This window comes from Saccharopolyspora sp. NPDC003752 (assembly GCF_053605825.1).
The window spans coordinates 56,120-113,790 of the sequence record NZ_JBSGJZ010000021.1 but is presented as its reverse complement, the minus strand read 5'-3'; the positions used below and the strand labels follow the sequence as shown (position 1 = coordinate 113,790).

Sequence of the window (57,671 nt, the reverse complement as noted above, 5' to 3'; positions counted from 1 at the left end):
TGGTCACTCCGCGCAACATTGATGTCACGCTGCACGACTGCACCAATGCGACGGGTTGCGTGGGCGCTCCGAGCCTCACTACGTTCGATCACGCTCGACACCGGGGTCGAGGCCGACACCGTGGGACAACCGAGGAGAAGCGTGACGCCCCAGCAGGACCAGCAGATCGGCAAGGTCGGGCAGAACTCGACCAGCAAGCTGGACGAGTACCGGACCTTCTTCCAGACCGCGGTGCGCAACCCCAGGATGGTCGGGGCGGCGACTCCGACGTCCGCCGCCGTCGCCGCCACGGTGGCCCAGGTGGTGCCGACCACCGGCACCCCGGTCGTGGTCGAGCTCGGCCCCGGGACCGGCTCGTTGAGCGACGGCATCCACCGCCGGCTGCCCACGGGCGCCCGGCACGTCGGCATCGAGCTCGGCGAAGGCATGGTCGAGCACCTGCGGGCCCACAAGCCGTGGATGGAGATCGTGCACGGCGACGCGAGCGACCTGCTCGCGCTGCTCGACAAGCACAACATCGACCGCGTCGACGCCGTCATCAGCAGCATCCCGTGGTCGCTGCTGCCGAGCGACGCGCAGAACCACATCCTGCGCCAGGCCGCCGAGGCGCTCGCCCCGCAGGGCGCGTTCACGGCGCTGACCTACCTGCCCGCCGACCAGACGCCGGGCGGCCGCCGCTTCCGCGCCCGCCTGGCGCAGACGTTCGACGAGATCATCACCCACACCACCTGGCGGAACATCCCGCCGATCCTGCACTACATCTGCCGCCGGCCGCTGCGCTGAGACCCTGACCGGGGGTGGCTCGGGTCTCGTCCGGGGCAACCCCGGAGGCCGCCGGGCACGACGGGGGCGCAGGCTTTGCGCATGAGCGAGAGCACCCCCGCAACGCGACTTCGTGAAAACGCCCTGCCACGCGCTGCGACCCGCGGACGGCAGCGGGACGCTGCGATGGAAGCACCAGCTACCACCGCCGCGTTCGGCGAACGGGCAGGAGCAGCCGTGAGCAAGCGAAAGAAGCTGCGCGAGTACTGGACGTTCGTGAGCCGCGCGGTCCGCCGGCCGTCGACGTTCGGCGCCGTGCTGCCGACCTCCCGGCACGTCGCGGCCGCGGTGGCCACCGTGGTGCCCAGCTTCGGCACGCCGACGGTGCTGGAGCTCGGCCCGGGCACCGGTGCGCTCAGCAGCCCCATCCAGCACCGGCTGTCCGAGGGCGCGCGGCACCTCGCGGTCGAGATCGACCAGGAGATGGTCCGCTACCTGCACCGCACCAAGCCCTGGCTGGAAGTCATCGCGGGCGACGTGACGCACCTGCGCGAGCTGCTGGACGCCGCCGGGGTCGACCGGGTCGACGCGGTCATCAGCAGCATCCCGTGGACCCTTCTGCCGCCGGACAAGCAGCGCGAACTGCTGGAGCAGGCGGTCTCGGTGCTGGCGCCGGGCGGGGTGTTCACCACCGTCACCTACCTGACGACGCTGTGGCGACCGTCCACCCGCGAGTTCGTGTCGGCGCTGGAGGACACCTTCGACGAGGTGCTGCCGCGCACCGCGATCTGGCGGAACGTGCCCCCGGCCCGCGTCTACGCCTGCCGCCGGCCGAAGTGACGGCGCCCGACCCGGCGCAATTTCCATTGAAATCAGACATTCGATTTCCATTGAGCGTTTTTCATCCTGGTCGGCCCGCAACCGCGGCCCGCGAAGCCGTACGTAGGTGCCGCATGCGCCGCAGGCGCATAGCCCACCTACGACACCCGCACCGCCGCGGGTTCTCAGAGGCTTCCTGGCGAGGACGGCCCTGACGCCGTGTATTGGACATACATAAGTCAGGGCACCCACAGACCAGGGAGCCTCTGAGGTTCCGCCACCCGCACCGCCACGCAGAACGAGGTTGGAAAAACCTCATTGAAATCGAACAAGTTGTCCACAACCTGCGGCGTGTCGTGGCCCGACACGCCGCAGGACCGCAAGTTCCATTGAAATCGAACCTTCGATTTCAATGGAACTTGCGTCGGGACCCGATCAGTCCTCGGCGGCGGTGAGGACCCAGGGGCCGTCTTCGGTGATCGCCACCGTGTGCTCCCAATGCGCCGCGCGGGAGCCGTCGTCGGTCACGACCGTCCAGGCGTCGTCGAGCTCCTCGGTCTCCGCCGAGCCCAGCGTGAGCATCGGCTCCACCGCGATCGCCATGCCGACCCGCAGCTTCGGGCCGCGCCCGGGCTTGCCGAGGTTCGGCAGGAACGGCTCCATGTGCATCTGGGTGCCGATGCCGTGCCCGCCGTACTCCGCGATGATCCCGTACTCCAGGCCGTCGGCCTTCGCGGCCGCGCGGGCCGCGGTCTCCACCGCGTGGGAGATGTCGGTGAGCCGGTTCCCGGCCCGGACCTGCTCGATACCTGCCCACATGCTGGCCTCGGTGGCCGCGGACAGGGCTCGGTCCTGCGCGCTGACCTCGCCGATCGCCAGCGTCACCGCGGAGTCGCCGTGCCAGCCGTCCAGGATCGCGCCGCAGTCCACCGACAGCAGGTCGCCCTCGGCGAGGACCTCGCTGCGGGACGGGATGCCGTGCACGACCTTCTCGTTCAGCGATGCGCAGATCGACGCCGGGAACCCGTGGTAGCCCTTGAACGACGGCACCGCGCCGGCGTCCCGGATCACCTGCTCCGCGACGGCGTCCAGCTCACCGGTGGTCGCACCGGGCTTCGCGCGCTCGGTCACCGCGGCCAGCGCGCGGGCGACGATCAGGCCGGCGGCGCGCATCGCCTCGATCTCGCCCCGCGACTTGAGCTCGATGCCCTTACCCCGACGCAACAAGGCACTCACCTTCAGGATTCTTTCTCGGATTGCGGTTCCGGCCGGCCGCCGCTGCGACCGGCCTACCGGCTCAAGCGCGGTTGCGCAGCGCTTCCAGCGCGCGGGCCGTGATCTCCTCGATCGAGCCGACGGCGTCGATCTTGACGATCCGGTCGCTGTAGAACTCCAGCAGCGGCTCGGTCTCCGACCGGTAGACCGCCAGCCGGCGCCGGATGATGTCCTCGGTGTCGTCCGCGCGCCCGCGAGCGAGCATGCGCGTGACGAGCTCTTCCTCCGGCACGTCGAACTGCAGCACCGCGGTCAGCTCCGTGCCGCGCTCGCGCAGCATCTCGGCCAGCACCTCGGCCTGCGTGGTGGTGCGCGGGTAGCCGTCGAGCAGGAAGCCCTTGGCCGCGTCCTCGTCGGAAAGGCGGTCGCGCACCATCTCGTTGGTGACCTCGTCCGGGACCAGGTCGCCGGTGTCCAGGTAGCTCTTGGCCTTCTGGCCGAGCGGAGTGGCGTTGCCGATGTTCGCGCGGAACAGATCTCCGGTGGAGATGTGCGGGACGTCCAGCTGCTCGCTGAGCACGGCTGCCTGGGTGCCCTTGCCCGCACCGGGCGGGCCGACGAGAACCAATCGCACCAAGGGTCTGCCTCCGAATCAATCCGATCGCGCGCCAACTGCTGACGAGCTCCGCGGGCGCCCACCTGCATCGGGGCAGCCGCGCTCACACCCTACGCATGGGGCGACGCACCAGGTCGCCCCACCCGCAACGGGGGTATCCGGGCATGCGTCGACGCGCGCCCGGACCGTCCAGCCTACCGGAGGAAACCCTCGTACTTGCGCTGCGTGAGCTGGCTCTCGATTTGCTTCACGGTGTCCAGACCGACGTTGACCATGATCAGCACCGCGGTGCCGCCGAACGGGAAGTTCTGGTTCCCGCCCTGGCCACCGGTGATGCCGAGGAAGAAGTTCGGCAGGATCGCGATGACGCCCAGGTACAGCGAGCCGGGCAGCGTGATCCGGGACAGCACGAAGCTCAGGTACTCGGCGGTCGGCCGACCGGGCCGGATGCCCGGGATGAAGCCGCCGAACTTCTTCATGTCGTCCGCGCGCTCTTCGGGGTTGAACGTGATCGACACGTAGAAGTACGCGAAGAAGATGATCAGCGACATGTACAGCAGGATGTGCACCCAGCTGGACGGCGACACGATGTAGGTCTGGATGAACCGCGCCCACCAGGTGTCCTGATTGCCGGCGAGCTGGCCGAGCAGCTGCGGCAGGTACAGCAGCGAGGAACCGAAGATGACCGGGATGACACCGGCCTGGTTCACCTTCAGCGGCAGGTACGTGGAGGTCCCGCCGTACATCCGGCGGCCGATCATGCGCTTGGCGTACTGCACCGGGATCCGGCGCTGGGCCTGCTCGATGAAGACCACGGTCGCGATGATCACGATGGCGAAGGCGCAGACCACGGCGAACACCAGGCCGCCGTGCGACTGCAGGATCGCGCCGCCCTCGGCCGGGATCCGCGAAGCGATCGAGACGAAGATCAGCAGCGACATGCCGTTGCCGATGCCGCGCTCGGTGATCAGCTCGCCCATCCACATCAGCACCGCGGCGCCGGCGGTCATGACGACCACGATGGTGATCAGGTTGAGCACCGAGTCGTCCGGGATGACCGACGTCGAGCAGCCCTGGAACAGCTGGCCGCGGACCGCGAGCGCCACGATGCCGGTGCCCTGCAGGATCGCCAGCGCGATCGTCAGGTACCGCGTGTACTGGGTCAGCTTCGACTGGCCGGACTGGCCTTCCTTCTTCAGCTGCTCGAAGCGCGGGATGACCACCTGCAGCAGCTGGATGATGATGCTCGCGGTGATGTAGGGCATGATGCCCAGCGACAGCACCGACAGCTGCAGCAGCGCACCGCCGCTGAACAGGTTGAGCAGCGAGTAAACGCTCTGCGAACCGCTGCCCTGGATCTCCTCGATGCACTGCTGGATGTTCGGGTACGACACCCCGGGGGCGGGGATCGTGGCACCGAGCCGGTAGAGCACGACCATGCCCAGGGTGAACAGGATCTTGCGGCGCAGGTCCGGCGTCGCCAGAGCCGAGCGGAAGGCGCCGAGCACGCGAACCTCCTGTACGCGAGCCGGTCGGAACCGGCCGGGAAAGATGCGGCAATTTCCGCAGCACCCGATGTTTACGGCACTGCCGGGGCGACTCTAGCAGGCCCGAACGCGGCCACGGACGGCGACCGAAGCCTCACTGCTGATCACGGCGTCAGCCATTGGCGAACAAAGACATTCACAATTTCCCCGAAAACCGGGAAAACCACGTGGCAGCGTTCCCGGAATCCGCGAAATCGGCGGCGTCGCAAAGCAATTCGAGGGGCCCGCAAGTCCGAGTTGTCCGATCGGGGACGCCCCGCGCACTTCACCTGATCGGGAAAAAGGCCGAGGGCCGGGCGACTTGTCGTCGCCCGGCCCTCGGCTGGGTTAACCGTTGTCAGCGGTCCAGCTTGGTGACCGAACCACCCGCAGCGGTGATCTTCTCCTGGGCGCTGCCGGTGAACGCGTGCGCGGTCACCTCCAGCTTGATGCCCTCCAGATCCCCGTCGCCGAGGATCTTCACGAGCTCGTTCTTCTTGACGAGACCCTTGGCGATCAGCTCGTCGATGCCGACGGTGCCGCCCTCCGGGAACGCCTGGACGAGCCGACCGATGTTCACACCCTGGTACTCGGTGCGGAAGCGGTTCTTGAAGCCCTTCAGCTTCGGGAGCCGCATGTGGATCGGCATCTGCCCACCCTCGAAGCGAGGGGAGACGTTCTTGCGAGCCTTGGTGCCCTTGGTACCGCGGCCCGCGGTCTTGCCCTTGGAGCCCTCACCGCGACCGACGCGGATCTTGTCGCGCTTGGCGCCGGGGGCCGGACGCAGGTCGTGCAGTTTGATGACCATGTCAGTCGACCTCCTCGACCGTCACCAGGTGACGGACGGCGTTGATCATGCCGCGCACGTTGGAGTCATCCGGACGCACCACGGACTGACGGATCTTGCGCAGCCCGAGGGTGCGCATGGTGTCGCGCTGGTTCTGCTTGGTGCCGACCAGACCACGCACCTGGGTGATCTTCAGCTGTGCCATGTCGATCAGGCCCCCTGCTGCGCCGCACGGGCCCGCATGATGAACGCCGGCGCGACGTCCTCGAGCGGCAGGCCGCGACGAGCCGCGACCTCCTCCGGGCGCTGCAGCATCTTCAGCGCGGCGACCGTGGCGTGCACGATGTTGATCGGGTTGTCGCTGCCCAGCGACTTGCTCAGCACGTCGTGGACACCGGCGCACTCCAGCACCGCACGCACCGGGCCACCGGCGATGACACCGGTACCAGCGCTGGCCGGACGCAGCAGCACGACGCCGGCGGCGTCCTCGCCCTGCACCGGGTGGGTGATGGTGCCGCCCAGGCGCGGGACGCGGAAGAAGTTCTTCTTCGCCTCCTCGACGCCCTTGGCGATGGCCGCCGGAACTTCCTTGGCCTTGCCGTAACCGACACCGACCATGCCGTCGCCGTCGCCGACGACGACCAGCGCGGTGAAGCTGAACCGCCGGCCACCCTTGACGACCTTCGCGACGCGGTTGATGGTCACGACGCGTTCGAACTGCGGGGTCTTCTCTTGGGCCGCCCCGCCACGGCCGCCGTCGCGGCGGTCCCGGCGGTCCTTGCCGCCGGACTCCCCGCCCTCACGCCGAGTGCGTCCAGGCATCAGGCGTCCCTTCCGTTCTCGTTCTTAGCCACTTGTCAGAACTCCAGTCCGCCGTCACGGGCGGCGTCGGCCAGCGCGGCCACGCGACCGTGGTAGGCGTTACCGCCGCGGTCGAACACGACCTTGTCGATGCCGGCGTCCTTGGCACGGGCGGCGACGAGCTCGCCGACCTTCGTGGCCTTGGCCTTCTTGTCGCCCTCGAAGGCCTGGACATCGGCTTCCAGGCTGGTAGCCGAGACCAGGGTGTGGCCCTTGGTGTCGTCGATGACCTGCGCGACGATGTTGCGCAGCGAGCGGGTCACGACGAGGCGCGGGCGCTCGGCGGTGCCGACGATCTTCTTGCGGATGCGCGTGTGCCGCTTGGCACGGGCAAGCCGACGCTTGGTCGAGATGTCCTTGCCCACCGGCTTGCGCTTGGTAGCTGTCGTCTCGCTCATGGTCACTTACCCGTCTTCCCGACCTTGCGGCGGATGATCTCCCCTGCGTAGCGGACACCCTTGCCCTTGTACGGGTCGGGCTTGCGCAGCTTGCGAATCCTGGCCGCGATCTCGCCGACCAGCTGCTTGTCGATGCCCTTGACCGAGAGCTTGGTCGGGCCGTCGACCGCGAACTGGATGCCTTCCGGCGGTTCGATCACGATGGGGTGGCTGTAGCCGAGGGCGAACTCGAGGTTCGACCCCTTCTGCATCACGCGGTAACCGACGCCGTGGATCTCCAGGTTCTTCTGGTATCCCTGGCTGACGCCGATCACCATGTTGTTCACCAACGTGCGGGTGAGCCCGTGCAGCGAACGGCTTTCCCGCTCGTCGTTGGGGCGCTTCACCAGCACCGCGCCGTCCTCGTCCTTCTCGACGATGATCGGCTCGGCAACCTGGTGGTGCAGGCTGCCCTTGGGGCCCTTGACCGTCACCGCCGGGCCGTCGATGGTCACCTCGACGCCGGAGGGGACGGTGATCGGCAGCTTTCCGATGCGCGACATAGCCGCTCCTCCTCCCTTACCAGACGTAGGCGAGGACTTCCCCGCCCACGCCCTTCTTCATGGCCTGCCGGTCGGTCAGCAGACCGCCGGAGGTCGAGATGATCGCGACGCCCAGGCCACCCAGCACCTTCGGCAGGTTGGTGGACTTGGCGTAGACCCGCAGGCCGGGCTTGGAGACCCGGCGCAGGCCCGCGATGCTCCGCTCGCGGTTCGGGCCGTACTTGAGCTCGACGACGAGCTGCTTGCAGTTCTCGCCCTCTTCGACGCGCGAGCCGGACACGTAGCCCTCGCGCTTGAGGATCTCGGCGATGTTCGCCTTCAGCTTGGAGTGCGGCATCACGACCTCGTCGTGGTATGCCGAGTTTCCGTTGCGCAGACGCGTCAGCATGTCTGCGATCGGATCGGTCATCGTCATGACCTGCTCAACCTTTCTCGTCTGGTTCCGATGGGCCCCGATCGCGCACCACCCTGAGGTGGACGTCTGGGCCCTGGCCTGGACGAAGTTCGGGGTTTCCCGGCCGAGCAGCCGGTTCCCTTGTCAATTCGCGTGCAAGCACGGCATTCGCCGCGGAGCGTGGGCATCAGCCCTGGTAGCGCCTGCTGAGGGTACCGGCAATCGGTATCACCCCAGCAGGCGGGCAGTCACCAGGAGGACTTGCTCACACCGGGCAGCTCGCCGGCGTGCGCCATCTCGCGGAAGCACACGCGGCACAGGCCGAACTTGCGGAACACCGCACGCGGACGACCGCAGCGCTGGCAGCGGGTGTAGCCGCGGACGTTGAACTTCGGCTTGCGCGCCGCCTTGATAACCAGCGCCTTCTTGGCCATCGCTCAGTTCTCCTTGAACGGGAAGCCCAGGTGCTTCAGCAGCGCCCGACCCTCCTCATTGTTGGTGGCCGTGGTAACGACGGTGATGTCCATGCCACGCGGGCGGTCGATGTTGTCCGGGTTGATCTCGTGGAACATCGACTGCTCGTTGAGGCCGAACGTGTAGTTGCCCTTGCCGTCGAACTGCTTCGGCGACAGCCCGCGGAAGTCGCGGATTCGCGGCAGCGCGATGGTGACCAGGCGGTCCAGGAACTCCCACATCCGGTCGCCGCGCAGGGTGACCCGCGCACCGATCGGCATGCCCTCGCGGAGCTTGAACTGCGCGATGGACTTCCGGGCCTTGCGGATCTCCGGCTTCTGGCCGGTGATGATCGACAGGTCGCGGACCGCGCCCTCGATCAGCTTGCTGTCCCGAGCGGCGTCGCCAACACCCATGTTGACCACGACCTTGACCACGCCCGGCGTCTGCATCACGTTGGAGTAGTTGAACTCCTCGTTCAGCGCCTGGCGGATCTCCTCGCGGTAACGGGTCTTCAGCCGCGGGACGATCTTCTCAGCGGTAGTCATGATCAGATGTCCTTACCGTTACGACGAGAGATGCGAACCTTCTTGCCGTCCTCACCGATGCGGTAGCCGACCCGGGTGGGCTTGCCGTCGGAGTCCACGACCATCACGTTGCTCACGTGGATCGGTGCTTCCTGGGTGACGATGCCGCCGGACTGCGCGCCACGCTCGGTCCGCGAGACCTTGGTGTGCTTCTTGATCCGGTTGACACCCTCGACCAGGACGCGCTGCTCCTGCGGGATGGCCTTGATGACCTTGCCCTTGGCGCCCTTGTCCTTGCCGGAGATGACGACGACCGTGTCGCCCTTCTTGATCTTCATCACAAAACCTCCGGCGCGAGCGAGATGATCTTCATGAACTTCTTGTCGCGCAGCTCGCGGGCGACCGGACCGAAGATACGGGTGCCCCGCGGCTCACCACCGGGCTTGACCAGCACCGCGGCGTTCTCGTCGAAACGGATGTAGGAACCATCCGCACGACGCTTTTCCTTCTTCTGCCGGACGATGACGGCCTTGACCACATCGCCCTTCTTCACACCGGCACCGGGGATGGCTTCCTTGACGGTCGCCACGATGATGTCCCCGAGGCCCGCGTACCGGCGACCCGACCCACCGAGGACACGGATCGTGAGGATCTCCTTGGCCCCGGTGTTGTCGGCGACACGCAGTCGCGACTCCTGCTGGATCACGTCTTTCTCCTGACCCTAAGTACCCGGACCTGGCCCGGGCACACTCTGGCGCGCCAAATTTCCGACCTGACGCGCGCGGTCAACTTCCGGCACGAGAACGGCCGGCCGCTGGGAGGGTTCCCGGCGGCCGGCCGGCCGCACACCTTCGTTTACTTGGCCTTCTCGAGGATCTCGACCAGTCGCCAGCGCTTGCTGGCCGACAGCGGACGAGTCTCCATCAGCAGCACGCGGTCGCCGACACCGGCCGTGTTGGCCTCGTCGTGCGCCTTGACCTTGCTGGTCTGCCGCATGACCTTGCCGTAGAGCGCGTGCTTCTTGCGGTCTTCGAGGGAGACCACGATCGTCTTGTCCATCTTGTCCGAGACGACGTAGCCCTCGCGCACCTTGCGACGGTTGCGCTCCACGCCCTGTCCTTTCTCGCTCATGCCGCGCCCTCCTCAGCGCCTTCGGGGGAAACCGTCAGGCCCAGTTCGCGTTCACGCATGATCGTGTAGATCCGGGCGATGTCCTGCCGGACCGTGCGCAGCCGCCGGTTGTTGCTCAGCTGACCGGTGGCCATCTGGAAGCGGAGGTTGAACAGCTCCTCCTTGGCTTCCTTCAGCCGCTGCACGAGCTCCTCGGCGTTGAGTTCGCGGAGCTCGGATGCGGTGACACCCGCTGCCATCAGAAGTCACCACCCTCGCGGGACACGATCTTGCACTTCATCGGGAGCTTGTGCGCCGCACGGGTCAGCGCCTCGATCGCCGTCTTCTCGTTCGGGAAGGTCAGCTCGAACATGATGCGTCCGGGCTTGACGTTGGCGACCCAGGCCTCCGGCGAACCCTTACCGGAACCCTGACGGGTTTCGGCGGGCTTCTTGGTCAGCGGGCGGTCCGGGAAGATGTTGATCCACACCTTGCCACCACGCTTGACGTGCCGGGTGATCGCGATACGAGCCGACTCGATCTGACGGTTGGTCACGTAGCCGTGCTCGACCGCCTGAATGCCGTACTCACCGAAGCTGATCCGGGTACCACCCTTGGCCATGCCCTTGCGCTTCGGGGCGTGGCTCTTGCGCCACTTCACCCTGCGTGGGACGAGCACGTCTCAGCCCTCCGTCTTCTCTTCAGCCGCAGCAGCCTGCGGCTGCTCGCCCTCCGCGGCCTTCTCGGCCTTGGCGGACTTGTCAGCTGCAGCGCGGTCCGCGCCACCGGCACCCCGGCGACGGCCACCGCGGTCCGGACGGCCACCGCGGTCACCGCGGTCACCGCCGCCGCGCGGCGGACGGACCTCGGACTCCTGCTGCTTCTGCTTCAGGCCACCGACCAGCTCGCCCTTGTAGATCCACACCTTGACGCCGATGCGCCCGAAGGTGGTGCGGGCCTCGAAGAAGCCGTAGTCGATGTCCGCGCGCAGCGTGTGCAGCGGAACCCGGCCCTCGCGGTAGAACTCCGAGCGGGACATCTCCGCGCCGCCCAGGCGACCCGAGCACTGCACCCGGATGCCCTTGACCTGCGACGAGCGCATGGCCGACTGAATGGCCTTGCGCATCGCGCGCCGGAAGGACACGCGGTTGGACAGCTGCTCGGCCACGCCCTGCGCGACCAGCTGGGCGTCCGCCTCGGGGTTCTTGACCTCGAGGATGTTGAGCTGGACCTGCTTGCCGGTCAGCTTCTCCAGCGAACCGCGGATGCGGTCCGCCTCGGCACCGCGGCGGCCGATGACGATGCCCGGCCGAGCGGTGTGAATGTCCACGCGGACCCGCTCGCGGGTGCGCTCGATCTCAACCTTCGAGATCCCAGCGCGCTCCATGCCGCGAGACAGCTGCCGGCGGATCTTGACGTCCTCCGCGACGTACTCCGAGTACTGCTTGTCGGCGTACCAGCGAGACTTCCAGTCCGTGGTGATGCCGAGTCGGAAGCCGTGCGGGTTGATCTTCTGACCCACTACCGGGCACTCCCCTTCTGGCTCTTTCGGGACTTGGTCGCCGCCTTCGGCCGAGACTCGACCTCGACCGTGATGTGGCTGGTCCGCTTGCGGATCCGGTACGCACGACCCTGCGCGCGCGGCCGGAACCGCTTCAACGTCGGGCCCTCGTCCACGTACGCGTGGCGCACGACCAGCGTCTCGGGGTCGAGGGAGAGGTTGTTCTCAGCGTTGGCGATCGCACTGGCGAGCACCTTCGACACCGGACCGCTGGCGGTCTGCGGCGCGAACTGGAGCACGGCCAGGGCATCGGCGGCACTCCGGCCCTTGATGAGCTCGACCACGCGGCGCGCCTTCATCGGCGACACGCGGACGAACCGGGCCCGCGCCACTGCGTGCGGGAACTCCGCAGCAGTGTCGTCGGAACGGGCTGTCATCCTGCTACCCCTTGCTCTTACTCGTTCGTGTCACAGCCCCGGCTCAGCGGCGGCGCGACTTCCGGTCGTCCTTGACGTGGCCCTTGAAAGTACGGGTCGGGGCGAACTCGCCCAGCTTGTGCCCGACCATCGACTCGGTGACGAACACCGGGATGTGCTTGCGGCCGTCGTGCACCGCGAAGGTGTGGCCCAGCATGTCCGGGATGATCGTCGACCGGCGGGACCAGGTCTTGATCACGGTCTTCTTGCCCGACTCGTTAAGCGCGTCCACCTTCTTGAGCAGGTGGTCGTCCACGAACGGGCCCTTCTTCAGGCTGCGTGGCATGTTTGCTTACCTCCCTGCTCAGCGCTTCTTGCCGGTACGGCGACGGCGGACGATGAGCTTGTCACTGGGCTTGCGGCGGCGGGTGCGACCCTCCGGCTTGCCCTTCGGGTTGACCGGGTGACGACCACCGGAGGTCTTGCCCTCACCACCACCGTGCGGGTGGTCCACCGGGTTCATGACGACACCGCGGACGGTCGGGCGCTTGCCCTTCCACCGCATGCGGCCGGCCTTGCCCCAGTTGATGTTGGCGTGCTCGGAGTTGCCGACCTCGCCGACGGTGGCCCGGCACCGCGCGTCCACGTTGCGGATTTCGCCCGAGGGCATCCGCAGCTGGGCGTACGGGCCGTCCTTGGCCACCAGCTGCACCCGGGCACCGGCCGAGCGAGCGATCTTCGCGCCCTGTCCGGGACGGAGCTCGATCGCGTGGATCACGGTGCCGGTCGGGATGTTGCGCAGCGGCAGGTTGTTACCCGGCTTGATGTCCGCACGCGCACCGCTCTCGATCGCGTCGCCCTGCTTGATGTTGTTCGGCGCGATGATGTAGCGCTTCTCGCCATCGGCGTAGTGCAGGAGCGCGATCCGAGCACTGCGGTTCGGGTCGTACTCGATGTGCGCGACCTTGGCCGGCACACCGTCCTTGTCGTTGCGGCGGAAGTCGATCACGCGGTAAGCCCGCTTGTGACCGCCACCCTTGTGCCGCGTCGTGATCTTGCCCTGAGCGTTGCGGCCCGCCTTCTTGTTCAGCGGACGCACCAACGACTTCTCCGGCTCCGACCGGGTGATCTCGGCGAAGTCGGACACGCTCGCGCCACGACGGCCCGGCGTCGTCGGCTTGTACTTGCGAATGCCCATTGTTAACGCAACCTCGTCCTAATCAGCACCGGTCAGGCGGCCGGTCCGCCGAAGATCTCGATCGGCTTGCTCTCCGGCGACAGGGTGACGATCGCCCGCTTGGTGTCCTTGCGCTTGCCGAACCCGGTGCGGGAACGCTTGCGCTTGCCGTTGCGGTTGATCGTGTTGACGCTGGTGACCTTGACGTCGAAGATCTTCTCGATCGCGATCTTGATCTCGGTCTTGTTCGAGCGCGGGTCCACCAGGAAGGTGTACTGGCTCTGCTCGAGCAACCCGTAGCTCTTCTCGGAGATCACCGGCGCAAGGATGATGTCTCGCGGGTCGGCGCTCACTGCTCTGCCTCCTCTGCGGAAGACGCGGCGGCCTTGACCGACCGGCCCTTGACCGGGCCCGCGACGAAGCGCTCGTACGCGGCCTTGGTGAACACGACGTCGTCGCTGTTGAGCACGTCGTAGGTGTTCAGCTGACCCGGGTCGATCAGGTGCACGTTCTGCAGGTTCCGCAGGCTCAACCAGGAGTTCTCCTCCTCGTGGCGGTTGAGCACGATCAGAACCTTCTTGGCCTCGGTCCAGTTCCGCAGCGCGGTCTTGGCGGACTTGGTGGACGGCGTCTCGCCGCCGACCACGCCGGTGACCACGTGCAGCTGGCCGGCGCGAACCCGGTCGGAGAGGGCACCGCGCAGGGCGGCGACCTTCATCTTCTTCGGGGTCCGCTGCGAGTAGTCCCGCGGCTGCGGCCCGTGAACGATGCCACCACCGGTGAACTGCGGGGCCCGGATGGAGCCCTGCCGGGCGTTGCCGGTGCCCTTCTGGCGGTACGGCTTCTTGCCGCCGCCGGACACCATGCCACGCGTCTTCGTGGAGTGCGTGCCCTGGCGCGCGGCGGCCAGCTGGGCCACCACGACCTGGTGCATCAGCGCCACGTTGGCCTGCACGTCGAAGATCTCGGCGGGCAGTTCGACGGTGCCGTCGGTCTTACCGTCCGGGGTACGGACATCGAGCGTCAGGCTCATCACGCACCACCCTTCGCGGGACTCTTAACCAGGACCAGGCCGCCCTTGGGGCCGGGGACGGCACCCTTGATCAGCAGCAGGCCGGTCTCGGACTCCACCTTGTGGACCTTCAGGTTCTGCGTGGTGACGCGGTCGGAACCCATCCGCCCGGCCATCCGCATGCCCTTGAACACGCGACCGGGGGTGGCGCAGCCACCGATGGAACCCGGCTTGCGGTGCACGGCCTGGGTACCGTGGCTGGCGCCCTGGCTGCGGAAACCGTGCCGCTTGATGGTGCCCGCGAAGCCCTTGCCCTTGCTGGTGCCGACGACGTCGACAACCGCGCCCGCCTCGAAGACGTCCGCGCCGAGCTCCTGGCCCAGCTCGTACTCACCGGCGTCGGCGGTGCGCAGCTCCACGACGTGGCGGCGCGGGGTGACGCCGGCCTTGGCGAAGTGGCCGCTCCGCGGCTTGTTCACCTTGCGCGGGTCGATGGCGCCGAACGCCAGCTGCACGGCCGCGTAGCCGTCCTTTTCGGGGGTCCGAATCTGGGTCACCACGTTCGGCCCGGCCTGGACGACGGTCACCGGGACAATCCGGTTCTGGTCGTCGAAGACCTGGGTCATGCCGAGCTTGGTGCCCAGAATCCCCTTGATCTGCCTGTCAGACATAGGTCTCGTTCTCTCCAGCTACCTCGTCGCCGCGCTTACTGGATGTTCACGTCGACGCTGGCCGGCAGGTCGATGCGCATCAGCGCGTCAACCGTCTTCGGCGTCGGTTCGAGGATGTCGATGAGCCGCTTGTGCGTCCGCATCTCGAAGTGCTCCCGCGAGTCCTTGTACTTGTGCGGGGAGCGGATGACGCAGTAGACGTTCTTCTCCGTGGGCAGCGGCACCGGCCCAACGACCCGAGCGCCGGTGCGCGTCACGGTCTCGACGATCTTGCGTGCGGACGCGTCGATCGCCTCGTGGTCGTAGGCCTTGAGCCGGATGCGGATCTTCTGTCCCGCCATAGTGGCTTGCCGTTCCTCTAGTCTCGTGCCGCGGTTTCGTCTTGGGTGCGGGTGCACCGCACCCTCGCGGGCGGTGGTGCCCCACGCGGCCTCGGCCTTGCGACATCCCGATGTCGGGAGGCGCCACAGCTCTCAGTCCGCCCCTGTTCAGGTATCTGGTGCCCGGTACACGCGGTCGGGCGTGTCGCCCGGCTACCGCATACCGGTCCCCTCGAACGTCGCCGATGGGGTGGGCCTTGCGGCCCGTACACCTTCTTGTGCCCTGTTCGGCTCGCCACCCGCGAACCGGCGGCACCAGCACCGCCTGAGAACAGCCGGTGAACCAGAACAAGGGCGCGAGGCCCTCGCAGCAAAGCGGCCGTTGCTTCGAACCTTCTCGATTTCGATCAGTTCAAAACCCGGCCGCCCTGAACGAGCAACCCATACAGGATGACACACCCGTTTATCCAGCCCAAACCGGGGGTGGCATTACGGGAGAACTGTTGCCGGGCTCACCTCGCCCGGGCGGTCCCGTGGCGGGATCCCGGACACCGGTGGTCGGGGCCGAGCGGCCTCGCCGCCCCGAAGACGAAACTTCGGCAGGTTTGTCACCTGAAAAGCAAGAGGGCCCGCTCCCGAAGAACGGGAGCGGGCCCTCGCCACGTCACTTGTTGATCTTGGTGACGCGACCGGCGCCGACGGTGCGGCCACCCTCGCGGATCGCGAAGCGCAGACCCTCGTCCATCGCGATGGGCTGGATCAGCTGGACCGACATCTCGGTGTTGTCGCCCGGCATGACCATCTCGGTGCCCTCGGGGAGGGTCACCACGCCGGTCACGTCGGTGGTCCGGAAGTAGAACTGCGGACGGTAGTTGTTGAAGAACGGCGTGTGCCGGCCACCCTCGTCCTTGGACAGGATGTACACCTGAGCCTCGAACTCGGTGTGCGGGGTGGTGGTGCCGGGCTTCACGACGACCATGCCGCGCTCGACCTCTTCGCGCTTGACACCGCGGATCAGCAGACCGACGTTGTCACCCGCCTGGCCCTCGTCGAGCAGCTTGCGGAACATCTCGACACCGGTGACGGTGGTCTTGATCGGCTTCTCCTTGATACCGACCATCTCCACCTCCTCGTTCACCTTGACCACACCGCGCTCGATGCGGCCGGTGACCACGGTGCCGCGGCCGGTGATGGAGAAGACGTCCTCGATCGGCATCAGGAACGGCTTCTCGATCTCGCGAACCGGGTCCGGGACGTTCTCGTCCACGGCGTCCATCAGCTCGACGATCTTGGCGCCCCACTCGGCGTCGCCCTCCAGCGCCTTCAGCGCGGAAACGCGGACGACCGGCACGTCGTCACCCGGGAACTCCTGGGCCGACAGCAGCTCGCGGACCTCCATCTCGACGAGCTCGAGGATTTCCTCGTCGTCGACCATGTCGGACTTGTTCAGCGCGACCAGGATGTAGGGAACGCCGACCTGGCGGGCCAGCAGCACGTGCTCGCGGGTCTGCGGCATCGGGCCGTCGGTGGCCGCGACCACCAGGATCGCGCCGTCCATCTGCGCGGCACCGGTGATCATGTTCTTCACGTAGTCGGCGTGACCCGGGGCGTCCACGTGGGCGTAGTGGCGCTTCTCGGTCTGGTACTCGACGTGCGCGATCTGAATGGTGATACCGCGCTCGCGCTCCTCCGGCGCCTTGTCGATCTCGTCGAACGGCGTGAAGGGGTTCAGGTCCGGGTACTTGTCGTGCAGAACCTTGGTGATGGCCGCGGTGAGCGTGGTCTTGCCGTGGTCAACGTGACCGATGGTCCCGATGTTGACGTGCGGCTTGTCCCTCTCGAACTTCGCCTTAGCCACTGGATTGTCCTCCTGGACTTGTTAACTTTCCGCCGTACGACTTGTTGTGCCAGGCGGAGTCCTGTCGGGTAGGTGACGGGTGGGCCCCCGATCCCGGAAGAACACCGTCCTTGCGGGATGGCGGCCCGTCCGCCGCCGAACTGGAGGGGATTGCTCCCCGGTCGCCTTCGCGAGGCGTTTGCCTCGTGCCCGGTCCCGGCTCAGCCGCGACCGGGCACCGGGTCACTCGCCCGTTGCCTTGGCGATGATCTCCTTCGCCACGTTCGCCGGAACCTCGGCGTAGGAGTCGAACACCATCGAGTAGTTGGCACGACCCTGGGTCTTCGACCGCAGGTCGCCGACATACCCGAACATCTCCGACAGCGGCACGAGGGCCTTGACGACGCGGGTACCGCTGCGCTCCTCCATGGCCTGGATCTGACCACGGCGGGAGTTCAGGTCGCCGATGACATCGCCCATGTAGTCCTCGGGCGTGGTCACCTCGACCGCCATCATGGGCTCGAGCAGCGCCGGGGAGGCCTTGGCGGCGGCTTCCTTCAGCGCCATCGAACCGGCGACCTTGAAGGCCATTTCCGAGGAGTCGACCTCGTGGTACTGGCCGTCGAGCAAGGTCACCTTCACGCCGACCAGCGGGTAGCCGGCCAGCACGCCGTACTGCATCGCGTCCTGCGCGCCCTGGTCCACCGACGGGATGTACTCGCGCGGGATGCGCCCACCGGTGACCTTGTTCTCGAACTCGTAGGTCGCGCTCTCCGACGTCTGCTCGATCGGCGACAGGCCGATGATCACGCGCGCGAACTGACCGGAACCACCGGTCTGCTTCTTGTGCGTGTACTCGTACTTGTCGATCGACTTGCGGATCGTCTCGCGGTAGGCCACCTGCGGCTTGCCGATGTTGGCCTCGACCTTGAAGTCGGTCTTCATCCGGTTGACGAGCACCTCGAGGTGCAGCTCGCCCATGCCCTTGATGATGGTCTGACCGGTCTCCTCGTCCAGCTTGACCTGGAACGTGGGGTCTTCCTCGGCGAGCTTCTGGATCGCCGTGGAGAGCTTCTCCTGGTCGGCCTTCGTCTTGGGCTCGATGGCCACCTCGATGACCGGAGCCGGGAAGGTCATCGACTCCAGCACGATCGGGTTCGCCGGGTCGCACAGGGTGTCACCGGTCGTGGTGTCCTTGAGCCCGATCACCGCGTAGATGTGACCGGCCTGGATCTCGTCGACCGGGTTCTCCTTGTTGGAGTGCATCTGGAACATCTTCCCGATGCGCTCCTTGCGCTCCTTGGTCGAGTTGATGACCTGGGTGCCCGCGGCGACCTTGCCCGAGTAGACCCGGACGTAGGTCAGCTTGCCGAAGAACGGGTGCACCGCGATCTTCGAGACCAGCGCGGCGAACGGCTCGTCCGTGCTCGGCTTGCGCTCGGCCGGGGTGACGCCGTCGGGCAGCAGACCCTGCACCGGCGGGACGTCCAGCGGCGACGGCAGGTAGTCCACCACCGCGTCCAGCATCGGCTGGACACCCTTGTTCTTGAACGCGGTACCGCACAGGACCGGGAAGGCCTCGCGGCTGTTGGTCAGCTTGCGGATGCCGGACTTGATCTGCTCTTCGGTCAGCTCCTCGCCACCGAAGTAGGCCTCCATCAGGGCCTCGTCGGACTCCGCGACGGCCTCGACCAGCTTCTCGCGGTACTCCGCGGCCTTCTCGGCGAGGTCGGCCGGGATGTCCTCGACCTCGTAGTCCTCGCCCTTCTTGACCTCGCCGCGCCAGGTCAGCGCCTTCATGCGGACAAGGTCGACGACGCCCTGGAAGTCCGACTCGGCGCCGATCGGCAGCTGCAGCACCAGCGGCCGGGCGTGGAGGCGTTCCTCGATCGTCCGAACCGTGAAGTAGAAGTCCGCACCCAGCTTGTCCATCTTGTTGACGAAGCAGATGCGCGGAACGTCGTACTTGTCCGCCTGACGCCAGACCTGCTCGGACTGCGGTTCGACACCTTCCTTACCGTCGAACACCGCGACCGCGCCGTCCAGGACGCGCAGCGACCGCTCCACCTCGACCGTGAAGTCGACGTGGCCCGGGGTGTCGATGATGTTGATCTGGGTGTCGCCCCAGAAGGTCGTGGTAGCAGCCGAGGTAATGGTGATACCCCGCTTCTGCTCCTCTTCCATCCAGTCCATCGTCGCGGCGCCGTCGTGCACCTCGCCGATCTTGTACGTGATCCCCGTGTAGTAGAGGATCCGCTCGGTCGTGGTGGTCTTGCCCGCGTCGATGTGGGCCATGATGCCGATGTTGCGGACCTTGGTCAGGTCTGTCAGCACGTCGCGTGCCACGAGTTTCTTCCCCGTTCCCTACAGCAGGTGCAAGCTGTCGAATCGGTGCGCCGAGGCGGGCAAGAGCCGACCCGACGTCACCAGCGGTAGTGCGCGAAGGCCTTGTTGGACTCCGCCATCTTGTGCGTGTCTTCACGCTTCTTGACGCTCGCGCCGAGGCCGTTGCTCGCGTCCAGCAGCTCGTTCATCAGGCGCTCGACCATGGTCTTCTCGCGGCGCTGCCGGGAGTAACCGACCAGCCAGCGCAGCGCGAGGGTGGTGGAGCGGCCGGCGCGCACCTCGATCGGGACCTGGTAGGTCGCGCCACCGACGCGGCGGCTGCGGACCTCCAGGGTCGGCTTCACGTTGTCGAGGGCACGCTTGAGCGTGACGACCGGGTCGGTGCCGGTCTTCTCCCGGCAGCCTTCCAGCGCCGCGTAAACGATCCGCTCGGCCAGCGAGCGCTTGCCGTCCACGAGGACCTTGTTCACCAGCTGCGTGACCAACGGCGCGCCGTACACGGGATCGGCGTGCAGCGGCCGCTTCGGGGCCGGACCCTTGCGGGGCATCAGCTCTTCTCCTTCTTCGCGCCGTACCGGCTGCGAGCCTGCTTGCGGTTCTTCACACCCTGGGTGTCAGCGGAACCGCGGATGATCTTGTAGCGCACGCCGGGGAGGTCCTTCACACGGCCGCCACGAACGAGCACGATCGAGTGCTCCTGCAGGTTGTGGCCTTCGCCCGGGATGTAGGCCGTGACCTCGATGCCGCTGGTCAGCTTGACACGAGCGACCTTGCGCAGTGCCGAGTTGGGCTTCTTCGGGGTGGTCGTGTACACGCGGGTGCACACGCCACGCCGCTGCGGGCTCCCCTTGAGCGCCGCAGTCTTGGTCTTGGCGACCTTGTCCTGGCGGCCCTTACGGACCAGCTGCTGGATGGTGGGCATGGACCGGCTTTCTGTCAGCGTTCGCGTCTTCTGGTACTCGACCAAGCGGCCGCTCGTTCGAGCTTCGGCGTGCCCTGGCGTCGAGCACCTGTCAGGCACTGTGTTTCGGGACTCCTCCCGCACCACGAGGTCGGGCGTGTCGCCCGCTCCTCGGCCTTTCGGCGCCGATGCGCCCCAATGGGAACGACCCCAGAGGGTTGTCGAGAGGAGTTCCACACATCCTCGGCGCTGGCGCGGTCTCAACCAGCGGCTGGCGACCACGTCATGCACGGGCATGCGGATCGACCCGATGGGTGTCGGGTCCGATAAACAAAGATACCTGCCCCGTTCTCAGAGGGTCAAAACGGGGTCCCCCTTGACCTGCTCGATCACCCGGCACTACGACGGCGCCACCTCGGGGTGCGAGCTCGCGGCTTCCCTCCCGGACACTCTACCGAGGCTGACAAGGGCCTCCCGCGGAGCGAGATCGGTCACACCGGCGGGGTCATTCGGCCGGCCACACCACGACCCAGCTGGCCTGCCCGATCGGCCGCCCGGCCGCCGGGTGCTGGCGCTGGATGCGGCCGTGGTCCCGGCGCAGCGGGCGCGGGTCGCCGTCCGGGCCGCCGACGACGACCTCCACGCCGACGGCGTTGGCCACCGCGAGCGCCTCCGGCGGCGTCCGGCCGACCAGGTCCGGGATGGGCCGCGGATCGCCGTAGTAGTCGAGGTACCGGTTGACTCCGCGCGCCGGCCTCATGACGCCGCCCCGGGGCCGGCGGGCGTGGTGAGGGGGGCCCTGCGCAGCGTTGCCAATGCGGCCTCCTGCCATGTCGCCCCCGAAGATCGCCATGCGGGAGCGTACCGGCGGCCGAGCCCACGTCCACGCCCCCGGATGGCCCAAACGGACGCCGGTGAGCGGAGGTGTTTCCGCTGGTCGTTCGGACTGCCTGGTCAGACCTCCGCGAGCCAGCCGTCCGCGACCAGCGCGCGCACGTCCGCCGGGAGGACGAAGGCGGTGCCGCCGCCGACCTGGCCGAAGTCCGGCTTCGCCACGCCGGAGATCACCTGGAACCCGGTCCGGACCCGGTACTTGCGGTATTCCCCGGCCGACTGCTGCGGCGGCGCGGATCGCTGCGGCAGCGTCGTGCCCGCGACGAAGACCGTGTTGCCCGCCGGGTCGCCGAACCTGTCGACCTCGTCACCCGCGCGCAGGTCGACGAGGAACTTGTCGTCGTAGGCGTCCAGCGGCGGCTCGCCGGGCAGCGGCCGGATCGGGCACTCGAAGTCGGCCAGCGGCTCGTCGGGCGCGCGCAGGAACTGGTCCCGGGTCAGCGCCATCGCGCCGATCAGGTGCGCGGCGGCGGAGAACGGCTCCGGGAACCGGGACTTGTTCTTGACCGCGCCGCCGTCGACGCAGAACACCGCCCACCAGCCGTCGAGCTCGCGGAGCATGCACCAGCCGCCCTCGACGGGCTGTTCGAAGCTGTAGAACCGGCGGCTCATGCCCATCGCGCCGATGAATCCCCTGGCCAGCGCGATCGCTTCGGCCGGCGGGACGTTCTCCAGCGCGTCCGCGTCGGCGCCCAGCACCAGCGCCTTGGCCTCCGCCGCGGCGCGCTCGGCGACGACCTCCGGCGGCCGGTGGCCGTTGCGCCGGACGTGTTCGAGGAAGTCGCGCGGCGGCGCGATGTCGTGCACCCCCAGGTAGTAGGCCATCGCCAGCGGCCACACCCAGGTGCCGTCGGTGTGGAACTGCTTGGGCACCTCCGGCGGCTGCTGCGGGTCCAGCTCGTCCGCCGAGGTGCCGGGGGCCGACAGCAGGATCTCGCCGCCGTAGAGGTAGTCCAGGACCGTCTGCTTCTCCGCCCACGACAGCACGGGCCGGTGCGCGAACGGTCGGTCGTCGGCGCCGCGGCCGTCGAAGACCTGGACCATGCGCACGGGGTCGGGGACCTGGAAGCCGCCGCGGTTGTCCGCGTGGTGCTGCCACGCGGCTTCGAACAGCCAGTCCGGCGCCGTCGTCCGCGGGTAGAAGCGCAGCTCGTCGTAGTACGCGCGGAAGCCCTCGTCGGGGCGCGTCCACTGCGGAGCATCGTGCCCGGTCCGGTAGTCGGCGCCGGCGCGGCTGATCGCGATGCTCGCCGTGGTCCACGCACCGGTGTCCGGGCGGTACTCGACGTTGCGGAGCCCGCGCAGCGCGTCGACGACCTCCTGCGCCGGGATCCACTGGTGCTCTTCGTCGGTGGTGACGGTCGCGGTGAGCTCGATCCGGGTGCCCAGGGCCGTGCAGTTCACCCGGGCCTCGCGCCAGCCTTCCGGCAGCGCGTCGGCGAGCGCGCCGTGCAGCGAGTCGACCAGTTCCTGCCGCAACGCCGACCGGTCCGGCACCGAACCGTAGGACGCCGGCGCCGGGAACTGCGGGCGCACCGGGTGGGCGTCGTCCTCCTGCTCGAAGAACACCGCGGTCACCTGCTCGACCGGGATCGCATCCGGGTGGGCGTTGATCCGCGCCCCGCCGTCCCGCAGGTCGATCACCAGCTGGGGTTCGCCGTCGATGACGCCGTACAACCCCGGGATGTGCGTACCGAGGATCACTTGCCCTCCCCTTCGAAGGTCTCGGTGCGAACGACTCCGTTGATGCGGCGCGGCGCGGGCTTGGGCGCCGGGAACTCCGCGGCGGGCTCGTCACCGGCCGTCCGCAGCGCGGGCTCCGGAACCGACCACTGCGGGCGGGCCGGATAGCGCTCGTTCCAGTCCTCGTCGGTCGGCGGCTCGATCGCGGCCGGCCCCGGCTGGAACGCGCCCCGGCCGAACTCGGCGACGCAGTCCAGCGCCACCTGCTCGACGACGTCGCGCAGCTCCAGCTCCGCGAGCCAGTCGACCGGGAGGGCGCCGACGCCGAGCAGCGCGCCCACGATGTTCCCGCAGATCGCACCGGTGGAGTCGCTGTCGCCGTCGTGGTGCACGGCGATCCGCAGCGCCAGCTCGACGTCCTCGCCGCCGACCAGCGCCGCGCACACCGCGATCGCCAGCGCCTCCTCGCCGACCCAGCCGCCGCCGAGCGTCTCGGCGACCTGCTGCGGCGTCGGCACACCGGCCTCGGCCAGGTCCACGGCTGCCTTCAGCATGGCGCTGGTCTCCTCGTGGTCCTCCCAGGTCTCCAGGACCTGCAGGGCCAGCCACACGCCGTCGTCGAGGCCGCGGCCGAGCAGCGCCTGCTGGACGATCACGGCGAGCGCCCCGGCGGAGTGGTAGCCGGCGGGGTGGCTGTGGGTCAGCGCGGCGGTGCGGGCGGCCAGCCGGAACACCTCGGCGGGATCGGTGGAGCACAGCGCGGCCGGGGCGGCGCGCATCACGCCGCCGCAGCCCTTCGAGTCGTTGATCTTCTCGGTGAACGAGCCGGCCGGGTGACCGTCGCCGAACCGGGCCAGCGCGCGGAACACGGTCTTGCCGGGGGCCCGGGTCTTGAACAGGCCGGGCACCTCGATCAGCCAGCCGTCGGGCGCGGGGTAGTCGGCAAGGAACCGCCCGGCGGCGGCATCCCACTCGACGCCCTGCGTGTGCAGCCAGCGCTGGTAGGCCAGCTGGACCTCGGGCAGCGGGTCCTCGACGCCGAGCATCCGGGCGGCGACGCTGCCGCGGATCAGGCCCTCGGCGGTGAACAGCGTCATCTGGGTGTCGTCGGTGATCGCGCCGTGCACCCCGTACGCCTCGCGCAGGCCGCTCGGCCCGTCGGGGCCGAAGCGCTTGGTGATCTCCTCGGCGGTGATGAACTCCAGGTCGGCGCCGAGTGCGTCGCCGAGCGCTCCGCCGAGGAAGCAGCCCAGCACCCGCTCGGTCAGCGACGGCGCGCTGTCGTCGGGCCGGTCGGCCTTGGCGTGCTCGCCGCGGACGATCGGCTGCACCGTCGCCGCCGGCTCGGCGGGCTTCGGTTCGGTTGCGGCCTGCGGTGCCTCGACGACGTCCGGCGTCTCCGGCTCGGCAGCCGGTTCGCGCTCCCCGGCCTCGGCCCGCTCTTCCGGCTCGGTGCCTTCGGGCACGGCGCCCTGGAGACCGGCCTCTTCACGCTCGGTGCCTTGGAGCACGGCGTCCTGGAGCACGGTGTCCTCCAGCTTGACCTCTTCGCGCTCGGCGTCTTCGGACTCGCCGTCATCGAGCACGATGTCCTTGAGCGCGGCGCCTTCGGGCACGGCATCTTCGCGCACCACGTCCTGAAGCACGGCGTCTTCAAGCTCGGTGGCGGCTGGCGCGGTGGGTTCGGCGAGGCTCGGCCGGGCGATGTGATCGGCTCCCAACGGCCCGGTCTCGACCTCCGCCGCGACGGGTTCGATGCCGTCCCGCTCTCCGGGCTCCACCGGGTCGGCGTCGAGCGGCTCCACCGATTCGAGCTCGGTGGGCTCCGGTTCGGCTTCCTCGACCGCGATGTCTTCCGCTACCGGCTTGAGGACGCCCGGCCGGGCGATGTGGTCCGGGCCGAGCACAGGCTCTCCGGCGTCGGAGGCGTCGGACAGCCCGAACGGCTCCACCCGCTCGACGTCCGTCAGCGAGGGCTCCGCGAAGGCCGGGAAGGCCGCCCCGTCAGCCTCCGGCTCGTCGGCTTCTGCCGGATCGGCGTCCGATGCGAGCGGGTCCGCCAGGTCTTCGCCCGGCGTCGCGTCGAAATCGGCCGGTTCGAGGTCGATCGGTGCGCGCGCGGGCGGGTCCATGTCGACCGGCTCGCGCTCGACCGGTGGCGCGGCGACGGACAGGTCTTCGGCGGAAACGTCCTCTGCGAAGGCTCCCAGCGATGTGGACATCGCGGGCTCCTGCGCTGTGCCGGCGACGCTCAACCCCGGATCGGCGACGTCCTCGTCCACTGCGCCGGTAGCGCCATCGGCGGGTCGCTCGGCGGCGATGTCATCGGGCTCCGGCACGACGATCCGCGCGAAGTCCTGGTCCGCGGCCTGCGTCTCTTCCGGTGCCGAATCGGGCTCGGCCGGGGATTCGGCAGGCGTCGCGCGGACTTCCGGGGCCCGAGCCGCGGCGCGGGGAGCGGCCAGCGGTGGGAATGCCCCGATCTGCGGTTCGGCGTCAGGCTGCTCGGCCGGGGTGTCGACCGCCGGGAACACCGCGGTGGTTTCCACCGGGGCCCCGTTCGACAGCAGGCGCGGCACCGGGATCGGGCCGGTGCTCGACGGGTCGGTCGCCGTGAATTCCGCCGGGGGTTCGGTGCGGGCCGCCGGGAACGTCGGCGCCCCGATGCTCTCCGAGCGCGCGCTCTGCGGCGCGATGCCCTGCGGGGGCGTGTCGACGGCGTCGTCCGGCGCGGCCGTGATCGCGGGCATGATCATGGTCTGCTCGGCGGAGCCTTCGACGGTGTTCGGCGTGCCGGCGGCGAGTTCCCTGGGGCCGCCGAGCGGCCGGTTGTTCGGCGCGTACCGCTGGGCCCACTGCGGCGGCGGTGGCGGCGCGAAGGCTTCGGTGGCGTCCGTGCAGAGGATCTCGATGATCTCGCGCAGTTCGAGTTCTTCGCCCCACTGCGCGGGAATCCCGCCCGGCCCGTAGATCGCGCCGGCGAGCTGCCCGGCCAGCGCGCCGGTGACGGCGCTGTCGCTGGACTGGTTCACGGCGACCCGCACCGCGTCGGCGAAGTTCCGGGTGCTGCCCACCGCGGCCAGCGCGATGCCGAGCTCGCCGGGCTTGTTGTAGGTGTCGAACTCGATGTCGAGGTCCGAGGGGGAAGGGCGAACGCCCCGCTGCCCGACGAACATCGCCGCGTGCACGGTCCGCCGGACGTCGGCGGGGACCTCGCGGACCTGGTACGCGCTGCCGAGCCGGTTGCGATCGGATGCGGTCACCGCGTCCCACAACGGCACCCCGCGGATCAGCTGGGCCAGCACGTCGGCGTGCATGCCGGCCGCGCTGACGGAGTTCGGCGCGGAGGTGAACAGGTTCGCGGTCGCGGCGCCGGTCGAGTACACGGCCTCCGGCACGTTCGACCACACCATGGCCGGCGCGGCCCAGGCCACGCAGCCCGCCAAACCGTCGATGCCGGTCGGCGGACGCAGCAGGCCGTCGGCCCCGAGCGGGGACTGCCGGGCCATCCGCCCGAGCAGGGAAATCGCCGCGCCCTCCGGGTTGCGGGTCGAGTACAGCTCCGGCCGTTCGAGCAACCAGCTGTTGGGCGCGGGTTCCGCCGACAGGTACGCCGACATCGCGTAATCCCACGGGACGCCCTGGGTGTGCAGCCAACGCAGGTAGTTGGTGAAGACGAACTCGGTCGGCAACCACCCGTTGCCGCCCGGGTTCGCGGCCTTCGCCCGCAGCAGGGCTTCCATGGTGAACACGGTGAGCTGGGTCAGATCGCTGACCGCGCCGCGCCGCCCGAAAACGGGCAGGTAGTCGACGACGCCCTGCGGGCCGAACCACTGCTGGAGCTCGGCGGTGCTGGTGTTGCGCACGCCGGCGCCGAGCGCGTCGCCGACGGCCCCGCCGAGCATGGCGCCGCGGAATCGCTCGGCCCACGACAGCTGCGGCGGTTGAGCGTCGGTCATCGCGATGTCTCCCTCATGGTCACCAGGCGGGGTACCGCCGGGTCCACCCCGGATCGGTCGGCGGCCCGGGGCTGAACTCGACCAGCGCATCCTTGGCCAGCGTCTCGACGAGCTCGCGCAGCTCCAGGGACGCGAGCCACTCCGGAGGAACGGCCCGAGCCCCGTAAAGAGCCCCCGCAATGTTGCCGCACACGATCCCCGTGGAATCGGAGTCCCCCGAGTGGTTCACGGACAACAGCAGCGCGTCCCTCAAGTTATCGGTGGCCAGCGCGGCGTAGAGCCCGATCGCGAGAGCTTCCTCCCCGACCCACCCCTGACCGAGTGTGTCCTTGATCTCCTCGGGGCTGACGGCGCCCTTCTTCGCGAGTTCGACGGCGGCGTCGAGGAACCGCAACTGCTCCTCGTGCCCGCGCCACCGCAGCAGCAGATCCCGCGCCAACCGGACGCTCTCCGGCAGGGGCACGTCGCGGATCAGCTGGTGCACGATCACTGACAGCACGCCGGCGGAGAGGTAGCCACTGGGGTGGCTGTGCGTCAGCGCAGCGGTCCCAACGGCGGCGTAGAAGACCTCGGCAGGATCGTTCGACCACACCGCGACCGGCGCGGCACGCATCACCCCACCGCAACCCTTGGAGTCGTTGATCTTGAACTGCGGGCTGGCGTGCTGATGCGTCCGCGCGAAGTTGGCGAGCGCGGACATGCAGGTGCTGCCAGGAGCCCGCGAACTGAACAACTCCGGGTGCGTGATCAACCACCCATCGGGCTGCTGCAGGTGCTGTGCATACGGCCCACCGGCACGATCCCACGGCTGGCTCTGCGTGTGGAACCACCGCTGATAAGCATGCTGCACCTCGGGAACAGGATCGTTGTCCGTCGGATTGATCCGCCGAGCGACATGAGCCCGGATGAGCCCTTCCAGCGTGAACAACATCATCTGCGTGTCATCAGAGACCTGCGCGACACCGTCCCGAAGCACCGGCTCGGTGATCCCGGCATCCCCGTGGTTCCGCCGAATCATCCCGATGTCGTGGAACTCAATGGCGAATCCAAGAGCATCGCCCATCGCCCCGGCGACCATGGAACCCATGAACCGCTCGTGAGCATCCAAGGTCTGCAGAGGCTCAGCCGGAGCAGGATCAGCGGGCTGCGATGGGGAGTTCTCATTTCGGACATCGGGTTGCGGGGTGATTCTCACCTCGTCCGGACCGAATTCGGTCATGAAAATTCCGGCGACGGATTCGAGCCGGCCGGCGGATTCGAGTTTCCGGCGCCACAGCAGCGGGAACGCCTCCGCGCCGTGCCTCGCGCCGGTGAGCAGACCGGACACCTGCGCATTGCGGGACCGGGGTCCTCCGGCGAAGGCGTGGAGGATCTCGGCCCATCCGCCGGTGTTGCGGGCTCCGAGGCAGAGCGCCCGGGAGACGACCTCCGGCCCGGAGGAACCGTCGCCCAGCTCTGCGAGAATCCCCTGCTCGTTGGCGTCTTCGCGCACCGTCGCAAGGTATTCCAGCCTGCGGCGGAGCTCAGCGTGCTCAGTGCCCAACCGCTCCAGCAGTATCTCGGAGATCTGGTCGAGGCGGAGATTCTGGCCGTTGAGCGCTCGCACGAGCGCCACGGCGAACACGCCCGCACTGGCCCAGTCTTCCGGGTGCTCGCTGAGCAGTCGGGCCAGCCCCGCAGCTCGGCGGAACGCGTCTTCGTCCGGGCGGGTGATGCTGACCAGCGCGGCCGGGATGGACGCGGCGAAACATCCGAGAGTTCCGGAGAACTCCGCTTCCCGGGCATGTGTCATCAACGCAGCGTCGAGGTCCGCGCCCTCGCCCTGATCGGCGTGGGCGCATGTCGCGATCTCGACAGCGCTGACCAAGGCCGCCGAGTTCGGTGCCTGCCACGGCCGCGACCGGATCGCGGCCAGCAGCGCACCCCCGGTCCCGATTCCTTCCGCTTCAGCGGTGGCCCCGAGGCAATCTCCCAGAGCCCCGCCGACGAGCATGCCCATCACCCGGCCGAGGACCTGGTACTGCCGCCGCGGCCAGGCGAGCGGATCGTTGCGATCACCCCCGAAGACCATCCCGACCTGGCGGTCAACTCCCTCGAACCACGACATCGGGAGCAGCCTCGGTCGGGACTTGATGTCCCGCCACGCCTGCAGCGTCTTCCGCTCGTTCGGGGTCAGCTCGTCCTGAGCCGTGATGCTGTCGTTCATCTGCTACTCCCCGCTCAGAACCCCGGGTAGGGGCCGGCCCAGTCGGGCGTCCAGACCCGCTCCGGCAGCCCGACCTGAACGGCCGCGACGTCGAAGACCAACCGATCCACCACGTCGCGAAGCTCCAGCCGCTCCAGCCACTCCCGCGGAAGTCCCTGCTCACCGTTCCGCGCGCCGTGGAAGCCGCCGACCAGCGGCGCCGCGGCGGGCAGGACCGCGGCCGCGCGCCGCACGGCGGACTCGAAATCGTTGTCCCGCGCCGCGACCACCACTGCGACGGCCAGCGCATTCGGAGCCGCACCGTCCTCCACCAGCGCTGACAGCTCGCTCGGTGACGGCGCCGGACCGGTCAGCGTGCAGGAATCCAGCAGGCGCCGAACGTTCTCGTCCGGCCACTTGACCAGCTCGTCCGCGACCACCTCGATGCCGTCTTCCAGCGTGCCCCCGGACAACACCGTGTTGACCAGGACCGCGTACGCGCCCGCGCTCAGGTATGCGTCGGGGTGTCCGTGCGTGAGCAGTGCGTTCGCGACGGCCTGCTCGAAAACGCGCTCCGGAATGTCCGACCACGCCGACAGAGCGATCGCCCTGGGCACCGCAGACGGAGTCCGAGCCCTGTTGATCGGCTTCGAGAACCACCCCGTCACGTCCCTTTCCGCGAATGCGGACAGCGCCTCGATGCACACCGGATCCGGGTCGCGACGCTCGAAGAGTTCCGGGACCTTGATCAGCCACCCGGTCGGTTCGGGGACTTCTTCCAAGATGCCCGCGGTCACAGCCCCATTCCACGGGACGCCCTGGGTGTGCAGCCATCGCAGCAGGCCCAGCAGGCCGATCGTGCGCGGGATGAGCCTCTTCGTCTGACGCAGCCAGGTCTCCGTGCGCACCACCGCGTCGAGGCAGAACAGCGTCATCTGGGTCGACGAGGAGAGCCGTCCGTGCACGACCATGTCGGCCAGCGCGGACTCCAACGCCGCGAACGGGAAATGCATCCCGATCCCGTAGAACAAGGACGCGTCTTTGATGGTCTTGTCGTAGCGCAGCTCCTGGCAGAACTCGTCACTGCTGCGTCCGAAGACCCTCCGCACCCGCTGGGCATCCCAATAGCCCATGACGCGTTCGCCGTTGCGCCATTCGTAGTCCGTCGTCGTGTCCGACCGACCGCGGGTCTCCAGCACGACCTGCTCGTCGAGGGTCAACGACTCCGCGACCTTCCCGGTCAGCGCCGCGCTCGGCCCCTGATGCTGATCCATCGCTCACTCCCGCCCGCGGTCGATCAGGTGGATCTTCCACTCACCCGATTCAGGGTCGAAATACCGGCGCCTCGACTCGTCGCGGCCGACGCTCCACAGTGGAGTCCGCCATGCCGACCCGCCCGGTTCGCCAGTCATCACGATGCATTTCCCTCAATCACCAGGCGGGGTAGCGCTGGGTCCAGGCCGGATCCGTCGGCGGGCCGGGGCTGAACTCGACCAGCGCATCCTTGGCCAGCGTCTCGACGAGCTCGCGCAGCTCCAGGGACGCAAGCCACTCCTGCGGGACCGCCCGAGCCCCGTACAGCGCCCCCGCAATGTTGCCGCACACGATCCCCGTCGAATCCGAGTCCCCTGAATGGTTCACCGACAGCAACAACGCATCCCGCAGGTTATCGGTGGCCAGCACGGCATAAAGCCCGATCGCCAACGCTTCCTCACCGACCCACCCCTGACCGAGTGTGTCCTTGAGTTCCTCCGGAGCCACCGGCCCCTTCCCGGACAGTTCGACGGCGGCGTCGAGGAACCGCAACTGCTCCTCGTGCCCGCGCCACCGCAGCAGCAGATCCCGCGCCAACCGAACGCTCTCCGGCAGCGACACGTCCCGGATCAACTGATGCACGATCACCGCCAACACCCCGGCCGAGAGGTAGCCACTGGGGTGGCTGTGCGTCAGCGCAGCAGTACCAACAGCCGCGTAGAAGACCTCGGCCGGATCGTTGGACCACACCGCAACCGGCGCGGCCCGCATCACCCCACCACAACCCTTCGAATCGTTGATCTTGAACTGCGGACTGGCGTGCTGATGCGTCCGCGCGAAGTTCGCCAGCGCGGACATGCAAGTGCTCCCCGGAGCCCGCGAACTGAACAACTCCGGGTGCGTGATCAACCACCCATCAGGCTGCTGCAGGTGCTGCGCATAAGGCCCACCGGCACGATCCCACGGCTGGCTCTGCGTGTGGAACCACCGCTGATAAGCATGCTGCACCTCGGGAACAGGATCGTTGTCCGTCGGATTGATCCGCCGAGCGACATGAGCCCGGATGAGCCCCTCCAGCGTGAACAACATCATCTGCGTGTCATCGGAGACCTGCGCGACACCGTCCCGAAGCACAGGAGAAGTGAGCCCGGCATCCCCGTGATCCCGCCGAATCATCCCGATGTCATGGAACTCGATAGCGAACCCAAGAGCATCCCCCATCGCACCAGCGACCATGGCCCCCAAGAACCGCTCATGAGCGTCGAGGGGCGACCGAGGCGTTGGGGTGGCAGGGGCCGACCGTTCCGAACCGCCGGTGGACAGGGCTGGATACCGTTGCTGCCACTCGGCATCGTCCCGAGGCTCCGGCCCGAACTGCTCACAAGCGTCCTGCGCCAGCCGGTAGAGCATGTGCCCCCCGGTCAACCCCTGCAACCAATGCTCGGGAATCCGCTGCGCGCCCCCGAAACTGCTGCCGAGGAGGGCTCCGCAAAGCGCCCCGGTCAGCGCGCTGTTGCCGGAATGGTTGACCGCGATGCGAAGAGATCTGTCGAAGTCGTAGTCCGCAGACTCGGCGGCGCAGAGCGCAATGGCGATCGCCTCCGCAGCGGTGTTGCCGGAACCGAGTTGTTCGATCTGTTCCGGATCGATATCCCGCCGCGCGATCCGTTCTGCTCGCCCCATCAGAGTCAGCAACTCGGAACCACCATGCTCCTCGAGCAAGGATTCAGCTGTGGTAACCCCACGTCCGGGGTTGTGCGTGAAGATGCACTGCTGCAACATTACGACGAAACCGGCTATCGAAGTCGCGTCTTCGGCGTTGGCCGAAACCGATGCCGACCGGCGGGAAATCTGAAAAAGCGTGTTGTGGATCTCGGTCCACAGAGCCAGCGGCAGATACCGAACGATCTCGTCCGCTCCGTTGTCAGACGGAGCCAGCGAACGCGCGAACTGCGGATCGATCGGGTAGTGCGCCGCCGATTCCGCGATCACGTCGTTGGCGAAGTCGGGCAACCGCTGTCCGGCCAGCTCGTAAGCGTCGGCGAGGGCCCGGCCCAGCTCGGGTTCCGAGCCGGCCAACCGGGCGCGGTCCGCCCTGACGACGGTGTCCAGCGACAACGCCAACCGCAGCAGGCTTGACCGAAGCTGCTCCGGCTCGGAGGGCGGCGCGTAGCGGGTGATCCCCTGCTCGCCGTACTGCTGCCGAATCTCTGACCACGACATGCTCGAGACCGCTGCCCCGAGCCGGTCTCCGATGGCGAAACCGAGCACCGCACCAAGTGCCCGGTTGCAGCGCTCGTCGAGGTCAGAACCAAGTCCCAGCGCACTAGGCACAGTCCGCCGTGCCCGTTGTTCAGAGCTCGACTCACCAGCCATCTCGTTCTCCTTGCCAAAGCCCGATGTCGCCCGTGCCTACCAAGTCGTCCACCACGAAGCTCCGCTATCCGAACGGACTCAATGCGTCAGTGATATTGCTGCTGAACGGGTCGCTCGGAGGTGGTGTCCAATCCGGCCGCGGCAACGGCGGCGGTACGGAGCCGTCTGGAAGCCTCGGTGTCGGCACCTGACGAACGTGGATGTGCCACTTGCCAGTATCTGGATCTTGGTACTTTCCGGTCACTTCCAGACTGGTCCCCGGCGGGAGCAGGATCTCGGCTTCAGCGGACCTGTCGTTGAAGGGCCGGAGATCTTTTCCACCTGTGATCTCCATGTGGAATTCCACCAAGCCGCTGAACTTGCTCTTCGGCTGATCAGGGTTGTCCGGGTCCGGCCTGACACTCGTACTGGTGAAGGAATGCTCGGTCACGACCTTGCCCGGTTCGTAGCTATCCGCGATGGCGGCCGCGAGCCCGGGATCGTCAACGGTGACCACGCGATGCGCCTTGCCGGAGAAGTCGGGCAGTTGGTTCATCCCGGACACGATGCAACGGATTTGCTCGTCGTACCGCCGGAGCATCTCCGGATCCTGGGTACGCAGCGCCTTGTTCATCTCACTGAACGAATGCTTCGTATAACCGTGCATCGCGAGCTTCTGGTCATGGGGGATCTTCTCAATCGCCGCATACAGCTCTGGATCGGTCTCTTTCAGTGCCTCGATGCGGCGCTTGATCTGGTGATCGAGCATGTACTTGTCATCTGTCAACCAAGTCTCGTCGTACTTGGCCAGCATTGCTTCATGGGTGGCCTCATCGGCCCGATAATTCGGGTTGCCCAGATAATCCTGGTCCGGGAGATCGTCCGGCACACCATCGCCGTCCGGCGATTCGTCCGGCTGATCCCACGGCGACTTCTGCTCTTCAGCGGGCTTCTCACCCACATCTCCCGACTGCTGGTCGGAGTCCGCACCGCTGGACGTGTCGGCGTCGGCATCGTGACCCGAAGCCGGGTCCGGCTTGGGATCGAACGGGCTTCCGCCGTCCGATTCCCACCACTTCGGGGCAGGCTTGGTGGCGTCGCTCGGGCTTGGGGCGTCGGTCTCGGTGTCCAGGTCCCCGTGCTGGCCGTTCGACGGGCTGGATGGCTGGGACGGAGTCGGCTCGAAGTCCTTTTGCCAGTCCGACGAATCCGCGCCGCTCGTCGAGTCCGCGGGCTCGGGCGACTTCTGCGGGGCAGGTTCGAAGTCGTTCCGCCAGCTTTCGGCTTGCTGGTCGGTTCTCGGCGCGGTCGTGTCCGTCGGCTTGCCCGGCTCCGGGGCGTGCGGCGGCGCATCGGCCGGCTTCGGCCCGGGGCCGTTGGTCTCGGCGGGTTGTGCATCCGAGCGGTGGCCGGTCTGGGGCGAAGTGCCCTGGCCTTGTGCGGGATCCGGTCGGCGCGGAGCTTCCGGTGATTGCGGTGGCCGGGGGCCGTTGACGTCTGCCGGCGGGTGGGCGGGACGCGGACTTCCAGGCGGCGGCGCTTGGCCGTCGGTGGATGGCGCCCTGGTTTGGGACGACGGGCCGTCCATGCGGGGGCCTCGGACATCCACCGGCGGCGCCGCCTGGCGCGGAGCCGTCGGCGCTGGGCGGGGACCGCTGACATCCGCGGGCTGCGGTGCCGGCGGACGCGCAGATGGCGCTGCGGGCGGCTGAGGCGCACTCGGCTGCCGACTTGCCGGGAACTGCGGTGCCTGGTGTTGCTGAACTGCGGCGGGTTGTGCTCCTGCCGCAGGTTGGTTGGGCTGCTGGGGCGTTTGCTGCGCATTCGCAGCGGGCGGCTGCTGACGCATCCCTTGCTGCTGCGGCGCGCCATGCGGCGTAGCTGCCGGGGCTTGCTGCTGCGGCGCGCCATGCGGCGTGCCTGCCGGGGATTGCTGCTGACGTGCAGGGGTCGGCTGTTGCCCGAACTGCGGCGCAGCAGCCGGCGGCTGTTGTGGTTGCCGCGGAGGTTGTGCCGGTTGCTGCTGCATCGGCTGCTGACCGGCATGTGGTGCCGCAGGCGGCTGCTGCCCGGCGTGCGGAGGTGCGGGTTGCTGCCAGGTGCGCGGAGCGGCCGGTTGCTGGTGGATCGGCTGTTGTCCCGCGTGCGGGGCAGCCGGTTGCTGGTAGTTCGGTTGCTGGTAGTTCGGTTGCTGGTAGTTCGGTTGCTGCGGAGCCTGCTGCTGCATCGGCTGCTGGTGCGGCGATTGCTGAGGTGCCGCCGGGTGCTGTCCGGCCTGCTGGTGCGACCCGTATCCGGACTGCGCCGTCATCGGCTGCGGAGCCTGAGCAGGTTGCGAATGCGGCGCAGCTGGTGGCGGTTGCTGGGCCTGACCTGCGTTCGGTGCCGGCTGGTGTCCCGGTCCTGCCTGCGGCGGACCGGCGTGGGGCACCTGCTGCGGCGGGGTGTTCGGGACGAACTGGCCGGTGTTCCGGTCGACGTAGCCCGTGGGTTCCCACTGGTGGTTCTGCGGGTTGAACCGGCCCAGGTCGTGGTAGCCGTCGGCGTCGCGGTGGACCGGGATCCAGCGGCCGAACTCGTCGGTTCGGCCGTGCGCGACCCACGCGCCGCTTTGGTCGTAGTGCCCGTTGGGGGCCAGTTGGCCGTTGGCGTTCAGGTGCCCCGGCACCCAGCGGTTGAGGTTGTCGAGCTGCCCGTGCGGGATCCACTTGCCGTGGACGTCGAACTCGCCGTGCGGCACGAACTCGCCGTTGGGCATGAGGTGCCCGGGGACCGGTTCGTTGTAGGCGTCGGGCCGCGAATGCCAACCGCCCCACGCGGGACCGCCCGGATGCTGGAACTCCTTCGGCGGTTGGTCGCCGTAGCCGCGCTGGTGGGCTGCGTCGGCTTGCTCGCCGAAGCGGGTCCACTCCGGTTCGTGGCCCGGGGGGAACGGGCTGTCGTGGACCGCTTTCGTTCCGTCCGGGCTGAAGCTGACCCATTGGCCCGGCTCGTCGAGCTTCGGTTGCGGCGTGCCCGAGGCGTCCGGGTGGAACTCCGCTCGGCTGCCGCTCGCGTACATGTTGCCGAAATTGTCCACCCAGGCGTCCTTGTTGGGCGCCAGGACCTCCACGCCGAGTTCCTTCGACAGCTGCTGGGCGAAGTTCGGGGAGCCGTCCGGCAGGTCCGCTCCGGTCTGGCAGGACAGCAGGCGCACCGGTGCGCCCGGCCGGTAGCCAGGGGCACCCTTGATGACCTCGGCCAGTTCCTTGGCGGAGAGCTTCTGGCCGCGGAACTCCACGCCATCCGGGCCACCGTGCACCTCGACGGTGAAGCGCTTCGGGTCGACGGCGGGCTTCGGCAGCCTCGCGTGATAGCCCGAATCCCCGAGCATGGATTTCGGGTACGGGATCATCGACAGGCCGGACGGGGTGTTGCGGATGCCGGTGTAATCGCCACCGAGCTTCTGCCGCAGTCCGTCGGAGACGTCCACCCCCTGGAACTCGCCGGCGCGACCGATGTCCCATCTGTGCGGAGTCGGGTCCGCCGGCGGACGCTCGGCGGCCATCGATTCCGCGGTGGAGTACTTCGGCGCTTCCGGTTCCGGGGCGTGCGGGGCGTCCGGCTTGTGGTAACCGAGGGACTCGGCGCGGATCCGGGCGTCCTCGACCATCCGCTGCTGCCAGCCGGGGCCCCAATGGCGGACGCCTTCGCCCTTGACGTGCGCGAAGTCCCCGTGCTTCACGTCCGCGTACTGGTAGCGATCGGCGTCGGCGTGCCGGGCCGCCTGCGGGCGGCTCGGCTGCGGCGCGTGCGGGCGCGGGCCGTCGACGTGCGGCGCATCGGGACGTGGCGCCTCGACGCGGGGTGCGTCCGGGCGAGGGGCGTCCGGATGGGTGCCCTGCGGGCGCGGATTGGCCGGATCGTTCAGGCGGGACGGGGTTTCCGGCTGCCGCTGGCGCGGCATCTCCGGGCCGCCGTCCGTCCGTCCATTGCGGACAGATCCATCGGGGCCGCCGGGGCGGGATGGGCCGTCGGGACGGGCCGAGCTGTTCGGACCGTCCGGGCGCGACGGAGCGTCCGGGCGAACCGAGCCATCGGGTCGCGTCGGACCGTTCGGCCGCGACGGGGTGTCCGGAGCGTCTGGACTCGTCGGGCCGTTGGGGCGGGACGGGGCATCGGCGCGGGGTGCGGCTTGGGGACCGGTCGGACCGTTCGGCCGCGCCGGGGCATTCGGGCCGTCTGGGCGGGACGGGCCGTTCGGCCTGGGCGGGGCGTCCGGGTGTGCCGATCCGCTGGGACCGTTCGGGCGCATCGGAGCGTCAGGCCGCCCCGGGCCGTTCGGGTTCGCCGGGGCGTCCGCGCGCGCCGGGCCGTTGGGGTGTCCGGGCCCGTTCGCCCGCGCCGGACCTCCCGGCCCTCCGGGCCGGGCCGGTCCTCCCGGACCGTCGGCCCGCGCCGGGCCTCCCGGCTGCGCCGGGCGCTGACCGGCTCCGCCGGGGCGGTGCGGCGCGTCCGGCTTCGCCGGTCCGCTCCTCGCCGGGGTGCCCTCGGGGCCGCGTGGCCGCGGCGCCTCGGGCCCGCTGGGCATGCTCCGCCCGGCTGCGCCGGGGCTTCCGGGCGTGCCCGTCCAGCCGCCGCCCGAGCCCGGACGGCTGCCGCCCGGCGAGGAGGACGGTGCGCCTCCCGATGCGCCTGCGGCCGGGCCGCCTGCGGCTCCACCGGCGGGCTGGTCCGGGCGCGCCGAGGGAGCGTTGGGGGGCGGCGCGGCGACGCCCATGTCCGCCGGTCGTTCCGGCGCGCTCACGCTGGCGCTCGAAGTGTGGGCGGGGGTGGACGGCGGGCGGTTCGAGACGTCCGGGCCGAAACCGCTTCCGGTGGGAGCCGGGCCGCCGCCCGAGCCACCACCATGCGCCGGGCCACCGCCGGAACCGCCACCGAAATGAGCCGGGCCGCCCCCGGAACCGCCGCCGACGTGCGGCGACCCGCCGCCCGAGCCGCTCCCGCCGGTCGCCGATCCGCCGCCGGAGTGCGACCCCGCACCGGTACCACCGGCCGACGGCCCGTCCGGGGCCGACGCCACGCGCGGGCCGCCTTCCGGGGCTGCGGACCGCACGTCCGCTCCGCCGTGGCCGTTCTGCCCGGTGTCCATTGAGGACGCGCTTCGCGGCGCATCGGCCGATCCGCCGGGGCCCGTGTCGGCGGCGCTGCGACCGGACGATTCCGGCGCGTGCGGGGCCGAATCCGTACCTGCGCCCGGCGAATCCGAACCGCCTGGCGTACCGGAGGAGCCGGAACCGCCGTGCGAACCGGAACCATCGGCCGAAGAACCGGAACCGCCATGGGAGCCCGGACCATCGGGCGACGAGCCGCCGTGGGAGCCCGAGCCACCGGGCGAAGAACCCTGCGAATCCGGGCCGTTCGACGAGGAACCCGACCCGCCGTGCGAACCCGGACCATCCGGCGACGACGAACCGCCGTGCGAACCCGAGCCGGGAGCGTCGGTGCCGCCGCCCGTCGACGTGGAGCCGGAGCCGCTGCCCGAGGGGCTCGAAGTCGAGCCGCTGCCCGATCCCGTTCCGCCGCCAGGAGAACCGGAGCCATCACCAGTCGAGCCGCTGCCCGAACCTGATCCCTCACCCGAAGAACCGGAGCCGCTGCCCGACCCCGTCCCGCTGCCCGTCGAGCCGGAACCATCCCCCGTCGAGCCCGACCCCGTCCCAGACGAGCCGCTGTCGCTCTCGCCGTCCGAGCCGCCGCCCGGGGCGTCCGGGCCGCCGAACTTGGTGTTGTGCTTGCCGACGATGTCCGTGCCGAAGACGTCGTCGACCTTCTTCCAGGTCTTCTCCGCCAGCTTGTCGCCCAGCTTGCCCGCGACGTCCAGCTTGTCCGCGACCTTGCCGACGTTGGTCGCCGCGGTCTTCACGCCGTCGGCCGCTCGTTTCCCCAGCTTGCCGAGGGCCTTCATGATGTCGCCGAAGACCTCGACCAGCTTGGCCAGCTTCGGCGCCACGTTGCTGATCGTCTTGATCAGCTTGGTGACGATCTTGGTGATCTTGCCGACCGTCCTGGCGATGAACGAGACCGCCTGCGGCACCACCCAGGCCAGCGAGACACCCGGCGGGGCCAGCGCTTCCAGCGCGTAGGTGATCAGCCGCGAGATGCAGTCGGCGACCAGGTCGCGGACGAATTCGCGGACGAACGAGACGACCTCGCCCATCACCGTGACCACGGTGCTGATCGTGTTGGCGAGTTCCGCGGCGCCGGCGAGGGCTTCGCCCTTCTCCCCCGCCTGCTGGCGGTAGGCGTCGCCGGCCGCGCCGGTCCACTGCGCGGTGTCGGCCTTGACCGCGTCGTTGTACTGGGTGGCGGCTTCGCCCACCGCCTTGCTGACGTTGGCCCAGGTCTCGCCGTACGCCTTGACCCCGTCCGGGTCGCCTGCGAACCAGTCCAGCGCCTCCTTCAGCGGCTCGACGTGCTCGATCAGCCACGACAGGCCGTAGGACAGCAGGGTGCCGATCGGGTCGGTGGCGATGCTGACGACTTCCAGCGCCAGCCCGCCGTAGGCCAGCCCGCTCTCGACCCAGCTCGAACCGTCGTTCAGCGACGAGACGTCGTTGATGGACTCGGCGATGCCGATCCCGGTGCCCCACCCGGCGTCGCCGGTGCCCGCGGTGAGCGGGCCGGGGCCGTCCGGATTCTCCTTCTGCTGCGCGACGAGCGGGTTGCTCATACCTCGATCCCGCCGATCACGCCGCTACCCGCGTCGTCGGCGGACTGGTAGTCCTCCGCGGCGCCGCGCACGTTCTCGGCGACCTCCTGCATCGCCTCGACGGCCTTCTGCAGCGTCTGGACGCCGTGCTGCTCCACCGGGTCGAGCATCCAGGCGAAGGGCCGGCAGAGGATCCCGTACGCGTCGTTGTCCAGCGAAACCTGCTGCGACGCGTCGACGGCGACGTTCAGCTGGTCCACTACACCGTCCACTTTGGACGCATGGGTGCGCAGGTTCTCAATGACGACGTTCATCTCGTCCGGCATCGCAAAGGGCCCCTCGGGTCGGCTCGGCAGGATCAGCGCAGGAAGGAGCCGCCGCCGAAGTCGTCGTCGTCGAAGTCGTCCGGGCGACGGCGCGACGGCGGCTGCTGCGGCGGGGCGGCCGGGCGCTGAGGCGGCGCCGGCGGAGCCGGGGGCTGGCGCCGCTGCTGCGGCTCCTCGTAGTCGTCCTCGACGCCGTACCGCAGCTCCTGCAGGCCGGAACCCGACTTCTGCGGCTCTTCCTCGTCCTCCGGCATCTCCGGGAAGTACTTGCGGGCCTGGCCCAGCACGTGCTGCGCGGCGGAATCCTCCAGCCCGACCGTGCCCGCCACGGCCTGCTGCATGAGTTCGGGAACCTTCGCCTGCGCGGTCTGCACGGCGCGCATGATCTCGGCCGCCAGCTTCGCCATCGGGCGGTTGCTGGCGTTCTCGGAGAGCTGCAGGCCCTGCAGGATGCCGGCGGAATTCACCGTCACCTCGATCGCGCCGTCCCGGGAGGTCTCCGTCACCGAGATCTGCTCGATCTCCTGCTGCATCCGGCCGAACTTCTCGGCCTTCTCGGTGGCCCGCTCCTGCCAATCGCGAACCATCCGCTCGGCCGCGCCGATGTCGCGTCCGAAGTCGTCCTCAGGCAACCCGTCCCCCGAACCGCTCCACCGCGCACCGGCGGGAGCGCTGCGCCACCACCCGGCGACAGTCCGCGTTCCCCGGCCCTGGCACGGTTTCCCACTCGATCTCGTCCGGCGGGAACCGTATCAACCGCGCGCGCGAGACCGGGACGGATCGGCAGGATTACCCGTGTAGTGACGATCACCAACAGGGGCCCGGACGGGCAGAACGGCGCAAAAGGCTCATAGCGCCGCGACCGAAGCCGGGATCGGCGAATCGGGCACTTCGGTAAGGTCGATGGTTGTGACAGTCGGATGGCCCGCTTCGCTGGATCTGCACCTGGACTGGGCGGGCCGGCCGGACAGCAGCAGGCTGGCCGAGGCGCTGCGCACCGCGATCCGCGACGGCCGCCTCCCGGCCGGCAGCCGCGTTCCGTCCACCCGCGCCCTGGCGCAGGACCTCGGCGTCGCCCGCGGCACCGTCACCCGCGCCTACGACCAGCTGGTCACCGAGGGCTTCCTGCTGTCTCGCCAGGGCGCGCCGACCACCGTCGCCGAACGGCTGGCGAGCCCGGACCCGATCGCCGCCCCGCCCGACCCGGAAACCCCGGCGCCGCGCTGGGACTTCCGGCCCGGACGGCCGAACCTCAGCTCCTTCCCGCGCCGGGACTGGCTGGCCGCCAGCCGCCGCGCCCTGCAGTCCACCTCCGACGGCGACCTCGACTACGGCGATCCGCAGGGCCACCTGGCGCTGCGGGAGGCCCTCACCGAATACCTGGCGCGGGTCCGCGCCGTGGCCACCACGCCGGAGCGGATCATCATCTGCAACGGCTACTCCCAGGCGTTGTCGCTGCTCAGCAAGGCCCTGCACGACCAGGGGCTGGACTCGATCGACTTCGAGGACCCGTCCCTGCCGCAGCTGCGCGCGATCCCCGCCGGCTTCGGCATGGCGGTGCGCGGCGTGCCGGTCGACCACGACGGCATCGACATCGCGCAGCAGCTCAGCCGGGCCGTGGTGGTCACCCCCGCGCACCAGTTCCCGCTCGGCGTCGCCATGAGCTCGGCCCGCCGGACGGAGCTCGTGCAGCTGGCGAAGGCCGAGGACCGGCTGATCATCGAGGACGACTACGACGGCGAGTTCCGCTTCGACCGCAGGCCGATCGGCTCGCTGCAGGGCATGGCGCCCAACAACGTCGCCTACGCGGGCACGGCCAGCAAGACCCTCGCCCCCGCCCTGCGGCTCGCGTGGCTGGCGCTGCCTCCGCACCTGGTGGCGCCGGTGCGCACGCTCAAGGAGCAAAGCGGGCTGCACGCCCCGCTGTTCGAACAGCTGGCCATGGCGGAACTCATCCGGTCGGGCGCCTACGATCAGCACGTCCGCCGATCGCGCGCCGTGTACCGGAGGCGACGGGAGCAGCTCCTCGATGCGCTGAGCGACCTGCGCGCGCACCACCGGCCCTACCCGGCCGGGATCTCGGCCGGACTGCACATCACCCTGCAGCTCGACCCGGAGGGACCGACGGAGCGAGAAGTCCTGACTCGGGCGCGGAAGCATTCGGTGGAGCTCGAGGTGCTCGGACCGCACTGGGCCGCGCCCGGACAGCATCCGCCCGGCGTGGTCGTCGGCTACGCCGCCCCCGCGGAACACGCCTTCCGCCCCGCGCTGCAAGCATTGGTCACCGTCCTGCAGCGGTGACCCGATCGGGCGGCGCCGCCGGACCGCCCGACATGTCCGCACCAACAGAGGGGAACAACTGTTCTATTCTGAGTTCCCCTCGCCGCGACACACAGGAGACAGAATTGACCGAAGAGCAGACGAGCACCGAGCAGACCGCGTCGGCCCAGTCCGAGCAGGCCCAGCCGGAGTCGGCCCAGCCCGAATCGCCCCAGTCCGAGTCGGCGCAGCCCCAGCCCGAGCAGTCTGAGTCGGCGCAGCCCGAGGCCGCGTCCGCCGCCGAGGCGGCGCCGAAGAAGCCGCGGGCCCGCAAGCAGAGCGCCGTCAAGAAGACCCGGACGGTCGAGCTCACGCTGACGGTCACCGGCACCGCCGACGGCGAGTGGCAGGCCGACCTGATGCACGCGGGCAAGCGCATCGTGCAGGGCCTGCCGGTCGCGGCGGCCGCGGTGTCGAAGGCGGCCGCCGAGCTGCACCAGGACATCTCCGACACGATCGAGAGCGTGCTGAACGAGGCGCGCCAGCAGCACGAGGCGAAGCTCGCCGAACTGGAGGCCGAGGTCGAGCGGGTCCGCAAGGCCCTCGCCGAGCTCGAAGGCTGACAGCCGCGAACAGCCGGGCATGCCGTGCCGGCCCCTCGACGACACGGCATGCCCGCCGCAGTCCCGACCCGGTCGGCTCCGCCGACCGCATTGACGCGGGGCGAGCCGCGAGGCTGGGAGACTCCCAGATTCGGCGGCGACCCCGCAACTTTCGATACCGGCCGGTCGATCGAGCCCATGCTAGTCCGGACGACATGCGCTTCCCGGCCCTAGAGCCCGGCCGCCTCCCGGCGATCCGCCCGGAAAACGCGTGTGGTCGAGCCAATTCCGCGCGGCCGATCGAGAAACTGCGCCCGTCATTGCGGTAAACCGCGGCATCGCGGCCGATGAATTCGGTTCCGAACGCCGGGAATTCGAACGCAGTGGCGATGACCAGCCGGTATGCCCGGACCGGAAAAGGTTGCGCCATCTCCGGGATTTTTTCGGGTACTCGACCCGCCGCTCCGTCCGATGGGCAAGGATAGCCGATCAGAACCAATCAGCACTGGGCCGAGGAGGCGAATCATGTCCGCGGATCTGGATGATCTGCAACGCAAACTGGACGCGCTCAAGGAAGCCGGCCGCCGAGCCGAGGAACGAATGGGCGATTTCGGCCAGATGCGCGAGCAGATCAGCGAGCTGCAGGTGGCCGCCACGTCCGCGGATCGCTCGGTCACCGTCACCGCCGGCCCGGGCGGCGTCACCGGCATCGAGTTCACCCAGGACGCGATGCGCCTGTCGCCCGCGCAGTTGTCCGGCACCGTCATGAGCACCTTGCAGCTCGCGGTCGCCGAGGCCGCCCGCAAGCAGGCCGAGATCGTGCAGGAGTACGTGCCGGACAGCGACGTCCTCGACCGGGTGCTGCGCACCCAGGAAGAGCTGTTCGGCGCCCAGCCCGAGCAGCACGAAGCGCCGGTCGACGACGACGAGCAGCCGGATTCCTTCCTCGACGGCAGGAGATGACGATGCCGGGGTACAGGGCACCCGCCGAAATGATCATGCAGTGCGGCGGCAACATCGGCGGGATGAACGCCGACGCGAAGGCCGTCCGCGACAAGGTCGCCGGCGCGGAGGTCCCGGAGGTCTCGTGGGGGCTGCTCGGCCTGGCCACCACCTACAGCTCCTACCGCGACCTGCTGGAGAAGTTCAAGCAGCACCTCGACGAGATGAGCGAAGGGCTGGTCAAGGCGGGCGAGGACATCACCGCCTGCGGCCGTGACTACCAGGAATCCGACGAGTCGATGGCCGAGATGTTCGGCAAGATCCTCGGCGAGGTCCGCAAGGGCGGCGGCGGCGGTGGCGGAGGTGGTTCCTGGTGACCACCAACGCGGAAGCGATCGGCGAGAACAGCGCGCTCAACCCGGCGGCCCCGCGCGTCGACGGGTCGGCGTTCGGGAAGCTGCCGTTCGTCAAGGACATCATCAGCGCGAGCGACAACGCGGGTAAGGGCGACGTCGAGGCGCTCAAGGGCGACATCGAGAGCTACCTGTCCAGCGCGACCAGCTTCGCGCTGGACCCGATGGGCTTCCTCATCGGCACCGGCGTCGAGTTCGTGATCAACTTCGTGGCCCCGGTGCGCGACGCGATCCAGCTCGTCACCGGCGACAGCGAGGCGCTGGCCAAGAGCGCCCAGTCGTTCGCCGAGGTCCAGGACGAGATCAACAAGCTCGGCCAGAACCTGACCGACAGGCTGGACAGCGAGCTCGCGGACTGGGACGGCGAAGCCGCCGACGCGCTGCGCAAGAAGATGGCGAAGTTCATCGACGGCGTGCAGGCCACCGGCGGCCAGGCGAACAACATCTCGCAGCTGCTGCAGATGAGCGGCACCATGATGGAAGCCGCCGAGGGCGTGATCAAGGGCATCCTCTCCGACTTCCTGACCTGGGCGATCACCACCTGGATCACGGCGACGGCCTCGGCGGGCCCGACCTTCGGCGGCTCCATCGCCGCGGCCACCGCGGTGACGACGGCGGAAGCGGGCATCACCTGCGCCCGGGCCGCCCAGCAGATCCAGAAGATCACCAAGATCATCGGCCACATCATGGACGTGATCACGGCGATCAAGGCGATCCTGGACACGATCCGGATCATCGAGAGCGTCCAGCAGATCACGGACGGGAAGCCCGGCGGAGACGGCGGCAAGAGCCCGGCGGACATGGGCAGCAAGATCCTCGGCGGAGTGACGAAGGAAACCGCGGACGAGCGCAAGGTCGTGGACCAACTCGGCACGGGATTCCAGTCCGAAGCAGAAGACCGCGGCTACACCGTCGACGGTGACGGCGACATCGCGTCGGTCGGCGAAGACGGAACCCGCACCAAACTCGACGAACACGGCAACCCCGTCCGCGACGAGCACGGAAACCCCGTCACATCGGAGAAGCCCACGCCGTCCTACGGCGCGAAGGACGTCGCCAAGTCCGGCTTCAACCAGGTCGCCGGTGGCCTCGGCTCCGCCGCTGACGCTCTGGAGAAGCAGGCTCAGGGAGGCGGCTTCACCGACGTACCCCCGGACGAAACGATCAGCGGCGACCTCAATTGGTGAGCCCTTGATCGCTTAGCGGATGAAGGGCACCGCCGCGCAGCACGGCTGCTCAACGGTGCCCTTCACCTCGAATGGATCAGCCAAAGGGAAGCTGTAGTTGCGGCAGCGGAATGCTCTGGCGGTCGGCCTCGGCGGCTGCCGGATCCTGGTACGCGGCAGGCGGAATCCAGCGCTGGATCTCCTGTGCTATTCCGAGGAGATTGTCGAGCACGACGGGATCCTCGAAGTTGCGGCCGCACCATACGATGATCTTGCGACCGGACAAGCGGAAGTGGACCTTGCCCAGCGTAGTGTTCGGAGCTGGACCGCGTCCCTCGTTGTACAGCCAACGCGTTCGATCCGGTGTCACCACCGCGCGCGCGTACTCCGGCGAGGCACCGGAAACGTGGTAGATGTTCAGCGAAGCCGGCCCGACGTCGATTCCCTTCCCCTGGACGACGTTCTTGGAACGGTTGAAATCGAACAAGCTGGCAATGTCGCCGAGCTTGTCCCGCTTCTCCTCCACCACCAGCTCTGGAACCGGTGAGGGCATCTCGAGGATCACGGTTCCGCAGGTCACCACCTGCTTGCTCGTCTTCGACGCGCCGTTCATGTACATGCCCGCGCTCGACGAGTAGTGGGAACTGCCAGGGCTGGAATTCTTCTTGCTGAAGCGGATGTGCACCGCCAGCGCGGGCATCCCCTGGTACAGCCCCGCCATCAGCAGAGGCACGGACCTGCGCCGATAGTTGTGGAAAGGCGCGCCGGGCAACTGGTCCAGCACGTTGTCGGGCACGTTCCAGGCCATCCGCCAGCCAAGCCGCTGAGCCCACTCCGCAACCGGGAGACCCGGCTGTCCAGGTTGGTTCATCCCGCCTCCCATCACCGCCGCACACGGTATCTGCCCAGCCACCCGCGGCCAACCGGCCACGAAAGACCAGCCGAGCTGGAGACAGTCGCCTTTCACGCGGGCGGTTGAGGACCTTTTCGACGCGGTGCAGACCGAAATCGTCGTCGGATTCGGCCATCGCCAACTTCAGCGGTAGTCGCGGCCGAAGTCGTAGTCGTCCAAACGAACGGGATCGCCTGGCGGCTCCTCGCGGAGATGGTGTCGCCCAGTGGGCTGGTCCGCACAGGCCGATTCATCGGGGTCGGATTCGGGGAACCTCGGTGGTATTTCGGGGAATTCGTGGTCGACGCGGCGCCGCCGGGCGCCGCGAGGTTCGGCGTTCTCGGCTTCGATGTCGGCGATGAGATTCCAGACGGTGTAGTCGCCTTCGCCGCCTCCGGCATGCTGCCCCGCCGCGAACCCGATGCGCCATTCCGGTAGGTGCTGGGCAAGCATGGCGAAAATCAGCAGGTTGAACAGAACGAAAGTACTGAACTGGATCCAGAACATGAGACGGGTTCCTTCCGTGACTGGCGGGTCAGGGGCGGGCGGCGAGGACGTGCCAGCAACGCATGCAGGTGTCCTCGCGGATCCAGTCCACTTCGGAGCGATCATGCAGCTCCGATGCCTCAGCCTCCGCCCCGCAGAACGCCTCGACCTTGGAGCACTGCGGGGTTTTCGTTGCTGCAATGGGGAATGCGTGGCGGCCTCCCGTGACCGGACGCCAGACGTAGGTCAGGTAACCAAGCATCAACAACCACCACTTCCGGACGTATACGGCTCCACTTGGGCGGTGACCGGGCGCGGCTGGGGAGGGCGGTTCGCGCCCGGTCACCGAGGAGGGCCGGCGCGGTGCAGGTCGGGGGCAAGACACCACACCAGCCCGGTTTGAAGGCCCGCCCCGCCATTGCTGTCCCTGCAAGACCGGCGGGACGGGCTGCGCTACCGGGTTTCGAGCCTTCCCATCCCCGGCGGCACATTGATCAAACTAGTCCATGTGTGCACATGAGCTCTATTACCTGATCAGGGGAATCCAATGTGAACACTCGTCAGGCAGGATGTGGATCAACCGAAAAGTCCGCGTTACCAGGGAGTACTTGATGGCCGACCTGACCGATGACCTGCCTGACGATGAAGGGCCGGGCCCGAACCTGCGTCGCCGAGAACTCGGCCGCGAGCTGCGCGCGTTGCGAGAACAGGTCGGGAAGAAGGTTGCCGAAGCCGCCAAGTACGCCGGCCTGACCGTCACGACCATCAACCGCATCGAAGGTGGCAAGCAGGTCATCTTGCCGCGCAACGTTCGCCTGCTCTGCCAGTTCTACGGTGTCGAGGCGCCGATGTCCGACCACCTCGTGCGCCAAGCCGAGGAGTCGAACGAACGCGGCTGGTGGGCCATGTACTCCGACAACATGCCCGACTGGTTCGAGAAGTACGTCGGCCTAGAGTCCGACGCCGCCGAGCTGTGGAACTACTCGACCACCGTCGTCGATGGCCTGTTGCAGACGCCGGAATACGCACAGGCATTGTTCGAGGTCGGGATAGCCACCGATGAGCGGACGTTGCAGCGGTCGATTGAGCTACGGAAGGCCCGCCAGGACCGGGTGAATCGCGAGAAGCACCCGACTCAACTGCACGCCGTTCTCGACGAAGCAGCAGTGCGGCGAGTTGTCGGCGGCGAAAAAGTGCTCCAGGCACAACTTCGATACCTGGCCGAAGCAGCCAAGAAGCCGAACATGACGATCCAGGTGATGCCGTTCGGCGCAGGCGCTCACCTTGGATTGCAGACACCGTTCTCCATGCTCAGGTTCCCAGAAGGATTCGATGACATGGACGCGGTCTATGTCGAAAACCTGCGAGGTGGCGTCTGGCTCGAGCGCCCCGCCGACATCGAGCACTACACCGAGGTGTTCATGCAGATGCGGAACAAGGCGCTCTCCCTGGACGAGTCCGTGGACTTCCTGGTTAGCCTTGCTTCGTCCCTGTAAGACACCTTTGGGAGAAGCGCGAACATGAACAACCTGACAGGCGCCGCCTGGCGCAAGTCGAGCCGCAGCACGGACCAGGGCCAGTGCGTCGAGTTGGCCCAGAACCTGCCCGGCGTCGCTGCCGTCCGTGACTCGAAGGCCCCCGAGCAGGGCGCTCTGGTGTTCACCAAGGCCCAGCTCCAGACGTTCCTGACCACCGTCAAGTCAGGCCGGCTCGACGTCTGATCAGCACAGAGAAGGGCCCCTGTCCGGAGGAGTCGGACAGGGGCCCTTTGGTCAACTAGTTACTTCAGCGGTAGTCGCGGCCGAAGTCGTAGTCGTCCAGCGGAACCGCCGCACCGGTACCGGTGCCGAACACGTCCGGGGTGTAGTAGCTGTCGTCGTAGGACGGGATCGCGTACGCCGCGGCCCGTGCCTCCTCCGTCGGCTGCACCTGGATGTTGCGGTACCGGTTGATGCCCGTACCGGCCGGGATCAACTTACCGATGATCACGTTCTCCTTCAGGCCGACCAGCTTGTCACTCGCGCCCTCGATCGCGGCGTTCGTGAGGATGCGGGTCGTCTCCTGGAAGGAGGCCGCCGACAGCCACGAGTCCGTGGCCAGCGACGCCTTGGTGATACCCATCAGCACCGGACGGCCGGACGCCGGGTCGCCGCCCTCGGCGACGACGCGACGGTTCTCCGACTCGAACTGCGAGCGCTCGACCGGCGAACCGGGCAGGAACTCGGTGGCACCCGAGTCGATGATGATGACCCGGCGCAGCATCTGGCGGACGATGACCTCGACGTGCTTGTCGTGGATGCCCACACCCTGCGACCGGTACACCTCCTGCACCTCGCGCACCAGGTGCAGCTGGGCCTCGCGCGGGCCCATCACGCGCAGCACCTCGTGCGGGTCGACCGCACCTTCCAGCAGCTGCTGGCCGACCTCGATGTGGTCGCCATCGGCGATCTGCCGCTCGCTGCCGTCCACCGAGATCGCCGCGAGCCGCTGCCGCTTGGACAGCTTGTCGTAGACGATCTCCTCGCCGCCGTCGTCCGGAATGATGGTGATCTTCCAGTAGCGGTCGTTGTCCTCCATCCGGATCCGGCCGGAGGTGTCGGCGATCGGCGCCTTGCCCTTCGGGACCCGGGCCTCGAACAGCTCCTGGACACGCGGCAGACCGGTGGTGATGTCGTCACCGGCGACACCGCCCTGGTGGAAGGTACGCATCGTCAGCTGCGTACCCGGCTCACCGATCGACTGGGCGGCGACGATGCCGACGGCCTCGCCGACGTCCACCAGCTTGCCGGTGGCCATCGAGCGGCCGTAGCAGACCGCGCAGACGCCGACGCCGGACTCGCAGGTCAGCACGCTGCGGACCTTGACCGTGGTGATCTTGGCGGCGAGCAGCTTCTCGATCGCCGGGTCACCCAGGTCCGAACCGCGGGCCAGCACGATGTTGCCGTCGGCGTCGGTGACGTCCTCGGCCGTGGTGCGGGCGTAGATGCTGGTCTCCACGTGCGCGTCGCGCAGCAGCGTGCCGTCCGGCAGCAGCTCCGCGATCGGCATCCGGATGCCGCGCTCGGTGCTGCAGTCGGTCTCGCGGACGATGACGTCCTGCGAGACGTCCACCAGACGACGGGTCAGGTAACCCGAGTCGGCGGTACGCAGCGCCGTGTCGGCCAGACCCTTTCGGGCACCGTGGTTGGAGATGAAGTACTCCAGCACCGACAGGCCCTCGCGGAAGTTCGCCTTGATCGGGCGCGGGATGTACTCACCCTTCGGGTTCGACACCAGACCACGCATACCGGCCAGCTGGACGACCTGGGTCATGTTACCGGCGGCCCCGGACTTCACGATCACGCTGATCGAGTTGTCCTCGGGGAAGTTCGCCTCCATGGCCTCGGCGACCTCGTCCTTGGCGGCCGTCCAGACCTTGACCAGCTCGGCGTTGCGCTCCTGGTAGGACAGCGCCCCGCGGCGGTACCGCTTCTCGACCTGGTCGGCCTTGGCCTCGTAGGAGTCCAGGATCTCGGTCTTGTTCGGCGGCACGACCACGTCGGTGATCGACACGGTCACGCCCGAACGGGTCGCCCAGTGGAAGCCGGCGTCCTTGAGCTTGTCCAGGGTCTGCGCCACGGTGACCATCGGGTACCGCTCGGCCAGGTCGTTGACGATCGCGGCCTGCTTCTTCTTCGGCAGCAGGTCGTCGACGAACGGGTAGTCCTCGGGCAGCAGCTCGTTGAACCACACGCGGCCGAGGGTGGTCTCGGCCAGCCACGGCTGACCGGGCTCCCAGCCCTCCGGCAGCTGCGCCTTGTTCGGCACCACGTCGCGCAGCCGGATCTTGATCTTGGCCTGCAGGTCCAGCGCGCCGCGGTCGAAGGCCATGATGGCCTCGCCGACCGAGGAGAACGCCAGGCCCTCGCCCTTGGCGCCGTCCACCTGACGGGTCAGGTGGTACAGGCCGGTGACCATGTCCAGACGCGGCATCGCCAGCGGCCGGCCGGAGGCCGGCGACAGGATGTTGTTGCTGGACAGCATCAGGATCCGGGCCTCGGCCTGGGCCTCGGCCGACAGCGGCAGGTGCACCGCCATCTGGTCACCGTCGAAGTCCGCGTTGAACGCCTCGCAGACCAGCGGGTGCAGCTGGATGGCCTTGCCTTCCACCAGCTGCGGCTCGAAGGCCTGGATGCCGAGGCGGTGCAGCGTGGGAGCACGGTTGAGCAGCACCGGGTGCTCGGCGATGACCTCTTCCAGCACGTCCCACACCTGCGGGCGCTGGCGCTCCACCATCCGCTTCGCGGACTTGATGTTCTGCGCGTGGTTGAGGTCGACCAGCCGCTTCATGACGAACGGCTTGAACAGCTCGACCGCCATTTCCTTCGGCAGACCGCACTGGTGCAGCTTCAGCTGCGGGCCGACCACGATGACCGAACGGCCCGAGTAGTCGACGCGCTTGCCGAGCAGGTTCTGGCGGAACCGGCCCTGCTTGCCCTTGAGCAGGTCGGACAGCGACTTCAGCGGCCGGTTGCCCGGGCCGGTGACCGGACGCCCGCGACGGCCGTTGTCGAACAGCGCGTCCACGGACTCCTGCAGCATCCGCTTCTCGTTGTTGACGATGATCTCGGGAGCCCCGAGGTCGATCAGTCGCTTGAGGCGGTTGTTGCGGTTGATCACCCGGCGGTACAGGTCGTTGAGGTCGGAGGTCGCGAAGCGGCCACCGTCCAGCTGCACCATCGGACGCAGGTCCGGCGGGATGACCGGCACGCAGTTGAGCACCATGCCGCTCGGGTCGTTGCCGGTGGCCTGGAAGGCCGCCACGACCTTCAGGCGCTTGAGGGCGCGGAGCTTCTTCTGGCCCTTGCCGCTGCGGATGGTCTCGCGCAGCAGCTCGGCCTCGGCGCCGATGTCGAAGGTCCCCAGCAGCGACTGGATCGCCTCGGCGCCCATGCCGCCGGTGAAGTACTCGCCGTACCGGTCGTAGAGCTCGCGGTACAGGATCTCGTCGGCGATCAGCTGGCGGGGCTCCAGCTTGGTGAAGGTCTCCCAGATCTCGTCGAGCTTGTCGATCTCGCGCTGCGCGCGGTCGCGCAGCTGCTTCATCTCGCGCTCGGCGCCTTCCTTGACCTTGCGGCGCTGGTCGCTCTTGGCGCCCTCGGCCTCGAGCGCGGCCAGGTCGGCCTCGAGCTTCTGGGCCCGGGCCTCCAGGTCGGAGTCGCGCTGGTCGGCGACGCGCTTGCGCTCGACGCTGATCTCGCTCTCCAGCGTCGACAGGTCGTTGTGCCGCATCTCGGTGTTCACCGAGGTGATCACGTACGCGGCGAAGTAGATGATCTTCTCGAGGTCCTTGGGGGCCAGGTCGAGCAGGTAGCCCAGCCGGGACGGGACGCCCTTGAAGTACCAGATGTGCGTGACGGCGGCGGCCAGCTCGATGTGGCCCATCCGCTCGCGACGAACCTTGGCGCGGGTGACCTCGACGCCGCAGCGCTCGCAGATGATGCCCTTGAACCGGACCCGCTTGTACTTACCGCAGTAGCACTCCCAGTCCCGGGTCGGGCCGAAGATCTTCTCGCAGAAGAGCCCGTCCTTCTCCGGCTTCAGGGTGCGGTAGTTGATGGTCTCGGGCTTCTTGACCTCGCCGTACGACCACTGGCGGATGTCGTCGGCCGTGGCGAGGCCGATGCGGAGTTCATCGAAGAAGTTGACGTCAAGCACGTCGGGTCTTCTCCCTTGATCGAAAGGTTCTGCCGGGTAGCTCCGGCAGCGGTGCCAGGTTGGGTCGGACGCCGGTCCGCGAGATCAGCTCCCGCGGACCGGCGGCGAGGTTCAGTGCGCGAGGTCGTCGACCGAGGCCGACTCGTTGCGGGACAGGTTGATGCCGAGGTTGGCCGCGGCACGCTCCAGGTCCTCGTCCTCGCTGTCGCGCATCTCGATGGCCGCACCGTCGCTGGAGAGCACCTCGACGTTCAGGCACAGCGACTGGAGCTCCTTCAGCAACACCTTGAAGGACTCCGGGATGCCCGGCTCGGGGATGTTCTCGCCCTTGACGATCGCCTCGTAGACCTTGACGCGGCCGACCACGTCGTCAGACTTGATCGTCAACAGCTCCTGCAGCGTGTACGCGGCGCCGTAGGCCTGCATGGCCCAGCACTCCATCTCACCGAAGCGCTGACCACCGAACTGCGCCTTACCGCCCAGCGGCTGCTGGGTGATCATCGAGTACGGGCCGGTCGACCGGGCGTGGATCTTGTCGTCCACCAGGTGCGACAGCTTGAGGATGTACATGTACCCGACTGCGATCGGGTACGGGTACGGCTCCCCGCTGCGGCCGTCGAACAGCTGTGCCTTGCCGTCGCCGCCCACCATGCGCTCACCGTCGCGGTTCGGCTTGGTGGAGGCCAGCAGGCCGGTGATCTCCTCCTCCCGCGCACCGTCGAAGACGGGGCTGGCGGTGTTGGTGCCCGGCTCGACGTCGTAGAGGTCCTCCGGCAGGCGCTGGGCCCACTCGGAGTCGCCGTCGATCGTCCAGCCCTGGGAGGCGATCCAGCCGAGGTGCGTCTCCAGCACCTGGCCGATGTTCATCCGTCGCGGCACACCGTGGGTGTTCAGGATGATGTCCACCGGGGTGCCGTCGGAGAGGAACGGCATGTCCTCGGCCGGCAGGATCTTGCCGATGACGCCCTTGTTGCCGTGGCGGCCGGCGAGCTTGTCGCCGTCCTGGATCTTGCGCTTCTGCGCGACGTAGACCCGCACCAGCTGGTTGACGCCCGGGGGCAGCTCGTCGTCGTCCTCGCGGTTGAACACGCGGACGCCGATGACCTTGCCGGTCTCGCCGTGCGGCACCTTCAGCGAGGTGTCGCGGACCTCGCGGGCCTTCTCGCCGAAGATCGCGCGCAGCAGCCGCTCCTCCGGGGTCAGCTCGGTCTCGCCCTTCGGCGTGACCTTGCCGACCAGGATGTCGCCGCCCTGCACCTCGGCACCGATGCGGATGATGCCGCGCTCGTCGAGGTCGGCCAGCACGTCGTCGGAGACGTTCGGGATGTCCCGGGTGATCTCCTCGGCACCGAGCTTGGTGTCGCGGGCATCGACCTCGTGCTCCTCGATGTGGATCGAGGTGAGCACGTCGTCCTGCACCAGGCGCTGGGACAGGATGATCGCGTCTTCGTAGTTGTGGCCTTCCCACGGCATGATCGCGACGAGCAGGTTCTTGCCCAGCGCCATCTCGCCGTTCTGGGTGCACGGCCCGTCCGCGATGACCTGCCCGGCCTCGACCCGGTCGCCCTCGTTGACGATCGGCTTCTGGTTGATGCAGGTGCCGTGGTTGGACCGGGAGAACTTCTGCATCCGGTACGAGCGGCGGGTGCCGTCGTCGGCCATCACCGTCACGTAGTCGGCGCACAGCTCCTCGACCACACCGGCCTTGTCGGCGGTGATCACGTCACCGGCGTCGACCGCGGCGCGCAGCTCCATGCCCGTGCCGACCAGCGGCGACTCGCTGCGCAGCAGCGGCACCGCCTGGCGCTGCATGTTCGCACCCATCAGGGCGCGGTTGGCGTCGTCGTGCTCGAGGAACGGGATCATCGCGGTCGCGGCGGAGACCATCTGCCGCGGCGAGACGTCCATGTAGTCGATCTCGGTCGGCGCGAGCAGCTCGACCTCGCCGCCCTTGCGTCGACCCAGCACGCGCTCGTCGATGAAGTTGCCGTCGTCGTCGATCGGCGCGTTGGCCTGCGCCTTGACGTAGCGGTCCTCTTCGTCGGCGGTCAGGTAGTCGATCTGGTCGGTGACCCGGCCGTCGACGACCTTGCGGTACGGCGTCTCGATGAAGCCGAACGGGTTGACCCGCGCGAACGTCGCGAGCGAGCCGATCAGACCGATGTTCGGGCCTTCCGGCGTCTCGATCGGGCACATGCGGCCGTAGTGCGACGGGTGCACGTCGCGGACCTCCATGCCCGCGCGCTCCCGGGACAGACCACCCGGGCCGAGCGCGTTCAGACGCCGCTTGTGCGTCAGGCCCGCGAGCGGGTTGGTCTGGTCCATGAACTGCGAGAGCTGCGAGGTGCCGAAGAACTCCCGGATCGCCGCCGTGATCGGGCGGATGTTGATCAGGGTCTGCGGGGTGATCGCCTCGACGTCCTGGGTGGTCATCCGCTCCCGGACGACGCGCTCCATGCGGGACAGGCCGACCCGGACCTGGTTCTGGATCAGCTCGCCCACCGTGCGCAGGCGGCGGTTGCCGAAGTGGTCGATGTCGTCGACCTCGACGGGCACGGTCGCGCCTTCGCCCTCACCGCGGGCGGGCATCTCGGTCTCGGCGGCGTGCAGCCGGACCAGGTACTCGATCGTGGTGACGATGTCTTCCTCGGTCAGCACGCCGGCCTCGTACGGGTGGCCCAGGCCGAGCTTCTTGTTGACCTTGTAGCGGCCGACCCGACCGAGGTCGTAGCGCTTCTCCTTGAAGAACAGGTTCTCCAGGAGCGTCTGCGCGCTCTCCTTGGTCGGCGGTTCGCCCGGCCGCAGCTTGCGGTAGATGTCCAGCAGAGCTTCGTCCGTGCCAGCGGTGTGGTCTTTCTCCAGGGTCGTCATCAACGTCTCGGAGAAGCCGAACCGCTCGCGGATCGCCTCGGCCGTCCAGCCCAGCGCCTTCAGCAGCACGGTGACCGGCTGCCGGCGCTTGCGGTCGATGCGGACGCCGACGGTGTCGCGCTTGTCGACGTCGAACTCCAGCCACGCACCGCGGCTGGGGATGACCTTGACGCTGAAGACGTCCTTGTCGGTGGTCTTGTCGACCGACGTGTCGAAGTAGACACCGGGGGAACGGACCAGCTGGGTGACGACCACCCGCTCGGTGCCGTTGATGATGAAGGTGCCCTTGTTCGACATCATCGGGAAGTCACCCATGAACACCGTCTGGCTCTTGATCTCGCCGGTGGTGTGGTTGGTGAACTCCGCGGTGACGAACAGCGGGGCCGCGTACGTCATGTCCTTGTCCTTGCACTCCTCGACGGAGGCCTTGACCTCGTCGAAGCGTGGGTCGGAGAAGGACAGCGACATCGATCCGGAGAAGTCCTCGATCGGGGAGATCTCGCTGAGGACCTCCTCAAGACCGCCAACCGGATTCTCCTCGCCGGCGTCGACCCGGCGCTGGAACCAGGCCTCGTTACCGACAAGCCATTCGAAGGACTGGATCTGCAGGTCGAGCAGGTTCGGCACGTTCAACGGTTCGCGAATGTTCGCGAACGAGACCCGCTTGGGTGCCCCAGGGATCCCCGACGTGTAGTTGGAAGCTGCAGAGACCTTGGTCGCGCGGGAGACTGCCAAGATGCGTCCTTCCGGGACTCTGAACTGGCTACAGCCGCATCAGCGAAAGTGCCCGGCGAAGTGACCGACGGGGGTCCGTACCCGCTGGCACAGTTCGCTAACACAGCTGTCAAGGGTGCAATGGCGCCCACGATCCTACGGTCCAGTGCAGGACAGACGGAAAGAGGGCAGCGCAAAGTAGCAGTCTAGCCGGAACTACGCCAGCTGTCGAGGGGGCCCACCGATGGCGGCCCAGCCCCGCGTTGAGCACCAGAGTGAACCCGCGCGAGCCCGCAGTCAAGAGATCACGCTTCGATCACCCTCGTGGCGCAAAACACGATCACCGCTCGTGACCGTCCGAGGCGTCGTCTTGCCTGGTCAGAGCGCTACCTACAGGCAACCGCAGGGGCCCCCTGGCGACACTCCCGACACCCCTCCGAACGGCCCTTGACAGTCCGTCCGGCGATCGCCCCACGAGTGACGAGCACCTCAACATCCGGGATCGCGTTCCCTATTCCTGGGACCACTCGGCCGAACGGAGCCATTCCCGCGAACCCGCCCCGCCACATTCACCCCGCGTGCTCACATCGACACCTGCAGTCATTTCCATTCCCATAGGAATTCGATCTTCGAATTCCCGATCCCACCCCGAGGAGGCGCGGAGTGGCACCGAGCACGCAACGTCGCGATGCGCGCACGGCGCGGGATCGGGCGATCAACCGAATTCGTCCTGTGTGGACGAAAATGGGGCGAGCACGGACCGCGCACGGCCCGGCACGGCGGGAAAGATCCGGCCGACGCGATCACCCGGACCCGACGACCGCCGCCGCCCGATCTCGGAGTCGCCGCCGCCGGCGCGTGCCGACGGTGAGTAGCAATGGTCGCAGTAATGACATTTCCCGCTCGCGAACCGGTACTTTCGATCACGAGCGCTTAACGAATGGCGCCTTCGGGCACAACTGCCCGACAGCACGATCTCAGGTGATGCACGCGGGCTATTCGACGCTGGCGTCCGCCGGTAGCGTGATACGCCCCACCTGTTCCAGGTGCCCCGGGTGAGCAGGCCACAGGAGAACCGACCGATGACAGACGATGCAAGCCGCGCGAGCGAACGGTTCAGCGGGCTGCAGCGTTGGACAGGGGGTCCGGACCGCGGCGGTTCCAGCTCGTCGAGCTGGTTCGCCGCCGAGCCGGAGGACGCCACGCCCCCACCCCGGCAGGCCCCGCAACCTCCCGAGGCGACGGCCCCCGAACCCCGGCGCAGTGCCGAGCAGCGCTACGCCGACGCCATCGCGGCGATGAACAAGATCGTCACCACCCTGGACTTCGAGCAGCTGCCCTGGGTGACCGAGGTGTTCCGGGCCACCGCCGGAGTGCTGCACGAGAACGACCCCGCGCGCGCGGGCGTGCTCAACAACCTGGGCAGCGCCGCGCAGCTGACGCACGTGCGCAGCGGCGCGCTGGCCGACCTGGAAGACGCGATCTCCTACTACCGGTCGGCGCGGGACTCGGCGCACAGCAGCGACCAGGACCGCGTCCTCTACCAGTGCAACCTCGCGCTGGCGCTCACCGATCTCGCGAGCAAGACCGACAGCGCCTCATCGGCGGCGGAGAGCGTGCAGGTCGCGCGGGAGACCGTCGAGCAGACGCCGCGCCGCGACCAGCGCCGCGCGATGGCGCTGATCCGGCTGGCCAACGCGTTGCGGCTGCACGCCCGGCTGGCCGACGCGCCGCAGTCCGACGACGAATCGATCGACGTGTTCCGGGAGGCCGCCCGGATCTCGCCGGCCAACGACCCGGCCACCTCCGAGCTGCTGATCAACCTCGGCGCGGCGCTGCTGCGCCGGTTCGAGCGCGGCGGCTCGCCCGAGGACCTCGACGAGGGCATCAAGCACCTCGGGTCCGGCGCCGGCGCCCTCGCCGACGGCGAACCGCGGCGGGCCGCGCTGTGCCACCTGGCCAAGGCGCTGCGGCTGCGGTTCCAGCGCAACGGCGATCTGACCGACCTGAACTCCGCGATCAGCGAGCTGATCGGCGTGCTCGGGATGCTGGAAAGCGGAAATCCCTTGCTGGGCACGGCGATCTGGCACC

Annotated in this window: 52 protein-coding genes (1 of these 52 cut by a window edge); 10 read left to right on the top strand and 42 right to left on the bottom strand. The window is 68.5% G+C overall.

The window, feature by feature from the left end:
- Positions 1-141: 141 nt before the first annotated feature.
- Positions 142-783 (top strand): class I SAM-dependent methyltransferase, encoded by a 642-nt coding sequence (locus tag ACWEV3_RS25730; protein WP_452616351.1) that lies wholly within the window; start codon positions 142-144, stop codon positions 781-783.
- Between the two features lie 216 nt (positions 784-999).
- Positions 1,000-1,602 carry a class I SAM-dependent methyltransferase gene (locus ACWEV3_RS25725; RefSeq protein WP_452616350.1) on the top strand — a complete coding sequence of 201 codons (603 nt, stop codon included), beginning with the start codon at positions 1,000-1,002 and terminating at the stop codon, positions 1,600-1,602.
- A 414-nt stretch (positions 1,603-2,016) separates the two neighbouring features.
- On the opposite strand, the gene map is transcribed toward ACWEV3_RS25725, so the two are convergent.
- The 37 genes from map to ACWEV3_RS25540 all read right to left on the bottom strand — a co-directional run bounded on the left by map (position 2,017) and on the right by ACWEV3_RS25540 (position 40,170).
- Positions 2,017-2,808: a type I methionyl aminopeptidase gene (gene map, locus ACWEV3_RS25720; protein WP_452616382.1), complete on the bottom strand. Its 792-nt coding sequence runs from the start codon at positions 2,806-2,808 to the stop codon at positions 2,017-2,019.
- Positions 2,809-2,878: 70 nt separating this feature from the next.
- Positions 2,879-3,433 (bottom strand): adenylate kinase, encoded by a 555-nt coding sequence (locus ACWEV3_RS25715; protein ID WP_358574957.1) that lies wholly within the window; start codon positions 3,431-3,433, stop codon positions 2,879-2,881.
- Between the two features lie 173 nt (positions 3,434-3,606).
- A complete protein-coding gene (gene secY, locus ACWEV3_RS25710; RefSeq protein ID WP_093265624.1) occupies positions 3,607-4,920 on the bottom strand; it encodes a preprotein translocase subunit SecY in 1,314 nt (437 codons plus the stop codon).
- A gap of 376 nt (positions 4,921-5,296) precedes the next feature.
- Complete coding sequence (gene rplO / locus ACWEV3_RS25705) at positions 5,297-5,746, bottom strand: 50S ribosomal protein L15 (protein WP_452616349.1); 450 nt, start codon at positions 5,744-5,746, stop codon at positions 5,297-5,299.
- 1 nt (position 5,747) lies between these two features.
- Positions 5,748-5,930 carry a 50S ribosomal protein L30 gene (gene rpmD / locus ACWEV3_RS25700; protein ID WP_132493029.1) on the bottom strand — a complete coding sequence of 61 codons (183 nt, stop codon included), beginning with the start codon at positions 5,928-5,930 and terminating at the stop codon, positions 5,748-5,750.
- Positions 5,931-5,935: 5 nt separating this feature from the next.
- Positions 5,936-6,547: a 30S ribosomal protein S5 gene (gene rpsE / locus ACWEV3_RS25695; protein ID WP_132493030.1), complete on the bottom strand. Its 612-nt coding sequence runs from the start codon at positions 6,545-6,547 to the stop codon at positions 5,936-5,938.
- A 35-nt stretch (positions 6,548-6,582) separates the two neighbouring features.
- Positions 6,583-6,984 carry a 50S ribosomal protein L18 gene (gene rplR / locus ACWEV3_RS25690; RefSeq protein ID WP_235884041.1) on the bottom strand — a complete coding sequence of 134 codons (402 nt, stop codon included), beginning with the start codon at positions 6,982-6,984 and terminating at the stop codon, positions 6,583-6,585.
- Positions 6,985-6,986: 2 nt separating this feature from the next.
- The gene (gene rplF / locus ACWEV3_RS25685; RefSeq protein ID WP_093265631.1) at positions 6,987-7,526 is read right to left on the bottom strand and encodes a 50S ribosomal protein L6; all 540 of its coding nucleotides are present in this window, start codon (positions 7,524-7,526) and stop codon (positions 6,987-6,989) included.
- Between the two features lie 16 nt (positions 7,527-7,542).
- On the bottom strand, positions 7,543-7,941 hold the full coding sequence (gene rpsH / locus ACWEV3_RS25680) for a 30S ribosomal protein S8 (RefSeq protein WP_010315396.1): 399 nt from the start codon (positions 7,939-7,941) through the stop codon (positions 7,543-7,545).
- Between the two features lie 227 nt (positions 7,942-8,168).
- Positions 8,169-8,354 carry a type Z 30S ribosomal protein S14 gene (locus ACWEV3_RS25675; RefSeq protein ID WP_010315398.1) on the bottom strand — a complete coding sequence of 62 codons (186 nt, stop codon included), beginning with the start codon at positions 8,352-8,354 and terminating at the stop codon, positions 8,169-8,171.
- Positions 8,355-8,357: 3 nt separating this feature from the next.
- The gene (gene rplE / locus ACWEV3_RS25670; protein WP_010315400.1) at positions 8,358-8,921 is read right to left on the bottom strand and encodes a 50S ribosomal protein L5; all 564 of its coding nucleotides are present in this window, start codon (positions 8,919-8,921) and stop codon (positions 8,358-8,360) included.
- Between the two features lie 2 nt (positions 8,922-8,923).
- Positions 8,924-9,238, bottom strand: coding sequence for a 50S ribosomal protein L24 (gene rplX, locus ACWEV3_RS25665; RefSeq protein WP_132493033.1), 315 nt, complete (start codon positions 9,236-9,238; stop codon positions 8,924-8,926).
- The gene (rplN, locus tag ACWEV3_RS25660) at positions 9,238-9,606 is read right to left on the bottom strand and encodes a 50S ribosomal protein L14 (protein WP_010315405.1); all 369 of its coding nucleotides are present in this window, start codon (positions 9,604-9,606) and stop codon (positions 9,238-9,240) included. The genes rplX and rplN overlap by 1 nt, the downstream gene beginning before the upstream one ends.
- Positions 9,607-9,755: 149 nt before the next feature.
- Positions 9,756-10,031, bottom strand: coding sequence for a 30S ribosomal protein S17 (gene rpsQ, locus ACWEV3_RS25655; protein ID WP_132493034.1), 276 nt, complete (start codon positions 10,029-10,031; stop codon positions 9,756-9,758).
- Positions 10,028-10,270 carry a 50S ribosomal protein L29 gene (gene rpmC, locus ACWEV3_RS25650; RefSeq protein ID WP_093265636.1) on the bottom strand — a complete coding sequence of 81 codons (243 nt, stop codon included), beginning with the start codon at positions 10,268-10,270 and terminating at the stop codon, positions 10,028-10,030. Before rpmC ends, rpsQ begins: the two co-directional genes overlap by 4 nt.
- Positions 10,270-10,689 (bottom strand): 50S ribosomal protein L16, encoded by a 420-nt coding sequence (gene rplP, locus ACWEV3_RS25645; protein WP_132493035.1) that lies wholly within the window; start codon positions 10,687-10,689, stop codon positions 10,270-10,272. The genes rpmC and rplP overlap by 1 nt, the downstream gene beginning before the upstream one ends.
- Positions 10,690-10,692: 3 nt before the next feature.
- Positions 10,693-11,532 carry a 30S ribosomal protein S3 gene (gene rpsC / locus ACWEV3_RS25640; RefSeq protein ID WP_358388962.1) on the bottom strand — a complete coding sequence of 280 codons (840 nt, stop codon included), beginning with the start codon at positions 11,530-11,532 and terminating at the stop codon, positions 10,693-10,695.
- Positions 11,532-11,948, bottom strand: a complete 417-nt coding sequence (gene rplV, locus ACWEV3_RS25635; protein ID WP_093265641.1) for a 50S ribosomal protein L22 — start codon at positions 11,946-11,948, stop codon at positions 11,532-11,534. The genes rpsC and rplV overlap by 1 nt, the downstream gene beginning before the upstream one ends.
- 43 nt (positions 11,949-11,991) lie before the next feature.
- Entirely contained in the window at positions 11,992-12,273 is a 282-nt protein-coding gene (gene rpsS, locus ACWEV3_RS25630; protein WP_184476345.1) for a 30S ribosomal protein S19, read from the bottom strand.
- Between the two features lie 18 nt (positions 12,274-12,291).
- Positions 12,292-13,125, bottom strand: coding sequence for a 50S ribosomal protein L2 (gene rplB, locus ACWEV3_RS25625; protein WP_093265644.1), 834 nt, complete (start codon positions 13,123-13,125; stop codon positions 12,292-12,294).
- Between the two features lie 32 nt (positions 13,126-13,157).
- The gene (rplW, locus tag ACWEV3_RS25620; RefSeq protein WP_132493037.1) at positions 13,158-13,457 is read right to left on the bottom strand and encodes a 50S ribosomal protein L23; all 300 of its coding nucleotides are present in this window, start codon (positions 13,455-13,457) and stop codon (positions 13,158-13,160) included.
- Positions 13,454-14,137 carry a 50S ribosomal protein L4 gene (gene rplD / locus ACWEV3_RS25615; RefSeq protein WP_132493038.1) on the bottom strand — a complete coding sequence of 228 codons (684 nt, stop codon included), beginning with the start codon at positions 14,135-14,137 and terminating at the stop codon, positions 13,454-13,456. Before rplD ends, rplW begins: the two co-directional genes overlap by 4 nt.
- Positions 14,137-14,787, bottom strand: coding sequence for a 50S ribosomal protein L3 (gene rplC, locus ACWEV3_RS25610; RefSeq protein WP_093265649.1), 651 nt, complete (start codon positions 14,785-14,787; stop codon positions 14,137-14,139). The genes rplD and rplC overlap by 1 nt, the downstream gene beginning before the upstream one ends.
- 35 nt (positions 14,788-14,822) lie before the next feature.
- Positions 14,823-15,128, bottom strand: a complete 306-nt coding sequence (gene rpsJ, locus ACWEV3_RS25605) for a 30S ribosomal protein S10 (RefSeq protein ID WP_009948626.1) — start codon at positions 15,126-15,128, stop codon at positions 14,823-14,825.
- 643 nt (positions 15,129-15,771) lie between these two features.
- Positions 15,772-16,965 carry an elongation factor Tu gene (gene tuf, locus ACWEV3_RS25600; RefSeq protein ID WP_093265650.1) on the bottom strand — a complete coding sequence of 398 codons (1,194 nt, stop codon included), beginning with the start codon at positions 16,963-16,965 and terminating at the stop codon, positions 15,772-15,774.
- Between the two features lie 222 nt (positions 16,966-17,187).
- Positions 17,188-19,290 (bottom strand): elongation factor G, encoded by a 2,103-nt coding sequence (gene fusA / locus ACWEV3_RS25595; protein ID WP_452616348.1) that lies wholly within the window; start codon positions 19,288-19,290, stop codon positions 17,188-17,190.
- A 77-nt stretch (positions 19,291-19,367) separates the two neighbouring features.
- Positions 19,368-19,838, bottom strand: coding sequence for a 30S ribosomal protein S7 (gene rpsG / locus ACWEV3_RS25590; protein ID WP_010315434.1), 471 nt, complete (start codon positions 19,836-19,838; stop codon positions 19,368-19,370).
- The gene (gene rpsL / locus ACWEV3_RS25585; RefSeq protein ID WP_009948619.1) at positions 19,838-20,212 is read right to left on the bottom strand and encodes a 30S ribosomal protein S12; all 375 of its coding nucleotides are present in this window, start codon (positions 20,210-20,212) and stop codon (positions 19,838-19,840) included. The genes rpsG and rpsL overlap by 1 nt, the downstream gene beginning before the upstream one ends.
- A gap of 484 nt (positions 20,213-20,696) precedes the next feature.
- Positions 20,697-20,951 carry a hypothetical protein gene (locus tag ACWEV3_RS25580; protein WP_452616347.1) on the bottom strand — a complete coding sequence of 85 codons (255 nt, stop codon included), beginning with the start codon at positions 20,949-20,951 and terminating at the stop codon, positions 20,697-20,699.
- A 194-nt stretch (positions 20,952-21,145) separates the two neighbouring features.
- Positions 21,146-22,789 (bottom strand): TNT domain-containing protein, encoded by a 1,644-nt coding sequence (locus tag ACWEV3_RS25575; protein ID WP_452616346.1) that lies wholly within the window; start codon positions 22,787-22,789, stop codon positions 21,146-21,148.
- Positions 22,786-26,727 (bottom strand): ADP-ribosylglycohydrolase family protein, encoded by a 3,942-nt coding sequence (locus tag ACWEV3_RS25570; protein WP_452616345.1) that lies wholly within the window; start codon positions 26,725-26,727, stop codon positions 22,786-22,788. Before ACWEV3_RS25570 ends, ACWEV3_RS25575 begins: the two co-directional genes overlap by 4 nt.
- Positions 26,728-26,746: 19 nt before the next feature.
- On the bottom strand, positions 26,747-28,933 hold the full coding sequence (locus ACWEV3_RS25565; RefSeq protein ID WP_452616344.1) for an ADP-ribosylglycohydrolase family protein: 2,187 nt from the start codon (positions 28,931-28,933) through the stop codon (positions 26,747-26,749).
- Between the two features lie 14 nt (positions 28,934-28,947).
- Complete coding sequence (locus tag ACWEV3_RS25560) at positions 28,948-30,186, bottom strand: ADP-ribosylglycohydrolase family protein (protein ID WP_452616343.1); 1,239 nt, start codon at positions 30,184-30,186, stop codon at positions 28,948-28,950.
- A gap of 157 nt (positions 30,187-30,343) precedes the next feature.
- Complete coding sequence (locus ACWEV3_RS25555; protein ID WP_452616342.1) at positions 30,344-32,542, bottom strand: ADP-ribosylglycohydrolase family protein; 2,199 nt, start codon at positions 32,540-32,542, stop codon at positions 30,344-30,346.
- Between the two features lie 64 nt (positions 32,543-32,606).
- Complete coding sequence (locus ACWEV3_RS25550) at positions 32,607-39,233, bottom strand: WXG100-like domain-containing protein (RefSeq protein WP_452616341.1); 6,627 nt, start codon at positions 39,231-39,233, stop codon at positions 32,607-32,609.
- Complete coding sequence (locus ACWEV3_RS25545) at positions 39,230-39,538, bottom strand: ESX-1 secretion-associated protein (protein ID WP_452616340.1); 309 nt, start codon at positions 39,536-39,538, stop codon at positions 39,230-39,232. The genes ACWEV3_RS25550 and ACWEV3_RS25545 overlap by 4 nt, the downstream gene beginning before the upstream one ends.
- A gap of 32 nt (positions 39,539-39,570) precedes the next feature.
- Positions 39,571-40,170, bottom strand: a complete 600-nt coding sequence (locus ACWEV3_RS25540) for a YbaB/EbfC family nucleoid-associated protein (protein ID WP_452616339.1) — start codon at positions 40,168-40,170, stop codon at positions 39,571-39,573.
- A gap of 277 nt (positions 40,171-40,447) precedes the next feature.
- Between ACWEV3_RS25540 and pdxR the strand changes: the two genes are divergently transcribed.
- From pdxR to ACWEV3_RS25515, 5 genes are all read left to right on the top strand, one after another.
- Positions 40,448-41,839 carry a MocR-like pyridoxine biosynthesis transcription factor PdxR gene (gene pdxR, locus ACWEV3_RS25535; protein WP_452616381.1) on the top strand — a complete coding sequence of 464 codons (1,392 nt, stop codon included), beginning with the start codon at positions 40,448-40,450 and terminating at the stop codon, positions 41,837-41,839.
- 104 nt (positions 41,840-41,943) lie between these two features.
- Positions 41,944-42,420 carry a DUF6319 family protein gene (locus tag ACWEV3_RS25530; protein ID WP_452616338.1) on the top strand — a complete coding sequence of 159 codons (477 nt, stop codon included), beginning with the start codon at positions 41,944-41,946 and terminating at the stop codon, positions 42,418-42,420.
- 504 nt (positions 42,421-42,924) lie between these two features.
- A complete protein-coding gene (locus ACWEV3_RS25525) occupies positions 42,925-43,362 on the top strand; it encodes a YbaB/EbfC family nucleoid-associated protein (protein WP_452616337.1) in 438 nt (145 codons plus the stop codon).
- A gap of 2 nt (positions 43,363-43,364) precedes the next feature.
- Positions 43,365-43,718, top strand: a complete 354-nt coding sequence (locus ACWEV3_RS25520; RefSeq protein WP_452616336.1) for a WXG100 family type VII secretion target — start codon at positions 43,365-43,367, stop codon at positions 43,716-43,718.
- Positions 43,715-44,941 carry a WXG100 family type VII secretion target gene (locus ACWEV3_RS25515; protein WP_452616335.1) on the top strand — a complete coding sequence of 409 codons (1,227 nt, stop codon included), beginning with the start codon at positions 43,715-43,717 and terminating at the stop codon, positions 44,939-44,941. The genes ACWEV3_RS25520 and ACWEV3_RS25515 overlap by 4 nt, the downstream gene beginning before the upstream one ends.
- Before the next feature lie 76 nt (positions 44,942-45,017).
- Here the strand turns inward: ACWEV3_RS25515 and ACWEV3_RS25510 are convergent, their stop codons facing one another.
- The 3 genes from ACWEV3_RS25510 to ACWEV3_RS25500 form a co-directional block, all read right to left on the bottom strand.
- Complete coding sequence (locus tag ACWEV3_RS25510; protein WP_452616334.1) at positions 45,018-45,716, bottom strand: hypothetical protein; 699 nt, start codon at positions 45,714-45,716, stop codon at positions 45,018-45,020.
- A gap of 240 nt (positions 45,717-45,956) precedes the next feature.
- Positions 45,957-46,319, bottom strand: coding sequence for a hypothetical protein (locus tag ACWEV3_RS25505; protein WP_452616333.1), 363 nt, complete (start codon positions 46,317-46,319; stop codon positions 45,957-45,959).
- Positions 46,320-46,347: 28 nt separating this feature from the next.
- Positions 46,348-46,560 carry a zinc finger protein gene (locus ACWEV3_RS25500; protein WP_452616332.1) on the bottom strand — a complete coding sequence of 71 codons (213 nt, stop codon included), beginning with the start codon at positions 46,558-46,560 and terminating at the stop codon, positions 46,348-46,350.
- Between the two features lie 349 nt (positions 46,561-46,909).
- Between ACWEV3_RS25500 and ACWEV3_RS25495 the strand changes: the two genes are divergently transcribed.
- Positions 46,910-47,794, top strand: coding sequence for a Scr1 family TA system antitoxin-like transcriptional regulator (locus tag ACWEV3_RS25495; RefSeq protein WP_452616331.1), 885 nt, complete (start codon positions 46,910-46,912; stop codon positions 47,792-47,794).
- Between the two features lie 24 nt (positions 47,795-47,818).
- Positions 47,819-48,019 carry a DUF397 domain-containing protein gene (locus tag ACWEV3_RS25490; protein WP_452616330.1) on the top strand — a complete coding sequence of 67 codons (201 nt, stop codon included), beginning with the start codon at positions 47,819-47,821 and terminating at the stop codon, positions 48,017-48,019.
- Between the two features lie 64 nt (positions 48,020-48,083).
- Here the strand turns inward: ACWEV3_RS25490 and ACWEV3_RS25485 are convergent, their stop codons facing one another.
- Both ACWEV3_RS25485 and rpoB read right to left on the bottom strand, forming a co-directional pair.
- On the bottom strand, positions 48,084-51,995 hold the full coding sequence (locus ACWEV3_RS25485; RefSeq protein WP_452616329.1) for a DNA-directed RNA polymerase subunit beta': 3,912 nt from the start codon (positions 51,993-51,995) through the stop codon (positions 48,084-48,086).
- Between the two features lie 111 nt (positions 51,996-52,106).
- A complete protein-coding gene (gene rpoB / locus ACWEV3_RS25480) occupies positions 52,107-55,601 on the bottom strand; it encodes a DNA-directed RNA polymerase subunit beta (RefSeq protein WP_452616328.1) in 3,495 nt (1,164 codons plus the stop codon).
- Positions 55,602-56,662: 1,061 nt separating this feature from the next.
- Between rpoB and ACWEV3_RS25475 the strand changes: the two genes are divergently transcribed.
- Positions 56,663-57,671 carry the 5' end (the start) of a CHAT domain-containing protein gene (locus tag ACWEV3_RS25475; RefSeq protein ID WP_452616327.1) on the top strand. The gene runs 2,132 nt beyond the window's last position, so 1,009 of the gene's 3,141 nt are visible here — the first part of the coding sequence; its start codon is at positions 56,663-56,665; its stop codon lies off the right edge, out of view.

Bases quoted from the DNA above. Each gene is read 5' to 3' on its own strand.
- ACWEV3_RS25495 (WP_452616331.1), top strand. From the start codon at position 46,910: ATGGCCGACCTGACCGATGACCTGCCTGACGATGAAGGGCCGGGCCCG.
- rpmC (WP_093265636.1), bottom strand. From the start codon at position 10,270: ATGGCAGCGGGTGTCACCGCATCCGAGCTCCGCGAACTCAACGCCGAG.
- ACWEV3_RS25550 (WP_452616341.1), bottom strand. From the start codon at position 39,233: ATGAGCAACCCGCTCGTCGCGCAGCAGAAGGAGAATCCGGACGGCCCC.
- rpsJ (WP_009948626.1), bottom strand. From the start codon at position 15,128: ATGGCGGGACAGAAGATCCGCATCCGGCTCAAGGCCTACGACCACGAG.
- rplO (WP_452616349.1), bottom strand. From the start codon at position 5,746: ATGGTCATCAAACTGCACGACCTGCGTCCGGCCCCCGGCGCCAAGCGC.
- rpsH (WP_010315396.1), bottom strand. From the start codon at position 7,941: ATGACGATGACCGATCCGATCGCAGACATGCTGACGCGTCTGCGCAAC.
- rplE (WP_010315400.1), bottom strand. From the start codon at position 8,921: ATGACTACCGCTGAGAAGATCGTCCCGCGGCTGAAGACCCGTTACCGC.
- rpsL (WP_009948619.1), bottom strand. From the start codon at position 20,212: ATGCCCACCATCCAGCAGCTGGTCCGTAAGGGCCGCCAGGACAAGGTC.
- rpsQ (WP_132493034.1), bottom strand. From the start codon at position 10,031: ATGAGCGAGAAAGGACAGGGCGTGGAGCGCAACCGTCGCAAGGTGCGC.
- ACWEV3_RS25520 (WP_452616336.1), top strand. From the start codon at position 43,365: ATGCCGGGGTACAGGGCACCCGCCGAAATGATCATGCAGTGCGGCGGC.
- ACWEV3_RS25580 (WP_452616347.1), bottom strand. From the start codon at position 20,951: ATGAGGCCGGCGCGCGGAGTCAACCGGTACCTCGACTACTACGGCGAT.
- rplF (WP_093265631.1), bottom strand. From the start codon at position 7,526: ATGTCGCGCATCGGAAAGCTGCCGATCACCGTCCCCTCCGGCGTCGAG.
- ACWEV3_RS25500 (WP_452616332.1), bottom strand. From the start codon at position 46,560: ATGCTTGGTTACCTGACCTACGTCTGGCGTCCGGTCACGGGAGGCCGC.
- ACWEV3_RS25565 (WP_452616344.1), bottom strand. From the start codon at position 28,933: ATGAACGACAGCATCACGGCTCAGGACGAGCTGACCCCGAACGAGCGG.
- ACWEV3_RS25505 (WP_452616333.1), bottom strand. From the start codon at position 46,319: ATGTTCTGGATCCAGTTCAGTACTTTCGTTCTGTTCAACCTGCTGATT.
- ACWEV3_RS25490 (WP_452616330.1), top strand. From the start codon at position 47,819: ATGAACAACCTGACAGGCGCCGCCTGGCGCAAGTCGAGCCGCAGCACG.
- rpmD (WP_132493029.1), bottom strand. From the start codon at position 5,930: ATGGCACAGCTGAAGATCACCCAGGTGCGTGGTCTGGTCGGCACCAAG.
- rplB (WP_093265644.1), bottom strand. From the start codon at position 13,125: ATGGGCATTCGCAAGTACAAGCCGACGACGCCGGGCCGTCGTGGCGCG.
- ACWEV3_RS25570 (WP_452616345.1), bottom strand. From the start codon at position 26,727: ATGACCGACGCTCAACCGCCGCAGCTGTCGTGGGCCGAGCGATTCCGC.
- rpsE (WP_132493030.1), bottom strand. From the start codon at position 6,547: ATGCCTGGACGCACTCGGCGTGAGGGCGGGGAGTCCGGCGGCAAGGAC.
- rplD (WP_132493038.1), bottom strand. From the start codon at position 14,137: ATGAGCCTGACGCTCGATGTCCGTACCCCGGACGGTAAGACCGACGGC.
- ACWEV3_RS25560 (WP_452616343.1), bottom strand. From the start codon at position 30,186: ATGGATCAGCATCAGGGGCCGAGCGCGGCGCTGACCGGGAAGGTCGCG.
- ACWEV3_RS25675 (WP_010315398.1), bottom strand. From the start codon at position 8,354: ATGGCCAAGAAGGCGCTGGTTATCAAGGCGGCGCGCAAGCCGAAGTTC.
- ACWEV3_RS25555 (WP_452616342.1), bottom strand. From the start codon at position 32,542: ATGGCTGGTGAGTCGAGCTCTGAACAACGGGCACGGCGGACTGTGCCT.
- rplR (WP_235884041.1), bottom strand. From the start codon at position 6,984: ATGAGCGAGACGACAGCTACCAAGCGCAAGCCGGTGGGCAAGGACATC.
- rpsG (WP_010315434.1), bottom strand. From the start codon at position 19,838: ATGCCCCGCAAGGGTCCGGCCCCGAAGCGGCCGCTGCACGCCGATCCC.
- rplV (WP_093265641.1), bottom strand. From the start codon at position 11,948: ATGACAGCCCGTTCCGACGACACTGCTGCGGAGTTCCCGCACGCAGTG.
- rplX (WP_132493033.1), bottom strand. From the start codon at position 9,238: ATGAAGATCAAGAAGGGCGACACGGTCGTCGTCATCTCCGGCAAGGAC.
- ACWEV3_RS25525 (WP_452616337.1), top strand. From the start codon at position 42,925: ATGTCCGCGGATCTGGATGATCTGCAACGCAAACTGGACGCGCTCAAG.
- rpsS (WP_184476345.1), bottom strand. From the start codon at position 12,273: ATGCCACGCAGCCTGAAGAAGGGCCCGTTCGTGGACGACCACCTGCTC.
- ACWEV3_RS25545 (WP_452616340.1), bottom strand. From the start codon at position 39,538: ATGCCGGACGAGATGAACGTCGTCATTGAGAACCTGCGCACCCATGCG.
- rplC (WP_093265649.1), bottom strand. From the start codon at position 14,787: ATGTCTGACAGGCAGATCAAGGGGATTCTGGGCACCAAGCTCGGCATG.